This is a genomic window from Frankia sp. BMG5.60 (genome assembly GCF_059428125.1).
The window spans coordinates 1-57,671 of the sequence record NZ_CM182091.1 but is presented as its reverse complement, the minus strand read 5'-3'; the positions used below and the strand labels follow the sequence as shown (position 1 = coordinate 57,671).

Here is a 57,671-nt window from a genome sequence, read left to right as displayed (position 1 = left end):
TGGTCAGGGGGCCGAGGAGTCCGATCATGACCTGCCAGTCGGGGCCGGTGTAGGGCTCGGGGCCAGGCGCGGCGGGCGGCACGGGGACGGGTTGGGGTGGCCTGTCGGCGTCGGCGAGGAGATGGAGCAGGTCGCGGAGTTCGTCGGCGGCCAACTGCGCGGGGCGGAGGCGAAGGCCGAGCGGGTCGAGTCTCCAAAGGGGTTCGCCGTCGGCGTCCGCGTGCCCGTCGAAGAGCAGCCGCCAGGTGGTGCCCTCGTCCGTGTTCGCGTCGCCGTGGTGGTCGGTGATGACGGCGAGTCCCAGCCCGCCGTCGCCCGCGAGCTCGATCAGGTCGGCGCGGCTGTCGAGGTCGTGGGCGCTGGGGTGGGAGTGCAGGGCGAAGGCCGCGGTCGGCTCCCAGCGTTCGGCCGGGGCGGCCGGGCGGGCGGCGAAGGTGGAGCCGTGGCCGGTGACGGCCAGTTCGTCGTCGAGGGCCTGCAGGCCGGGGGTGATTCGGGCGAGCAGTGCATCGAGGTCGTCGGCGATGGTGATGCGGTCGTCGTCGAGGAGGCCGAGGGGGTCGAAGCCGATGACCTCGATGCGGGATCCGCCTGCGAAGGGGGACAGCGCGAGGGTGGCCAGCAGGGCGCGGGCGAGCGCGCGGAGACCTTCTGCTCCAGTGTCGCCGGGGTCGAGGGTGAGGACGCCGAGGGCTTCCAGATCGGCGTAGAGCTCGGCGCCGTCGGGCTCGGTGCCGAGCTGAACCAGGAGCGGGCAGGGCGGCGGGATGTCGGGAGGCGGAGGCAGCGCGGCGGCGGGTGGCAGGATCCAGATCCGGCCGTCGACCTCCTCCTGCCAGGGCGTTGGCGGGTCGGTGCGGGGTTCGCGGAGGTAGACGTCGATGGTCTCGTCTGGGCGGACGAGGACGACCAGCGGTTCGGGGCCGGCGGCGGGATCTGTCGCGTCGGCACCGACTGGAACTGCGGCGCATTGGGCGGCGAGGTCTCGCAGGGCCGCGTCGAGGCGGGACAGCCCGTCGAGGTCAGCGGTGGCGAGGACCGCGGTGTGCAGGGCGACGGCGCGCGGGTCGGGTTTCGGCGGCACGGTGCGCCGGTCCACAGCCCGGTCCCGGTGCCGGCGCCGGGAGGCGAGCGTGGATACCACTGCCCCGGTGAGGAGGCCGGCGGCGCCGACCCAGACCGGGAGGAGCTCCGACTTCGTGTCGTGGCCGCGACGGATGGGGGTCGGCGGCGGCGTGGAACCGGTCACGTCCCGAGGCGCTCGCGGTGCAGGGGACGGATCGATCCGTGTACCGGGGCCGGCCGTCCCTGCCGGGTTGTCGGAGGGGGCCGACTCGCTCGGGGTGAGTCGAGTGGGGCCGGGCGCCAGGAGAGTCGGCCTTATTGCGGCCGATGGGTCGGTGCCGTTCCGACTCGACGTCGGCGGTTCACCGTCCTGAGCCGGCGCTCCCGGCACTCCCGGCGGCCCGGGCGCCGTGGGCAGGACGTCGGCACCACGTGGCGGGACCTCGGATGGGGACGCGTTCTGGTTCGCGGCTGGTGTGGGCAGTCGAAGGGGCATTCCGGGGTTGAGGATGTTCGGATCGTGCAGGCGCCGCCCGGCGGGATCCGTCGCTCCCCGGTTGGCCGCAAAGATCTGTTCGACCAACGCTGGGAGATCGCCTTCTTCGGCGTCGGGGTACGCGGCCTGGGCGATGCTCCAGAGTGTTTCGCGGGGTCGAACGAGGTGGCTCGTCTCCGGCGCGGTGTTGCGGGCTGGTTGCGGCGCTGCGCCGATCGCGTTCGGCGTCGCCGCCTTCGCCGTCGGTGGTTCGAGGGGGATGCGCAGCAGGGTGCCGTCGCCGATGACGACGAATCCCGCTTGCAGGGTGGTGCCGTCACGTTGACGCAGGCCGATGCTGGCGTCGCGGATCTCCTTCCACCGGTCCGGGTCGCCCAGGAACTGGGCGGCGATTGATCGCAGCGTGTCGTAGGGGCCGCAGTGGTAGATGTCGCCGAAGAGCCGTCCCGCTTCCGGTAGCCCGCGCCCGTCCTGGGTGGTGCCGGGCGAGGTAGGTGCTGCGGCGGTGCGGGCCGTGCCGCCGAGGGCAGCGGTGACATCGGCAGGGGCGCTCAGCGGTGCCGAAGGACGATCCGTCGGGCCGGTCGTGGTTGGGGTGGCGGCGAGGGCGGCGCGGGAGGAGAGCAGGCTGAAGACCAGGGAGGCCAGGGCGACCCAACGCGCAGTGGCGCGTCGCAGCGCGTTCGGCGCGGGCAGGCGCCAGCCGGCGCGTTGCGGCGCGGCGAGGCGGCCGCCCGGGCGGGGACGGCTGGCAGCGCTGCGGGAATCGCGCCGGACGCGGAAGGTCTGGGAGAGGGCTTCCGCGGCGATGCACAGGGTCAGATAGGCCCAGGTCAGCCAGGCCAGCACGGCGATGGCGTTGGGGATGACGTCGGGGTGGAGGTAGCCCCGGCTGGCGAGCGTCGCCCAGCGGGCGGGTTCCCAGGTTCCTGGTAGCGGGTTGCCTCGCCAGGCGGCCAGGAACACGGGCACGGCGATGAGGAAGAGCAGCAGGCCGACAAGCGCGCCGAAGCCGCGCAGCGCCTGGCCAGCCGACGGTCGGGCTGCCCTGCCCGTGGCGCTACCTGCGGACCCAGTGCCTGCGGGTCTCGCGCTCGCGGCGCCCGTGCCCGTGTCCGCAGCGCCCGCCGCGCCGATGCTCGTAGCGCCCGAGCTCGTCACGTCCGACGGTGGGCGTCGCCGCGATCTGTGTTCTGGTAGCGGGTCGCCTCTGAGCCGAGGATCTTCGGAGGTGGAGCGGCGGCGAATGACGGTGTGGTGGGGCATGACGGTGCTCCGCTGGGTTACGGGCCGCGAAGGGCGACGGCGGACCGGGTCTGGATGACCGTCTCGCCGGTCCGGCCGGACGCGGCGAGCAGGATGTAGGTGACGTGGGTCTGAGCGGTGACCGTCACGGTGTCGACGGTGACGGTCACGGTGCCCGCGACGTGGTGGCGGTCGAGATAGCCGCGGGCGGCCGCGGCGGCCGCGGTCCGGTCGAGGGTGGGGGTTCCGGCGCGCAAGCTGGTCAGACTGATCTGTTGGGCGCCGGCTCGGGCGGCCTTTCCCGCCAGGTCGGAGGCGTCGGCGTTGGCGTAGAGGACCCGGCCGGTGTCGACGATCAGTCCGGCAAGCAGAACCGCGCCGGCGAACAGTGCGACCAGCAGGAGGCTGACCGACCCCTGGTCACGACGCGCTGTGGTCATGGACGGTCCCGGAGTCCGCCGCGGAATCGATCGATGACCTCGTCGCTGGTTGCCTCGGCCACGCGGGACGGGCCGAGGACCAGGTGAATGCGGCATCCGACGGTGACCGTGACGATCCCGCCGGCGCCGAACTCGGCCACGTCGGTGGTGATGGTCTGGCTTCCCGGCGCGCAGGCCCCGGCGGCCAGGGCGCGGCGCGCGACCGCATCGGCCTGCCGCTCAGCTTCGGCGGGAGTCGCGGCGAGGGAGGCGGCTCGGGCTGCTTCCCGAGCCGCATCACGAACGCCGCTTCGGGCCTGCTGGGTCTGGAAGGCCACAGCGATGATCGCCGTCGCCACCAAGAAGATCATCCATCCGGCGGCGAACTCGACCGAGTAGGCCCCTCGGTCGTGATCCTTTTCCGGGGCTCGAGCCCTGCCCGCAGGGAGTCCGATCTGGGCGGCGCGAGCGAGAGCGCGAAGCCAGCCTGCCGCCAGCATCGCGCGGCAAGTACCGGGTCGCCCGCGGGACTCCGGATGGCTCATGGCGTCCGGCCGGCGCCCGCGGGAACCGATGCGCCGGCGTCGGGCGGCGCGGCAGTCGAAAGGCCGCCGCGCCCCGCGACCGGCGCGCCATCGAAGGCCGGCGCGCCATCGAAGGCCGGCGCGCCATCGGTGACCATCGGCTGCGGGACGAACCGTAGCCGTGGGCCGAAGGCGGAGCGTGCGACGGTCATGCCCAGGACCGAGGTGACGGTCACCGTCACCGTCACCTGCTCCGGCGCGACCTGCACGGTGGTCGTCACGCTGGTGATCGAGCGGCTGGATCGGGCCAGTCGTTCCGCGACGGCCGCGGACTCCTCGGCGGTTCCGTCGGGGCTTTGCATGATTTCCAGGGCGCGCTGCGCGGAGGCCTCGGCCGCCTGGACCGCGAGCCAGCGCATGCCGAGCCCGAGGGTGACGACGAGGAGGGTCATGACACCGGCCATCACCAGAGCGAGCTCCACCGGGCTGCTTCCGACGTCGGTGTCGGCAGGCCGGCGCGCGGCGCGGGCGAGCCTCGCCGGGGCGATCATGCCGGCTACCGGCAGGTGGTGGGGTCGGCGCTGGTGCACACGTGATCGGCGATCTCGGTCGCCTTCGCCCGCAGAATCAGGATCACCGCCGCCGCGATCAGTACGAGCCCGACCGCGATCACTGCCGTCGGCAAAGCATCTCCACGATCGCGCCCTTGCTCTGCGCTGCGCTGCAGGTAGGTCGTCCACCGCAGGTGTGCCAGGGTCAGGAGGACACCGAGTCGGCGCATCACCGCCACCATCCCTTCCATCGGTTGCTGGTTGTCTCGAGTCGTAGTGGCCGGCCCACGCCGCTGCCCTGCTGTCGGAGCCGGGCGCGGCAGACCGGTTCGCGAATCTGGTTCGACGTCATGGGGTGGTGTTGACGCCGGTGAAGATCGCCAGCAGGGGGACGGTGAGAAACGCGACGAACGCCAGGGCGACCACGACCGCCGGCAGTTCCATCGCCGCATCCGCGGTGGAGGTCGCCGATCTGGCCTGGGCGGCTTCCACAGCTCGCAGGTGCGCGCTCTTGCTTTGCAGCGCGAGCACCGGGGACGCGCCGCGCAGCGCCGAGCTGACGGTCAGCCGCAGCTCGGCGAACTCGGCGACCGGTATCCGCCGAGCGAGGCGGTCCAGGCCGGCGTCTGGTGGGGCGTGGCGGGCCCGAGCCCACCTCAGGGCGCCGCGGATCTGCGCGAAGGCCCATCCCCGGCCGGCATCGGCGGCGCTCTGCAGCGCCGTGTGCAGCGGCAGGCCGCCGACCAGCAGGATCCGGACCAGGTCGAGATAGGCGGCCACGGCCAGCCGGGCCTCCTGTCGGCGGGCGTTCGCCCGGCGGTGCAGCGGCCGGTCCGCCCACGCGACGCCGGCCAGCACCGCGGCGACGCCGCCGGTTGGCAGGGCGATCGCTGGCACGGCCAGCCCGCTCGCCGCCACCCCTGCTTCCAGCACCACGGTGGCGCACAGGGCGACCGCCAGGCGCATCATTCTGGTGATGGTGTGTGCGGCCGGATCGACGTCGAGTACCGCGAGATCGTCGGCGAGAAGCAGCCGCCGCGCCCACACCGGCCCGACGATCCGCGCGAAGCGGCGCGTCACCATCCAGGCCCAACGTGCGCCGATCGTGGCGCCGGTGCGATCCGGCGCGAGCCGCGGGCGCAGGCTGCGCCCGAGGAAGTACAGCCCGGCGCCGAAGCCCCCGCCGCACATCGCCGACACCACCGTGCCGGTGCCGGCCATCGGGCCGGTCACGGCTCGTCGCCGAAGAAGTCCGGGACCGTGCCTGGTCGGGACAGCCGGGTCAGGGTCCGCACCGCCAGTCCCACGGCTCCGCCGATCAGAGTGAGGATCATCTGCCCCCAGGCGGTGCGGTAGGGGGCAAGCATCGCCGGCCACACGGCCAGGACACCGGCGACGGAGGCGGCGAACAGGCCGAGCAGCAGCGCCATGGACCGCCGATACCGGGCCCGGGCCGCGTGCACGTCCCGGAGCACGACAACCTGGTGGCGGGTCGACTCGACCTGGTCGGCCATCAGCCGTGCCAGGTCCCCCGCGCCACGCTGGTACGTCAGCGACAGGACGGTGACGATCGATCCGATCAGCGGATGGGTCACCTCGGCGCGCAGGCCGCCCAGCGCCACCGGTAGTGGTTCCCGGTCGAGCCGGACCCGCAGCCGGCGCAACGGCTCGGCAAGCGCGGACGGGGCCAGCTCGCACGACGCCAGCACCGCCGCCCGCAGTGGTTGGCCCGCGTCGATTTCCTGGCGGATCGTCTCGCACCAGGTCGCGGCCGCTTCCCCGAGTTCGTTGAGCGCGCCGACGTTCGGTTCCCGCTGCATGTCGTGCACCAGCCACCCGCCGGCCGCACCCACGACCGCAAGCACCGGCAGCGCGGCCACAAGGCCGAAGACCAAGCCGGCGAGGCCGCCGCCGGCCACGGGCCAGGCGACGTCCACGATCCGCCCGACCTTCCCCGCCTCCACCGGCCGCCAGGGCCGCCACGCGGCCGGCGGACGGTGACCGACGATCACCCTGCGACCCGGGCCGATGGGGAGGGTCCGGCCCTCCAGCAGGGCGGTGAGGAGTAACCAACCTCCGAGGCCGACCAGCGCTCCAGACAGCGCGCCGGCCAGGATGTGAAGCTGCGCGTTCACCAGGCCGCCCCCGTCCGACGGCGGGCAAGCACCGCCGGGGCGACTCCGGCGGACCGCAGCTTCGCGGCTAGCTGTTCGGAGAAGTCCAGATCCGTCCGCAGCGCCTGTCGGGACTGCGGCTCCCAGCGCCACAGCTCCGCCGAGGTCACCCGGCCGTCCCGGTACTCCCCGACCTCGTGCACGCTTGTGACCATCCGCCGGCCGTCGACACTCGCGACATGCACGATCAGATCGACGGTCGCCGCGACGGTCTCCAAGACCGCCTGCTCCGGCACGCGCAGAGCGTCGAACGCGGCATAGGTCCGCAACCGCGCGACGACGTCGGCGGCGCTCGGCGCGTGGATGGTCGTCGCGACCCCCTGGGCGATGCCCTGCCCGACCGCGAGCAGCAGCGGCAGGACTCCGCCGTCGGGGCGAAGCTCCCCGAGCAACACCCGATGCGGCGTCTGGCGGCGCAGGTTCTCCGCGAGGTAGCGCGCCATCGAGTACTCGCCGCGGCCGTCGACGTTGCGTTCGCGGGCCTCGAACTCCACCAGGTTGCGGAATCGCTCCCGGTCCAGGAAGAGCTCCTGCTCGTCCTCGACCGTCACGACGCGGTCGAGGATCGGATCCTGGGGTGTCGCGTTGATCCACGCCCGCAGCAGCGTGGATTTCCCTGCACCCGTCCCACCGGAGATGATCAAACCGAACGGCTGGCGTACCGCCGCCGCACCGGTCAGCAGGGCGGCGATGTCCGCGCCGAACATAGCCGCGTCGGCGAGCGCGCCCAGGCTGTCCAGGCCCGGCGCGAACAACCGGCAGTCGATGTGGGTCAGCCGGGTCACCCGGGACACCGCGTGCACCCGCACCCCGTTCGACAGCCGGAACCGCACCGACGGATTGCTCTCGTCGAACCGGCGGCCCACCGACGCCGCATGCTCGGCCACCCACTCGAACGCCTGGACGTCGCTACCGAACGGGGACCGTCCCTCTATCCGATGCCCGCTGCCCCGCTCGGTCAGCACCAGGTTCACCGAGCCGTTGACCTCGACGTCGGAGAACCGGTCGGCCAGCAGAAACGGACCGAGCGGACCCAACGGTGACTGCGCTTGCCGGACGAGCAGCCGCACGTCGTTCTCCCCGGCCGCGTCCAACTGCGGCCGATCGGAGCCGCCATAGCGGATATCGGCCAGCTCCCGCGCGAGAAGCTCCTCGGCAAGAGCGGCACGTTCCGCCGAGGTGAACCGTCGACCGTTGCGGCGGGCGGCCGCCGCCTGCCGCTGCACCTCTGTATTGATCGAAGTCGCCACTTCATCGACGACTTCGACGATTCCCCGGGGTCTGGCGGACGCTGGCTGGGACATCACCCGGCACCTCCCTCGACGGGATCAGCCCCATCGCCATCAGCCCCGTCGCTGCCCGGGCTGCGGCCAGTCGGCCCAGACGCGGTGCCATCGGAACGGCCGTCACCCGCACCGCCGCCCAGCTGCTCGGGAGCTGCCGAGCCACCGCCGATGCCGACGAGACGAACACCGTGTTCCGACATCGCAGCCGTCTCCACCGCCTCCACCGCCTGCTCAAGCAGAGTGAGGTACACGACGGTGTCTCCCGAGTGGCTCGCAGCCACCTGCGTTCGGACCTCGGCGACGCGCACGTCGCGGGCCAGGAGCACGGCTCGGCTCGTCACCGAGTCAAAGCCCAGGACACCCACGACGTCACCGGCCCGCACCGACGCCGACGGCAGGCCATCCGGACCGACGGCCACCCCGATCGACACCTGGCCGGCGGCCGCGGTCACCGACCCCACCATCTCCGGGCTGAGCAAAGTGCCCGCCGGCAGGTCCAGCAGCACCGGCCGGCCGACCAGCACGCGGCGCGCCGTCGCCGGGGTCGCCAACCGGACCGCCCCGCCCTGCGCATCCACCCCGACAACCGCCAGGTCCGCCGGCGCCACCACCGTGCCGCGCGCCAGCGGCCGGGCGAGCGCCACCACGTCCACGCGGCGCGCGTCGTCCGAGGACAGCCACAGCGCGCCGGCCGCGCCGAGAACCATCAGCAGCAGCGCCACCGCCGCGCCACCCCACCGCCGGCGCGGCGCGGCGCCCTCCGCATCGGGGTCAAGGTCGTCCGGGATCCACTCCTGGTCCGTGGGGCGCGCCGGCCGGGTCATCGTCCAGCCCTTTCGACCGCTTCGATCTCGCGCACCTCGACTGGCACGTCCGCCCGGGTGGTGACGCTGGCCAGCTCACCGTGTTCGCCGTCGCTCGCAGTCCAGGTCACCGTCCAGCCGACGGATAGCGCCCCAGGCCAGCTCCGGCCGCCCGGCGCCGCGGTGGAAGCGTTGAGAAAGGCGTACGAGCAGGCGGGGGGACGCACGGGCTCCGGCGTTCCGGGAACGAACACCGGCCCCGGCCCGGCGCAGGACACCGGCGGCGAGCCGTCACCCGGGTCGAACCGCAACACCGTCGCAGTCGCGGTCACGGTCACCGAGCCACCCGCAATGCCCGCCGACGCCGACACCGCCGACCACTGCCCCGGCACGGCAAACCACACCGGCACCCGAACCACCACCGCGCCCGCCGTCACGTCCGGCGAGAAACGGCCCCGTGGGGCCGGCAGCCGGCGCCGCACGTCCTGCTCGGCAGCTGCCAAGGCATCGGCGACGTCCGGAACCCGCAGCCACTGCCATAGGACGATCCGGTCGTCGCAGACCCGCGCATACAACCGCGACCGGCTGCCGTCCGCCTCGACCCGCTCGACATCCACCCGGCTGACGGCCTCCGGACGGTCCTGTGTCAGCTGATCGGCGGCCGCGTAGCCCACCTGCCAGTGACACGCGGCTGCGACGGCAAATCCCGGGGGTCGCGCGGCGCGATCCGTGCCCGCTGAATCCGCCGCGGCGACAAGAGTCCGGGCCGCCTGATCGACGTCGGCGGAACCATGCACAGTTCCGTTGCCGTTCGACCAGCTCGACGTCGCCGCGGCGTTCACGGCGGCAGCAGAAAGAATCAACAGGAACAGAACGGCACCAGCCGTCATCAACGTCTTGACGGGGGGCATCCGTCTCGCCCCTTCCACGAGTCCGTCGTGTGCACCTGGTCGATCTGCCACGTTTCACGCTTCACCCAGGTGAACAGAGTCCTCTCGCTCAGGAGACCGTCGTCGACGACGATCTCCGACCCGTCGGGTGCTTTCTGACGCGCGTCGAAGATGACACCGGCGTCGTAGCCGCAGACCGTGGCCACCGCGGTATCCATCCCGCCAGCCGGCACTTCGATCTTCTCGATGACATAACGATTACCGGCCCCTGGCCGGGCGGCGTACCCGCGGGCCGCGAGAAAGGCCAGGAACACGCGGACGTTACGACCCGGTGCGCCCGTCGTGGTGTAGCTGGCCAGCAGGCCCTCGACCCCACGCTGGTCGCCGGGGTCAGCCAACGCGACCTGGAACGAACGGTAGTACCTCTCCTGCGCGGCCGTTATGTCCCTGTGCAGCGCATCGATGGGATCCATCAGCGCTGGCGGGGAGGTGGACGACCGGGACCGCACGGAGGGCGCGGCCGATCGAGCCGCGGGGGTCGCAGCCACACCCGGGGCGCCGTCCGGGTTACCGGGAGGGCTCCCGCATGCCGCACCCAGCACGGCGACAAGCGCGAGAACGAGAACGAGTAGCGGAGAAGAGGCGAGACGGGAACAGGGGCTCGCGGACATCACGACCTCCGGAAGACGATCTCCGGTAACAGGACACACGGATCTCACCGATTCGGCAGCCGACGCGCATACCCCACCCTGCCGCCGCACCGAATCCCCCGGAAGACCCGCGAAATACACAGCCCCACGGATTGCACCTCACCGCCGGGGCTCATCCCGCCGCGCAACCCGCCTCCTTCGCAATCAGCGCGGCGCAACAATTCAGGTGGCTACGTTGTTCGTACACGTTGATATCACAGCCCACGAACCCCGAATCGGCGGCCACAACCATAACCGCAAGAAACCGAAAGAAGATGCGCGTGCAAGCTGGACTGACGCTTCCTGACGACCTCGACGCCGCGGGTGCGTCGACCGCCGCGACGCGTGCGAGCCGACCTACAGATAGGAGCGGCAACGACCGCCTGGACACCGTGCCGCTCCCCCGCCGTCCCGTCCCGAGGGAGCTCACCGTGACCCACGACCCCGACCCGTACTTCCTGGCAGGCGACGAACACACCACCCTCAGCCTGCACCGACAGGCCCTCCGCCCGGACGACGCACCGGCTCCGCTGCTACTGCGGGTCACCTCGCCCCAGACCGGCATCGCCACCGCCCACCTCACCGAGGCCACCATCCGGCTCCTCGTCGCGGCCCTCCACTCCGTCCTCACCGAGGCAAACCAAGCCAGCAGAAGTGACTTGCATCACATTGGCGTTGAGGATCAGGTCTGGACCATCGCGAGCCCCGACCACATCGACCCCTGGGCCGCCGTCCCACCTGCCGCGGCCTACGTCACCGACCCCGGCGACCTCGACATCGACCGAGCCCAGATCGCGTACGCCGACGCCACCCGCGAACGCGAGAACGCCGCCGCCTGGCTCGCCCGCGTCCACTGCCAGCACGCCGCCTACGCCACCGCCCTCGCCTACCCACACGCCGCGTGGATCACCATCGACCTCGACACCGCCAACACCGACGGCATCCGGCCCGCCCTCGTCGCGGTCCTCGACCCCGAAGGCAACCCGCTCCCTACCTGTCAGCATGAGGTGAGTCAGGTAGCAGCTACCATCTTGTGACCGGGGCGGGGTTGGGAGAAGAAGATCGTGGTGGTGTCGGTGACGGCCAGGCGGGGCCTGGTCGATGATGGTCGGGTGGGAGATCGTGAGGCCGACCGGTCGCGGCCGGATCCGGAGGTCGAGCCGAAGGCGCGGCGGCGGTCGTTCTCGCCGGCGTACAAGCTGAGGATCCTGACCGAGTACGAGGCGGCGACCGGGCCGGGTGCGAAAGGCGCGATCCTGCGCCGAGAGAACCTGTATTCGGCGCATCTCGTGGAGTGGCGTAAGGCCCGCGACGCGGGGGCGTTGGCGGGTATGTCGAAGCCGAAGGGCCGGCCCGCGGTCGACGACCGGGACCGGGAGCTGGCGAAACTTCGGGTGGAGAAGGAACGGTTGGAAAAGGAGCTGGCGAAAGCCCGCTTCGTGATAGAAGTCCAGGGAAAAGTCTCCGAGCTCTTGGAGAAACTCTCCGAGGGCATGCCCGGGACCACCGACGACCCGAACTCGCCGACCAGGCGGAACGGATAATCGAGGACGGACTCGCCCGCCTCACCGAACAGGCCGGCGTGAGTACGGCGTCGGCGTGCGCGGCGTTGGGCCGGGCGCGGGCGACGCATTACCGCCGGCACCGGAAATCCCCCGCCCCGCCGCGGCCGGCGCCGATCCCGCACCGCCAGCGCCGGCAGCCCGCGGCGTTGTCACCGGCGGAGCGGGAGCGGGTGGTCGAGGTGCTGCACTCGGACCGGTTCGTCGATGCCGCCCCGGCGCAGGTCTGGGCGACCCTGCTCGACGAAGGGGTCTACCTGGCGTCGCAGCGCACGATGTACCGGCTGCTGGCCGAACGCGGTGAGACCGGTGAGCGCCGCCGCCTGGCGACGCACCCCGCCCACGTCAAACCCGAACTCGTCGCCGAGAAACCGAACTCCGTGTGGAGTTGGGATATCACGAAACTCCGCGGCCCGAAGAAATGGTCCTACTTCTACCTGTATGTGATCCTGGATGTGTACAGCCGTTATGTTGTCGGGTGGATGGTCGCTGACCGGGAATCCGCCACCCTCGCCGAGGATCTGATCATCGCCAGCTGTGAGAAGCAGCGGATCGATCGGAGTCAGCTGACGATCCACGCCGACCGGGGCACCTCGATGACCTCGAAGACCGTCGCGCTGCTCCTCGCTGACCTCGGCGTGACCCGTTCCCATTCCCGGCCCCGGGTGTCGAACGACAATCCCTACAGCGAGGCCCAGTTCAAAACGTTGAAGTACCGGCCCGACTTCCCGGGTTCCTTCGACACCATCCAGACCGCCCGCTCCTGGTGCCGGGCGTTCTTCGACCACTACAACAATGATCACCGTCACTCCGGGCTCGGGCTACTCACCCCGGCCGTCGTCCACCACGGCCAGGCGCCCGCGGTCCGCCGGGCCCGCGCTGCCGTCCTCGACACCGCCTACACCGCGCACCCCGAACGGTTCGTCCGCCCGCCAAGCCCACCGGCCATGCCCGAACCCGCCTGGATCAACCGACCCCAGAACGACGAAGACCAGACACCGGAGGCAGAGGCCGAGACCAGCTAATTTCCACAACATCCTGCCTCAAAGAGGTTGACAGGTTCCGCTCGCGGAGCGGAACAGCGCCGACCCGGTGTTCCACGCACTCGCCCGCCAGGTCGACGGGGCGCTGCGCTCCGCCCTCGCGATCGCCCCGGACCTGCTCACCTGGACAGGTCGCCGCAGCCTCCACCTCAGCCACTACGCCACCTGGTAGACCACCATGCCCCTGACCGTCGGCACGCCCGAGACCACATCACCCCCTCCAGCCCACAAGATCATCTGGCCGCCACAGACACCAGCGCAGCAACTCCTGGCGCCGGCGGCTACGAGTCCGGCCGACGAGGTGAGCACGGTCGGAGAATGCCCTGCGGCCACAGATGCTCCGAGCGAAAGCAGGACAGCCCCCGACTCCCCCGCTGCGACCGTCGACCCGACGACACCCAAGCCCACGCCGGCAACAGGCTCGACGACGCGCCGCGACGTCACGAGCCGCGCCGACCCCGCGCCTCCGACCGCGCCGACGCGCGCCACCAGCGCGCCCACATCACCGATCGGCGGTAGGAGCACGCCCGCAGAACAGCCAGGCCGGCATGACCCGACGAGGCTGCCGCCCAAACCCCGTTCAGGAACCGGCGACCGCTGCATCCGCATCGCCACCGTCATCGCCGTCCTAGGCGTCGCCGGCATCGCCGCCGTTGTCAGCTACCGCCACATGCGCGCCGTCGCCATCCTCCACGGCGAGGACCCCACCAACGCCGCCGTCATCCCACTCTCCGTCGACGGCCTCATCATCGCCGCCTCCATGACCATGCTCGCTGACAGCCGAGCCCACCGACACCGCTCCTGGCTCGCCTACGCCCTGCTCACCCTCGCCTCCGCCGCCAGCCTCGCCGCGAACGTCATGCACGCCGAACCCGACCTCGCCGCCCGCATCATCGCCGCCTGGCCCAGCGCCGCCCTCATCGGCGCCTACGAACTCCTCACCGCCCAAATCCGCGCCGCCGTCACCACCGCACCCCAAAACTCGAGTGAACCGGCCGCGCTCCCCTCGTCGAACGCGCCGCACGCCACGCCCACCCCTACGCCCGCGCCGAACTCGCGCGCTTCCGCAGCGCCCGCCGCTTTACCGAACACCGAGCCCACCACCGCGCCGGCCGGGAAGCGCCGAAACGGCCCCGGCGCTTCTCCGACTCCCCCGCCAGTCAAACCCGGTACCAAGAAGGACCGACTTCAGAAGCTCCTCGCCGCCCTGCCACCCGACGACCCCAGATCCGTCTACGCCCTCGCCAGAGACCTCGCCCCCCTCATCGGCCTCCACGAAGGCACCGCCCGCCGCTACATACCCCATCTCCGACTCTGATTCGATCATGCTGGCTTCCGTCCGAAAGGGACGCTGCCCATGGGCATCGCCAGCTGGCCGCTACGGACGGACCTGCCGGATCTTCAGCGCAGTCCGGGGCGTCGCGAGCTGGCCGGCATGCTGCTGCCGCCGGATCCTCTTCTTATGGCGCACGCCACCGCGGTCTGATCGGCCAGGCTTGTAGCGAGCCCATCGCCAGGAGACGGTGCGCCATGAGAAGCATGATTCCTGTGGCCTCACCCGGGTCTCCAGGATGATGCCGGCGGGACAAGGAGTCTGCACCGGCGAACATCGTGCTATGCGGAAGACATCACGGACCTTTCGGTGACACATCGGGCCGACGTGCAGCGGCGGAGTCCCGGGGGCGTGCCCCTGTTCCCGCGGTCCAATGAGGGTCCGACTGCGGCATACGCACGCCAACGCCTTTCTTCGGCGGATTCAGTCTCGGGTGACCCGCCTCCTGGTCGCTGGGATGAACTTCAGGGATCGCAACCAAAGGTCACGGAAGAGTCACCGAATGGCCAACCTTTCGACGTCTTCTGCACTCGGCCTTGCGGCCTTCCCGCGTTCCGCCGGATGAGGTCCGCTGCCCCACTACTGTTCAGGTGGTTACGCAGCTCCCTCGCCGTCAGCGGTGGGGGAGGCTGCGCTGATCCTCGGGGGAGAAGTGCGTCTCGTTCATGCTGCTGATATTCACCTGGACAGTCCTCTGCGAGGGCTGTCCAGGCTCGGTGACGACGCCTTGGCACACCTGCTGCGCGAGGCCACGCGTCGGGCGATGGAGAACCTCACGGAGCTGACGGTCGCGGTCGGAGCGGACGGATTACTGCTCGCCGGTGACATCTACGACGGAGAGTGGCGGGACTACGGGACCGGCCGGTTTTTCGTGGAGCAGATGGGGCGGCTGCACGACGAGCAGATCCCCGTGTTCCTGGTGCAGGGCAATCATGACGCGCAGAGCGAGATCACGCGGTCGTTGAGCCTGCCTCCGAACGTCACGGTCTTCGCCGCCGACAGGGCCGGCACGGTCACTGTGGACAAGATCGGTCTAGCGGTGCACGGTCAGAGCTACGCCACCCGTGATGTCGAGGCGAATTTGGCCCGGGCCTATCCGGACGCGATTGGTGGCATGGTGAACGTCGGGCTGCTGCATACCGCGGTCGAGGGCGCCGAAGGACATGCCTCCTACGCGCCGTGCACCATCGACGATCTCACCCGGACGGGTTACGACTACTTCGCGCTCGGCCACGTCCACACCCATCGGATCTTCGGTGACGGCGCGCGGGTGGCCGCGTTCAGCGGGAACCTGCAGGGACGCAATCCCCGGGAGACCGGTCCGAAAGGCGCCCTGGTCGTCGAGCTCGAACCCGGCCGGACACCGGTGATACGCCTGGAGCCGTGCGATGTCGCCCGGTGGGCCACGCTGAGGATCGACGTGGCGGCATGCCGCACGTTGGACGACGTGCTGGCCTGCGTCGGCGGACACCTGCAGGCGACACGCAGCGACGCGGGTACGCGGCCGGTCGTCGCCCGAATTGTCCTCGTCGGCGCCTCACCCGCCGCTTCCGCACTGCTCGACGAGGAGCGTCTGCGAGAGGAACTGCAGACAGTCGCGGCCGGCCTGACCATGGTGCTCGAGAAGATCGAGGTCCGGGTGACGAGCCCGCACCCGCCCGCGTCGGTCGACCCGGAGCTGATGGCGGCGATCCGCGCCGCCGCGGACGATCTGGCCGGTGACACCGACCGGCTCGCCGTACTCGCCGGTCCATTGGAACGCGAGGTCGGCCGGGCGCTGCGCCGCGCCGGTCTGCTCGACCTGAACGATCGCGCGACCCTGGCCGATCTCGCGCACCGCGCCGGGGCCAGCCTCTTCACCCGACTCGTCGGCGACGAGGAGGACTGATGCGGATCCGCTCATTCGGTCTGGAACGCTACGGCGCCTTCGAGGGTCGCGCCGTCGCGTTCGGCTCGGGGTTGACCCTGGTCGTGGGCGACAACGAGACAGGCAAGTCGACGACGCTGGCGGGACTCGCGGACCTGCTGTGGGGCTTCCGTCCGCATCATCAGGACCACACCTTCGCCGTGGGCACGTTGAGTCTCACCGCCCGCGTCGAGCTGCCCGACGGGTCGGAGGTGGATCTCCGCCGGAGTCGTACCGGCCTGTCCACCACCCCGGACGGGCATCCGTTCACAGCGGTGTGGGGGCAGGACGGCCGTGAACAGTGGCGCCGGGCGTTCGGCCTGTCACGCGCGGACCTGCAGGACGGCGGTTCCGCTGTCTTTCGTGGCACCGGGGATCTGGCGGAACTGGTGTTCACGGCCCGCAGCGGGCGAGCAGTGCGCGAGCTGCTGTCCGCATTGGAGGGGGAAAAGGACAAGCTGTACAAGGCGCACGGCAACAGCAAGCGGTCTCAGGTCCGCGCGGCGTGGACCGAGTTCGAGCGTGCCCGTGCCGCCGCAGAGTCCTCCATGACCCGGGCGGGTACCGTCCGCGACGCGCAGGACGAGCAGGCACGCCATCAGCGCAGCGCCGACATCGCGGCGGCCCGGCTGAGCTCCTCTTCCGAGAGGTACGCCCTCGCCGACCAGCGGCGCCGTGCCGTGCCCGGCGTCCGCGCCCTGGTCGGCCTGCGGGCCGAGCGCGTCCGGCTGCTCGCCACCGGGCTGGTGCTGCCCGCCGAGCGGCTCGACGCGTTCGACACCGAGCAACGGGAGCTCGACATCGCGGCCGGCGACGCGGAGCGGCTCGAAACTGACCTTGCCGCCAAGGCCCGCGACCGGGCGGCGCTGCATATCGACGACGCGCTGCTTGCCGACGGCGTCGCGATCAACCGGCTGGAACGGCTGATCGAAGCCCGAGCAGGGGATGCCAACCTGGCCGAGGACCACCGCTGTGAGGCCGAGGATCAAGCCGACGAGGCCACCAGGCTGCTCCACGGGCTGGTCGGCCCAGGCGAGCAGCGGCGGAACGAGGAGTTGCTCGCCGCGATGCACATCCCGGTCGACGTCGCGGCCGACCTGGACACGCTGGGCGCCCGACTCGACGCACTGACCGCCGAGGTGGAACGGGCCGATGCCGCGGTCGAGGCAGCACTGGCCCGCGAGCAGGCCGCCGCTTCCACGGTGGCCCCCCGCGACCCGGTGCTGATCGGCCTGCTCCGCAGCGTGGTCACCACGATCCGCGCGGAAGGCTCAGCATCACAACTGCTCAGGGCGTCCGTGGACACCGCGGCCACAGCGCAGGGGGATCGACGCGACGCGCTACGCCGCGCGGGCGCCCGCGAGGTCGACACGGCTCCACCTGCCGTGCCAAGCCGGGACACGGTACGCCTGGCGTGCCGACGCCTCACCGACGCCGAAGACGCCTGGGTTCGCAGCAAGGAGGAGGTCACTGCCGCCGAACTGGCCGTGGACCAAGCGCGCCATCAGCTGGCCAAGACCGATGGGCAGCACCTACCCGACCCGGAGTTGCTCGCACGAGTCCGGACAGAACGCGACGACCTCTGGGGCCGCCTCGTCGAGGCCGCGGCGAGCGGGTTGACCCCGACACGGGCCGCCGAACTGCTGCCCAGCCTCGCCACCACCGTGCGCCGCGCCGACGAGATCGCCGACGATCTGATCGGCCGTGCCTCGGCTGCGGCGAAACAGGCCCAGAAGCAGCGCAATCTCACCGACGCCGCCAGCCGCCAGCAGGCCACCGCGGACGCCTACACGGCCGCGCGCGACGCGAAGGAGCAGGCGCAGCAAGCCTGGGACGCCTTCTGGAACGACCTCGGGCTCACCCCACCAGCGATGGACGAGGCCGACGACGTCCGCCGCGCGCTCGACGACGCCCAGCAGGCGCAGACCACCCTGTTGGCCGCAGAGCGCCGCATCACCGCCCTGACCGGCCAGGCCGACGCCCAACACGCCACCCTGACCGAGGCCCTCGCCCAGATGGGGCATCCGAGCCCTGGCGCCGATCTCGACACGGCCTTGGCTGCCGCCGAGCAGATTCTCACCGCCGATGACGCCGCCCGCGAGGAACGCACCAGCGCGGCCCTGCACGCCCGCGTCACCGCCGATGCCCGCGAGGCGCACGCCGACCGGGCCGTCGACCTGCACACCGCCCAGCAGCAGTGGACCGCACTGTTGCAGTCCGCGGGCCTGCCTGCGGCGATGACCCCGGCAGGCTGGGCGGCGTGGCACACCGCGCTGGCCCAGGCCCAGGCCGCCCAGCACTCCGCGACCCGGGCCCGCGCCCTGGCGGCCGACGCCCAGGCCCGTATCGACGCCTTCACCGACGAGATCGCCAAGCTCGCCACCCGCCACGACGACGACGGACACGACGACCCCACGCCCGCCACCGTCCTGGACCGGCTCACCGAGAGGCTCCGCGCTGCCCGTGCGGCCCGCGCCGCCGCCAAGGTCATGGACCGCACCATCACCGAACTGACCGACCAGCTCACCACCGCCCGCACCCGGCACACCGACACGGCCGAGCGCCTGAACCGGCTCCGCGACGAGGCGGGACTCCCTCCAGATCATCCGCTGGCCGCAGTCCTCGAACGCAGCCGCGCGGTCCAGAAGACGCGGGCCGAGGAGACGGCCGCCGAGACGATGATCCGCGCCGCGGCACCCGAGCACGACCTCGAAACCCTCGTCAAGGACCTCGCCGACCGCGACGAAGCCGACCTGGAACGGGAACTCGCCGCCGTCCGCGAGGAACGCGACGCCTGCTCTACCGCCCAGGACGAGGCATCCCGGGCGCTCGGCGCGAGCACCGAACGGCTCCGTCAGTTGCGCGGCGGACCCAGCGTCGCCGATCAGCACGCCCAGGCCCAGGAGCACCTCACACTCGTCGCCGAAGGAGCTGAACGGTACCTCACCGCCACCATCCAACATCATCTCCTCCGCGAACAGCTCGAAGCCTACGAACGCCGCCACGCCTCCCCGCTCCTCGGCGACGCCGGGCGCATCCTCGAGCGCCTCACCGGCGGCTCCTGCGTCGCGCTGCGCGCGGTCGACCGCGGCGACCAGCGGTTCCTCCGCGTCGTCCGCGCCGACGAGCAGGAACGCGAACCCGGCGAGCTGTCCGAAGGCACCGCCGACCAGGTCTACCTCGCGCTACGGCTCGCCGCGATCGACCAGCTGCAACGCGACCGAACCGCCCGCGGCGACGTGTCCCTACCCGTCGTCCTCGATGACGTGCTGATGGCCTTCGACAACCACCGGGCCATCGCCGCCCTGCGCGTCCTGGCAGACCTCGCCCGAAACTGGCAGATCATCGTGTTCACCCACCACCATCACCTCACCGACCTCATCGCCGCCGACCCACGCCTGGCAGAATCCGTACACATCAGCCGACTACCCAACGTGGACACGCCGCCAGGCATACGTGGGGCCGATCAGATCAGGACCTCCCTCCTTACCGCCAGTGACGGCGACACCGCCTTCATCCTCGGCTCACCTCCCCCGGCCCCACCTGGACGGCTGGCGCGGGAACGGGCTCCAGCCCCTGCCGCCGACTACGACCGAGTGGAAGTACGTCGCTGGGCACGGGCACAGGGATACGACGTCGGAGACCGCGGCCGCATCGCCGCGAACATCGTCGACGCCTTCCTCCGCGCACGGCGCAACTGAGCTCCTCGCCGACGCCTCGTTGCCCGGGTCCTGCTCACGGCGGGACTGTCCCGATCAGTACGACAGAGCCGATGATCGGACAATCCCGGATCGGGGGGCATGGACGCGCCATGTCCCCTCAAAGGTCGAGGGTGGGGGCGTGCTCGTGGCTCAGCGCCAGGATTCGGTCGTGGATGGCGGCGGTTGTCGGGTCGGTGGGTCGGTCGCCGACGGCTCGGCGCAGCGGGCTGATGTCGCTGTCGGTGGTGGCCGGAGTGCCGTAGGGCAGGCCAAGGTTGTGATGGCGGAACTGTTCGATGGCTTCCGCTTGGCTGTCCCATCCGGCTGTGTCCAGGTCGTCGTTGGGACGGGGGCCGAGGAGGCCGGTGAGGTATTCGGCGGGATCAACACTTGTTTGGAAAACGGCATGGGCGATCTGCCGATCGAGAGCTTCCTCGACCAGTCGGAGCCTGTCCCTGCCCTCCCTGTCTGTCTCGACGAGGCTTCCCCGGATCTCGTCTCCGCGTGGACCCTCCGGCGTACCGATCGACGCCCGGCCAGCGCGGAGGTGTCGGCGTTCGGCGGCGAGGTGGGCGGTGGGGTGGCGGGCGAGGTGGTGGATCTCGCAGGTGTCGAGCAGGCCGACGAGCTCGTTCCAGTCGTCGCAGGCCGGGCGTGGTGGTGGGAGGAGGTAGTCGGCGAGGTTGACCCCCTGGTGGCGGCAGAGGTCGGCGACCCGGTGGTCGAGTACGGCCGCGCCGGTGCGCGCCGTGGCGCTGTCGCGGCTGGTCAGCGCGGCGAGGAGGGTTTCGGGCTGGTGGCCGTGGTCGAGGAGGGCGTGCAGGCCGGCGACGGCGCGGGCACGAGGGACTTGTTCGGCTTGGGTGTGGAAGCGGGTGCCGGCCCATCGAGGCAGTGTGTCGGACCAGGTGCGGGCCAGGCGCAGGGCCTGGTCGTGGTGCGCGATCCACTGGGTTCGTAGGGTTCCGGCGGGCTCGATGGATGGGGGTTGTGGTCCGGGGTCGTGCGGGGGGCCGGCCGGTTGGTGGCGGGCGTGGTAGACGGCGAGAGCGCCGACGGCGCGGTCCCACAGGGCGCGATCGGCTCCGGCAGCGGGTCGTGGCCCGATGCGGGCGGTGAGGCCGGCGGGTGGGTTGGCGACGGCGGCGGCACTGAGTGCCGCTTCGGCGGCGAGTTCGGCGCGGCGGTGCACGGGTGGCGCCACCGCAGCGGCGGTAGGTGCGCTGCGGTCTCGCGTCGGTGGCGCCGGCCGGGGCGCGGTCGGGGTGGGACCTGCGGCTGCGGCCGGCTCCTGGCGCTCGCCGTCGTCGAGGCTGCCGCCGATCGAACCAGCTCTTCCGGCGGAGCGGGTGCTGGTGGCCTTCGGGGGTGCGGGCAGTCGGGCGAGTTCGGCGAGGGTGTGGGTGCGGCGTAGCTGGTGGGCGGCGTGGGCGAGGGGGTCGAACTCGCCGGCCATCCGTTCGGTGCGGGATTGGGCGAGGTGGTCGGCGAACCGCTCGAGCGGGCCGGTCGGGTCGCGCAGGACCGGTAGCCAGTCCTCCTCGTCGAGGTCGGCTTCGAGGTCGGCGCGGCGGATGACGTAGGCGGCGAGGTCGGTGCGGGCGCGGGAGAGCATGACGTAGAGGCTGGCGCGGCTGGTGTCGTCGGGGGCGACGGCGCGGGCGGTAGGCAGGGACGACCCTTCGGCCTTCGCGGCGGTGATCGCGTAGGCGTAGCCGAGGCCGCCGTCGCGGCCGTCGGTGAACCGGTGGGTGAGGTACTCCCACGGCACCTGCACCCTGCCCTTGCGGGGGAAGTGGACGGTGAGGGCCTGGTGGTCGGGGTGGTCGGGGTCGAGGTGGACGTCGACGATGCGGCCGAGGGTGCCGGTGCGGATGTAGGCGGAGGCGGGCTTGCCGTCGGGGATCAGGGTGTGGCCGGCCTGGGTGAGGGTGATGACCTCGTCGCCGACCTGGAATTCCCGGCCTGCCACGGTCAGGACTGGTCCGGTCAGGGTGCCGTCGGCGGTAAGGCGGTCGCGGGCGGCGCGGGCGAGAAGATCGACGTCTCGGGTCCGCTCCGCCATCATGTGCAACGCTGTGGCGCCTCGTGGTCGCGCCGCGCCGCGGGCGGCGTGCAGGGCGGCGCGTTCGGTATACCAGTCGTCGACGACCTGGGCGAGCAGCGCTTCGCGGGAGTCGAACAGGCGGATCCGGCCGTCCTCGGCCAGCAGCTCCAGGGCCTTGCGCGCCGACGCGCCTGTGTCGGCGCGCAGCGCGCCGAGGGCGGCGCGGACCGGCGCGAGCGCCGCGCCGGACTGCCGGTGCAACGTGCCCAGTGCCGGCACGTCGGCGGTGGTGGCGACGAGGTGGGCGTACCAGCCGCCGGCGCCGACCGCGCCGAGCTGCGCCGGGTCGCCGAGCAGGATCAGCACCGTCCCGGTCCGGGTCGCGTAGCGCAACAACTGGGCGGCGTCGCGGGTCGAAATCTGCGTTGCTTCGTCGACGATGAGGACACTGCCGGCCGGCCACACGCGGTGTGGATCGTCGGTGTGGTCGAGCAGGGTCAGCCAGCCCGACACCACCCGGCCGGTCACGCCGATCCGGTCGGTGAGTTCCTCGGACTGCCGGCCGCCGTGCGCTGTCGCGAACACCTGGCCGCCGCCGGCGTGGACGATCCGGGTGAGCAGGCGCATGGCCTCGGTCTTGCCCGACCCCGCCGGCCCGATCACCGGCCGCACCAAATCCCCGGAGGTCAGCAGTCGGCGTACCAGGGTGATCTGCTCGGTCGACAGCGCCGGCCCCGCCGGTTCATCCTCGCGACCCACCCCGTTGACGCTGGCCGAGCTTGCGGCGCCGTCCGGCCCGAAGCCGTCCGGCGGCGACAGGCTTCCTGCGGCGGCGAGATGCGCGTCGAGGACGGCTGTCTCGACGACGATCCGGGGCTGCGCCCCGGCGTCGACCCGGCCCTGGCGGTAGAGGGCCAGCAGGGTGTCCTCGACCTCGAGCAACTCCTGCGTCGTGTACACCGGCTCCGGTTCTCGCCGCGCCCGCGGCGCGGCATGGCCGAGCAGGACAATGCGCCGATCGGCGAGCACCTGGTCGGCGAGCCGTTCGATCTCATCGGCGGGCAGGCGGTCGACGGCCCAGGTCGCGACCTGGCGGACGACGGCCTGCCGATCGAACGTCGTGTCGTGCTCGGTCAACCCGGTCGGGCCGGTGAGCCGCGCACACAGCTCGGCCACGTCTTCACCGCCAACCGGGGCCCGGTCCTCCGAGGTCGGTGGGACAGGTTCGGCGAGGCGCCGGACCTGCTCCGGGGTCCATCCGGCGGCGGTCAGCCGTTCGTGTTGGATGGCGCGGACCTGCGCGTCGGCCAGGACCTTCTTCGCCGCCCGCGAACCGCGCTGCGCGGCAGCCGCCGTAACCCCGCCCGGCGTCAACCCCTCGGCCACGAGCTGGGCGTACTCGGCCTGCACCTCCCCGTGCCGGGTCGAGAACGCGGCCAGCAGCTCCGCCGGGAACTCTGCGAGCTCGGCGACTCCGTTGCGCACCGGCACCCAGCGCAGCCCGCGCCGCCGGGACAGCTCGTGGCGCATCGCCGCCGCCCCCATGTAGCCAGCGGTCTTCACGTGGGCGAGGAACACCTCCCCGTCCAACGCCCGCCAGTCCACCCGCGCCCGGCCGAACTCATCAACCACCGGCCGGCCGTGGTCGTCGAGCACGGGCACGGCGGTCGCGTTCACCACGATGCAGTGCGCATGCAGATGCGCCTCATCGCTGCGCGACACCTCATGCTGGTAGGACACCGCCGCCAAGCTCAATCCTGGGCGGTTGCGACCGTCGACGGTTCCCACCACGGCATGCCGCTCGAGGTAGCCCAGCGCCGCCTCGACGCCGACGTCCATCGCCGCATCCACATCCCGGCGGATCTCCTCATCGCCGAACATCCTCAGCAACGACAGCGACTTCGGCGCCGAACACGTCACGTCATAGCCCAACACCACTGCCGGCGGCACCCGCGCGGCGCAGAACCGGTCCACCTCAGCCGCGCTCACCAACCACCGACCGGTCCCCGCCTCCCGCACCGCCGCCAACCACGGCCCCCGGCTCTTGGCCGCCTTGTCCCCCGCAGGACTGCCACTCCCGGCCTCGTTGTCCAGCGAGCGTTCACGCTGGCCTTCGGCCGCGCCGTGGGCCGTTCCCGTCTTCGCCGACGGCCCGTCGTCGCCGGCCGGTCCGTCGGCTGCGGCCGTGCTGCCACCCGTCTGCCCGGCGGGGGGCATCGCGGCGGTCCGCGCCGCGAGCGCGCGCAGGTAGGCGGCGCTCACGCCCGCCCGCCGCGCCGCCTCCTCCAACGTCAGCAGGCCCCCGCCGGGTCCGGCCGGACGGCCCCGGTCCGCTACCGACGACGCCCGGCCCGCCGAACCCGACGCCGCCAGCAACGGCCGTTCCGTAATCGCGTGCTCGCCGCGAAGCAGCCGCTCCAACGCCACAGCGGGCACCGGCCGGCCCGCGACCAACCCGACCAGATAGGCCGCCGACCCGCGAGCCCGCCCAGGCGCCAACCCCTCGCCGTAGTACCGGCGCAACGGATCGACTGCCTTCGGCTGCCCACCCTCCACATAGGCCACCACCGCCCGCGCCGCCCGGGCAACCGCCACCTCGTCCCGGGCCCGCAACGTCAACACCTTCACCGTGACGATCATGCAAAGTGCCTCCGGTGGCGCGCCATCGCAGCGATCCCCGAATCGACCGCCAGCCTGGGTAGGCAGCCACGACAACAGGCTTCGACGTGAAGGCCAGCGTCCCCGCCGAGGACATCGCCGCCGGCCTCGTCCGATACCTCCACGACGACATCCCGGCCCGCCCGAGAAGCCCCGGACACCTCGAAGCCGCCCCACGCGCCCGTCTCGGACCGGGAGGACTCCCGAGCTCTGCCGGGCGGCATCGCCCGCGGAGCCCGGGTTTCGGCGACAGATACGCGGTCGAGCCACGGCAGCGGCCTGCGCGCCGCTCATCCCGCGGCGGCTACGCGTCCCATCCACTTCGACGTGGCCCGGCCACCCCAGGCAAGGAGATACCACAGCGAGGGGCAGGCCGCATGGCGTCGCCCAGCGCCGCCCAGGAGCAGTCCGGCCTGACGAACCCGCAATGCGGCCAACACCCAGCCCGCACAAAGCAAAAAAATCCAGTAGAGAGAGAAGAATAGAAATCCCGCCTAAGCTCTTTCGTAATTCCGACGCAGCCATGCCACCTCGAGCCGCCATTCCTCAAAGTAAAGAACGGAGAAGAAAGGGAAGAAAGAACGGTGTCCAGCGACCCGGAAGCCTGCATTGATAGTAGAATGAAAGCGCGTCCGGGGAATCCTACTCCATCACCCAGCAGGGACGAATAATGCAGCCAGATGTGGCGCTCGACAAAATCCGCAAGCTCCTGGCCATGGCGGAATCGGACAGCATCACCGACGAGGCCCGCGAAAGCTACAACCTGAAAGCCGCGGAACTCATCGCCCGCTACGGCATCGACCAAGCCCGCCTCGAGGCCCGCCAGGAGCGCCCCGCCACCGCCGGCGACATCCTCCTCGACCTCGACCCGCCCTACGCCCGCGACAAACTCGGCCTGTTGTCCTTCATCGCGGTCCCCCTCGGCTGCCGCATCGTCTCCCGCACCGGCCACAGGCTCGACCGAAGCGTCGTGCAGGCCCACCTGTTCGGGATGACCGCCGACCTCGACCGCACCCAGATCCTCTACACGTCGCTACTTGTCCAGTCCACCTACGGAATGGCCGCCGCACACGTCCCCCTCGGGGAGAACCCGCGCGCCTTCCGCCGCTCCTGGCTCGCCGGCTTCGCCCTCGCCGTCCACAAACGCCTCACCACCGCCGAAGCCGCAGCGAAAGCACGCGCCGCCAGCGAAGACGCCACCACCACCGGCCCCTCGACCGCCCTGGTCCTCGCCGACCGCACCGCCCTCGTCCAACGCCACCTCGCCGGCACCTACCCACGGCTCCAGAAAGGACGAAGCCGCCAACTCTCCGGCTCCGGCGGCCGCGACGGCTACCGCGCCGGCGAACGCGCCGACCTCGGCGGCACCCGCCTGACCGCCGCCCGCCGACCAGCACTCGGCAGCTAACCCCACCAGCCCCCCGCACACCAGGCCGGCGCCACCCACCCGGGCGGCGCCGGCCCTTCAGCATGCCCGCAGCATGTCAGTACGCCCCGTGCCGCCTATTCCGCCACCGATTCCCCTCCAGACGACCCACCTTGGTCGCTGAACGGATCCGACCGGACCCAGCCGTGAGGAGAAACCACCGGATCCTGACGGCCATGAGCACACCGGTGAACGCGGTCCACGACCGCGCCAGCAGCGCCGAGAAGCCCGCCGGAAGTAACCCCGCCAGCGACGAACAGAACGGCACCCGGCATCACCAACCTCCGACGGCACATATGGAGCTTGCGCTACGCGCAAGCTCCCAGGAATCCGAGCCACACCACCGAGAGCCACCCAGACTCACGGTCCGGCCACGCTCGCGATGGCACCCACCGCCGGACCATCTGCGATCCGAATTCCACCTCGCCGATTCAGGGCGCCAGGGATGGTCCGCCCTCTACGGGCGGCTCCCGGAAGACAAGAGTCACCTCGACGTCACCGAACTGCTCCGTGAAGAACGCGCCCGACGGCAGCGTGGCCAGCGCCACTGACACCTCCGCGACCGTGGCATGCGGATCGATCCTCAGCCCGTAGTCGATCACCGGAGCGTGAACCACTCTTGTCACCTTCACAGCCTCGAACGAGAGGGACGTACCACCGATCGGATCAGGGATCGGAGAGAACATCATGATCAATGGCCTCCTGGTAGCCAAGGCCCGCCGTCGAACGTCGCGATCGGCGGGCACGCCTTCGACGAACACGCACGCAGCGCATGTGTCAACTGACACCCTCCTCCTCGCTCCACGAAGTGTCAATTGACACTTCACTATGATCACTTTGTGGCACAGCCGGTGATGGGAACCCGCGAGGTCTCGCAACGCCTCGGCGTCTCCCGCCAGCACGTCCTCCGGCTCCTACGAGACGACCCCACCTTCCCCCGACCGATCGCCGAACTGTCCGCCGGTCTGATCTGGAACACCGACGACATCGAGAGCTACGCCACCCGCCGCGGCAAGGGAAGCCGCAGCACGTGATGGTCATCACCATCGATCACAGTGGCAGCCCGGCGATCGAAGGCTGCAAACCCTGCCGCTACGGGGGCGGCGGGTCGTCCCCGTCGTTGCGCCGACCAGGCCCGGAAGTCGTCATCGCCTCGATCATGATCAGGCTCGCCGAGGGTTCAGAGAAGCCGCCAAGCCACCCAACTACAAGACGCGCGAAGACGTACCGGGCCATGCCGCGTCGCCCTCCCTGTCAGTCTCGGGTGAGACACCCGCTGGGTGCGGGTTGGCTACGGGGGACGTGATCGGAGATCCTTGTGTTCGTGGAGTCAGAGTCGCAGGACCGTCCGGGCGGGTCCTCGCCGCGGCATGATCCGGCGCCGCGTCCGTCGCGGCGAGTGTTCAGCGCTGCGTACAAGCTGCGGATCGTCACCGAGTATGAGAACGCCCCGCATGGGGAGAAAGGAGCGGTCCTGCGTCGGGAGGGTTTGTTCTCCTCGCATCTGGTGGAGTGGACCCGGGCCCGTGACGCGGGGGCCCTGGGCGGAACAGGCACCGCGGCTCTCGGTCCGGAGAAGAAACCCGGGAAATCGGCGGAGCAGATCGAGTTGGAGAAGTTGCGCCGCGAGAACGAACGGCTGAAAAACCGGCTGGCGACGACCGAAACCGCGCTGGATATCATGGGAAAAGCGCGCGCGCTCTTGGAACAGATCTCCGGGAGCGCGGACACCGAACGGCCGTAGACCGGGTGTTGGATGGTGCTTTCGAGGAGCTGCGCGCCGCGGGGGTGCCGGTGAGCCGGGCGTGCTCCCACACGGGCCGGTCACGGGCAACGTATTACCGTCATGCGGCACCAGGCGGCCGGCGCCACGGCCCGTGGCTGGCGCGGACACCGCCGCCGGGCGCGTTGACCAACGTCGAACGCGCCGAGGTGTTGGCGGTCCTGGCGAGCCCGGTCTACCAGGACCTGGCGATTCCGCAGGTCTGGGCACGGGAGCTGGACGCCGGCCGGTACCGGTGCTCGCTGTCGACGATGTACCGCATCGCCCGGGCGGCCGGGCAGACCCGGGAACGCCGCGCCCAGGCGACCCACCCGGCCCGGGTCCGCCCGGAGCTGACCGCGACCGGCCCGGACGAGATCTGGTCGTGGGACATCACCGCGTTGAAAGGACCCGCGAAAGGCGTCTGGTACAAGCTCTACGTGATCCTCGATATCTACTCCCGATATGTGACCGGCTGGCTCGTCGCCGCCGGCGAGGACGCCGTGGTCGCGAAGGATTTCCTCGCCGACGCCATCACGCGGAACGGTACCGCGCCCCGGGCGATCCACGCGGACCGTGGCGGGGCGATGGTCTCGAAGCAGGTATCCGAACTCCTCGCCGATCTCAACGTCCACCGGTCGCATTCCCGGCCACGAACGTCGAATGACAATCCCTATTCCGAGGCGCAGTTCAAGACGCTCAAGTACAGCTACGATTTCCCGGACCGGTTCGGGTCGCTGGCCGACGCCCGGGCGTTCTGTGAGGGGTTCTTCACGGCCTACAACCACGACCATCGCCACTCCGGGATCGGGTTTCACACGCCCGCTTCGGTGCACTTCGGCACCGCCGACGATGTCCAGGCCCACCGCCAGGCCACCCTCGACCGCGCCCACGCCACGCATCCCGAGCGGTTCGCCCGCCGGCCACGGCCACCCCGGCTACCCGAGACCGTGTGGATCAACCAGCCAGTTCCGAGCCAGCCGAGCAACGACCAACTGTCTCATTTGACTTGACACCTACCGTCGTGCCGGACGATGCCTCGTTCTCTCAGGTTACGGCGTTCTCGATGCCGTAGCGTGCCCGTGGGTACCGCGCCGTACCGGAACCGTCTACACCCACAATAAGCCCACCCACACACCGCGCTGGAGATCATCGCTTGGCTGTGGCCTGCTTGGAGAGGGGCTACCGTTCCTTGAACGGCAGGTCGGCAGATGCTCGATGCTCCTCGCAGGGTGTCGAAGGCTCTGGACGTCCGGCGCCGGCGATCAGGTGCACCCTGTGGCTGGAATGCGCATCGTCGGCGTGTCGCCGGTCCAGCATTACTGCTGCGTTGCCGCAGCCCATCGTCCGTAGTAGCGTCAGATGGCCTATGCGTCAAGCCCTATCTGTCAGCAGCCGGACGCGGGTTCGCGAAGCCGCGTCCTATCACGGCCGGATAGCGGTTCGGTCCGGACCGCCGCCCCCACCTCCATACACGAAGACGGCCCGGCTGATCTCTTCGGAGGGGTCTGCATCCGCCCGACCCTCCCGCCGGTCGGGTAGCACACCGCCGTCATGATCACCCCGCCGAGGTTCGCCTCACGGAGATCCGCTTGTTGGGGCGCAGTCGCTGCCGCCCGCAGCCCCGCGGACAGTTTGGTGGCTACCTCTGCAACGGCAGCACGATCAGGTCAAGGGTCTATCCTTCTTAGATAGGTCGATCTGGGTGACGGCTGGGCTGCTGCCGGAAAGGATCGGGGGCTGTGGATGGCGCGGGTATTCGTGAGCCATCGAGGTGTCGACGCTGTGCTGGCAGAACGGCTTGCGACTGATCTAAAGGCAGCTGGCCAGTCTGTCTGGCTGGACAGCTGGGAGATCAAGGTCGGTGACTCGATCATCGAAAAGATGAACAAAGGCCTGACGTCGGCGGACTACGTGGTCCTATGCCTGTCCGTCGCGGGTGCGAACGCGCCGTGGATACAGCGGGAGTGGGCACCAACGGTTGCACGATGGCTGGAGGGGCATGACGTGCGTGTGCTGCCTGCTGTCCTGACCGGCGGTCAGGCTCCAGCCATCATCGCAGATCTGAAGGTAGCGAATCTGACGGTCGACTGGGATGCCGGAGTGGCGGCGCTGCTGATCGCGATCGACCGGTAGGCGAGTTGCAGTGGCGATAACGGTGCTTCTCGCGCATGCGGCGGGCGAGGATGAGCGTGCGGCAGAGTTGGTCGGCCCGCTGGAAAAGGCGGGCTATGTGGTCTGGAATCACAGCAGCGTGTTCGTCGGGGAGTCCCTGATCGGGGAGGCGTCGCGGGTTCTCGGCGAGGGCGGGCCGGTCGTGCTGTGCGCCACGGTGCGGGCGATGGGCACCCGCCTGCCGCGAATGCTGGCCAATGCAGCTCGGTCTCTTGGTGCAGGTGGACGAGTGTTCGCTGTGCACATGGACAAGGATGCCGATGTTGACAGTGTCACTTTTGACGCGAAGGTCGCCGCCTACTGGCACGATCCGCAGCGGGCAGTCGCCGAGCTACTGGCGGGGCTCACAAGATACTATCCTCCACAGCTCGCCAATGAAATGGTGGTCTTGACGCGAGAGCCTCGACCGTTAACGCAACCAGAAGACGGGCGAAGTAAAGATCCCCACGAATGGCTAGACGACATAATTGATCTAATGCGGGCAGAAAAATGGCTTCACAAAGAAATACTAATTGAGTTTCAGCGAAAAATACTTACGAAAAGGTTCGGTGGCGAAAGCGAGAATTTTTCAATCTCGGTCCGGAACGTTGAGCTGGAGCGTAAGGACGGCGTGCACCAGATTGGCGATGCGGGAGGTGGAACAGCGCAACTTGCGTAGCAGCGGCCGGAGTCTTGGGGGTAGCAGATGGCCTCCTTCTGTGGCGGGCTATCAGGCCCCTCCCGGGCGGAGCCGGGTCGTGGCTGAATGGCCGCGGAGCCGGACGGATCGCACCGCGTCGACCGGTTCCTGCAGCGGGTCGATCGTGCTGGACGCGATGTCGGCGGCCCTAACCTGCCCCGGCTGGGTGCAGGCCGGGGACCGAGGTACCTGCTGCGGCAGGCGGTCACGTCCGGTGGCGTGGTGTACGGAGGGTGACTCCGCGTGATCCTTGGTTTAGTTTATGCGGTGAGTGTTTCTGGTGTCACGCTGATCTCGGGTGTGTCGGCCGGCGTGTTCCCCGCGTCGGCTTTCCCGAGGATTTCCAGGCCGAAATAGCGGTGGGTTTCGATCCACTCGTCGTGTTGCTCGGCCAGGACCGCGCCGACGAGACGTATGATCGCACCACGGTCCGGGAAGATACCCACGACGTCGGTCCGCCGGCGGATCTCCTTGTTCAGCCGTTCCTGCGGATTCGACGACCAGATCTGCCGCCAGATCTCCCGCGGGTAGCCGGTGAACGCGAGCAGATCCGCTTTCGCCTCTTCCAGATGTGCGGCGGCGCGCGGTAGTTTCTCGGTGAGAGCGTCGACGACCCGGTCGAACTGCACGGCCACCTCGTTCGCGTCCGCCTGATCAAAGATTGTCCGGACCAATGTTGCGACCCACGGCTGCGACGACTTCGGTGTGAACGTCAACAAGTCGCGCAGGTAATGCGTCCGGCATCTTTGCCACGACGCGCCCGGCAGCGTCGCCCCGATCGCCGCGACCAGGCCCCGGTGGGCGTCCGAGGTCACCAGGCGGACCCCGGACAGGCCGCGGGCGACCAGCCCGCGGAAGAACGCCAGCCAGCCGGCCCCGTCCTCGCTGGACACGACGTCGAGGCCGAGGATCTCCCGGTGCCCATCGCCGTTGACCCCGACCGCGAGCAGGCAGTGGACGTTCACGACCCGGCCGTCCTCGCGGACCTTCATCGTCAACGCATCCGCCTGCACGAACCGGTACGGCCCGGCGTCCAGCGGCCTCGAGCGGAACGCCTCGACCTGGCCGTCGAGATGCTTCGCCAACTCCGACACCTGCGACTTCGAGATATGCGCCACCCCGAGCTGTTCCACGAGCTTGTCCACTCTTCTCGTGGAAACACCGAGCAGATAGGACGTCGCGACCACCGAGATCAACGCCTGTTCCGCCCGCCGCCGGCGTGTCAGCAGCCATTCCGGGAAGTACGAACCGGACCGCAGCTTCGGAATTGCTAGATCAATCGTCCCGGCGCGCGTGTCCCACTCCCGCATCCGGTACCCATTCCGACGATTCGTCCGATCCGGTGATATCTCCCCGTACTCCGCACCACAGATCCCATCTGCCTCAGCGCCCATCAACGCCTCCGCAAACGCCTTCACCATCGAACCCAACAGATCCGGACTCGCCGCCACCAGTTCCTTGCCCAGCCCGTCGGCGTCGGTCACAGTCGGACGCACGGCCATCGCGTTTCCTCCTCATCGAGTTGCCTTCGCATGTTTCTCGAGAGGATCACGCGGTGGCCGTCCCACGTCACGGACCGCCACTCCGGCGAGTCGTCAGACGATCACAACCCGTACACCACGTCTGTGGACTCAACTCGGCAGGCGGGTGGGCGATCATTCAGCCCCGCATCGGGGAGTCCGGGGGTAGCTCCGCCAGCACCTGTGCCGTCATCTGCGTCTCGGGATGCCCTTCCCCCAACGCCCGTCGGCGACGGGCAAGAGTGTCCTCGGTCAGTAATCTCGCCTGCTCCACCCACCCCGCTTCGGCCAGATCCACCGCCAGGTTGTGCGCCGAGTCCAACGTGTCCGGATGATCTACTCCCAGCACTCGCCTCCGCCGTTCCACCACCTCACATCCAAGATCACATGCGGCGGGCAGCTCCCCTGCTTCCGCCAACCACGCAGCAAGGTTGTGCGCGGAGATGAGGGTGTTCGGATGGTCGTCGCCGAGGACCCGCCGCCGTCGAGCCAGGATCTCCTCGGCCAGCGCTCGCGCGGCCGGCCACTCACCCAGGACAGACAGGGTGTTGGCGAGGTTGGCCACGGAGCGCAGGGTGTGCGGGTGGTCGTCGCCGAGCACCCGCCGCTGGCGAGCCAGGATGTCCTCCTGCAGCGCCCGTGCGACCTCACGTTCGCCGAGAACGAGCAGCGCGGCGGCGAGATTAGCCGCAGAGGTGAGGGTGTCGGGATGGTCGTCTCCAAGCACACGGCGGCGGTGAGCCAGGATCTCCTCAGCCAGTCCCCGCGCGGCCGGAAACTCACCGAGGTTGGCGTGAGCGGCGGCGAGAAGGTTGGCGATGCTCAGGGTGTGAAGATGGTCGAGGCCAAGCGCGGTGGTCCACCGGGCGCGGGTAGCGGTGGCCAGGTCACGGGCAGCGAGGGCTTGCCCGGCTCGGAGCAGATAGCTGCAGGTGCTGACCAGCAGCTCACGGAACCCGTCGGGCTCGATCATGCCCGGAATTTCAGCCAGATGATCGGCGGCGGTAGTGACATGGGGGGTGAGGGCGGCGTACGCAGCCCAGTCTCGCGGGTTTTCCGGGTCACCGGGGCGGGCGGTGGCCAGCAACCGCAGGGCTCCGCTGAACGCTTCGCGCGCCTGCCGCTGGGTGAGGCGGGCACGTAGCAGGGCCTGGACGAGGCGGTGAAGGCGTAGCCGGGTCGTACCGGAGCCCAGAGCCAGGCGGCTGATCGCACCCAGCATGTTGTAGGTGGCCTTCGCGTCCCCGACGACCAGCGCCCCACCGTTCGGCTGAGCGGAGCTGGTCAGGAGGATGGGTTCGGAGGCGAGGAAGGCCAACTGGTCGAGCAGGGCGGCGGCAGCCGGGTTGGTGGTGGCGAGGCGGTTGGCGGAGAGGGCCACGGTGCGGGTCAGACCGGAGTGGTGAAGTGTCTGCTCGTCGAGCAGTAGGTCGGGGGTGGCGGCGAGTTCGGCGAGGTAGACGTCGGGGGGCATGCCGGTCGTGGCCAGATAGGCCCCGGTCTGCTCCACGGCCAACGGCAGGTCGCCGACCGCCTCAGCCAGCCGGCCTCCCTCTGCATCGGTCAGGTCAGCCACATGGCAGCGGAGCAGGTCCAAGGATTCGGTACGGGTGAACTCGCCGACCTCGAGTAGCTCGACACCGACCCGACGCACCGTCGGGTCACGGGTCGTGACCAGCAGCTGGCCGGTGGTCGGGGGGAGCAGGGGGGCAAGGGCGGCGGGGTTAGGGATGTTGTCGTAGACCAGCAGCCAGTCCCGTCGGCGGCCGAGTACAGCCAACGCCGCCCGGGCCCGCGCCGGCACATCTCCCACGGCTACCCCCAGTGCGATCGCCAGTTCCGCTAGGCCGGCTTCTAGACCGGTGGGGGGTTCGGCGTCTATCCACCAAACCAGGTTCAGCCCTGCGGGATACCGCCAGGCGTACTCGACGGCCAGCTGCGTCTTGCCCACCCCGCCGATCCCCAGCAGGCCGGCCACCGCCGCCCTGCTGGGGTCGGTCAACCGTGCATGAAGATCGGCCAGGATGCTGTTCCGACCGGTGAACAGCAGGTTCCGCGCCGGCACTGATCCCCACACGTCGGGCAGCCGTCCCGGAAACCTTGGCTCGACCCCCGCCGGGGACGGCGGGGTGGGGCCGCCGGGAAACCGCGGCTCGATCGCTGGTTTTCCCCGCTCGCCGCGAGCGGCGGCCACCAGCCGGGCGGCTGCGGCCGCCCGGTCGATGCCGAAAAGGTCGACGCTGACCAGCTGACCGAGCAGCCCCGGCCGGGGGCAGTCCTCAATCCGGAAGACCAGCAATCTCCGACCCCGGCCCGTCGGGTCCGTGACCCAAGCAGCCTGCCACTCCGCCTCTGCAAAGGCCGAGGACAGATAAGCCGCTGAGAGCACCGCCACCGTGCGCGCCGCGACCTGCGCGGCCTGGTGCATCTCGGTGACGAAATGCGCCCCCGCCCCGAAGTCCCACGCCTGGATCCGCGTCGAGTAGCCGGCGGCCTCCAACTGCCAGGCCATCCACTCCGCCCACCCCTGATCCGCCCCCGTATACGAGATGAAGAAGTCCACCCCACCCGCCGTCGGCGACGCGGTGTCGCTGGTCGCCTGCCCCCCGGAGCCCATAGCCGACCAGCCTGCCACCACCGCCGCTAAAGGTCACATCCCGCCGTCCAGCAGACAGGGGTGAGCGAGCTGACCGCGCCCACGATCCCCGCGTCGCGGCCGCAACCCCGATGGCGGCGCGCGGACGGCTCGGCGGATACCGGGTACCCGAAGTAGGCTGGCCGCGCCGACGTAGGGGCATCAAATTGTTATTGGGCCCCAGAAGCAGCTCCGGAGACCGCAGCGACGTCGCGGACTCCGAGCCGTGGACAGGACGTGGCTACGTGGAATGACTCCCACGGGTGGCGAGACATCGCCCCAGCTCACGGCATATATTGATCTTCGGGGACGAAGCTCATGCAAATCTTCGAAGGAACAAACCAGATCCAGCGCCTGGTGATCAGCCGCCACCTCGCCCGCCCCTGACAAGGCGGGTGTTTTCGCAGGTCAGAGGCCAAGATCGGGGGCTGTGAACGGCTCGGTCGGCGGAGTCGGGGTGTCCGGCTGGGACCGGCTGGGTCCGTCTGTGTCCGGGGGTCTGTGGCTGAGTGGTGGCTGAGTTCGGGAAGCCTCGACGGTCACCGATGGCCTCACCGTCGCACTCGTCGCGGCCAGGGCGGCGTCGATGCGCTGTTTGGCGATCGTGTCCTGTCCGACGATGCAGCGGGCGTAGACGAGGAGCAGGACCCGCACCGAGTGGCCGGCCCACGCCGCCGCCTGGGCGACGGGGACGCCGGCGTTCAGCCATCCCGACACCGCGGCGTGCCGCAGGTCGTAGGGCCGTCGGGCCAGCGGTGATGCCTGCTCCGCCGGCGACAGGGCCTCCTTGCGGGCCGCCCGCCACACCTGCAGATAGCGGGTCGCCTTCACCGTGTTCCCGCGTCCAGACCGGAACAGCCGCCCATCCGGCGTAACACCGAAGGTGTCGATGTGCCGGCGCAGAACGGCGACAAGCCGAGGATTGAGCGGCACCGGCCGCACTTCGCCCTTCGCCCGATGTTTGAGCTCGCGGGCCTGGCGCGGCCCGTCCGGAATATCGGACCACCGTGGCGAGATCTCCGGGTTGTTCGCTTCCAGCAGCACCTCGCCCCACCCCGAGACGGGCAGGGTCAGCTGGTCGAGGCGCAACTCCTGCAGTTCACCAGGGCGGACCGCGGCGTGGTACATCGTCGCGAAGAACGCCTCCAGCTCTGGGGCCCGCCGCGCGACCGCCGCGAACAGACGGTCCGCCTGTTCGGCGTTGACGACCGCTCGACGGTCGATCTCGACCACCGTGCGCGGCACCTGCCAATCCGCACCCACCAGCGGATTGGCTTCCAGATCACCGCGCGACACCGCATACTTGACCGCCATCTCGAAAACCTGCCGCCGCCGAATGACCGTGTTCGCCGCCGCCGGCCTGCCATCAAGTCGCCGGGTCAACGCACCCAACACCAGGCGCACCACATCCGGATCAGTCAGATCCGTGACCGGCCGGCTGTGCGCCTCCATCCACGCCACCACCCCCGCCCAGCCCTCCGGCGGCGCCACCTCACGACGAACACCACCACGCCCTGCCGCAGTCCGCGCACCCGTGTTGAACGACCAGCCCGGCAGCGCCTCCCGCACCAGCTCCTCCACCTCCACCGGAACCGGACCATCGAACAGCACCACCGTCACCGCAGTCAGCACATTCGCGATCGACCGCAGTTGAGTCCACAGACGTGGTGTACGGGTTGTGATCGTCTGACGACTCGCCGGAGTGGCGGTCCGTGACGTGGGACGGCCACCGCGTGATCCTCTCGAGAAACATGCGAAGGCAACTCGATGAGGAGGAAACGCGATGGCCGTGCGTCCGACTGTGACCGACGCCGACGGGCTGGGCAAGGAACTGGTGGCGGCGAGTCCGGATCTGTTGGGTTCGATGGTGAAGGCGTTTGCGGAGGCGTTGATGGGCGCTGAGGCAGATGGGATCTGTGGTGCGGAGTACGGGGAGATATCACCGGATCGGACGAATCGTCGGAATGGGTACCGGATGCGGGAGTGGGACACGCGCGCCGGGACGATTGATCTAGCAATTCCGAAGCTGCGGTCCGGTTCGTACTTCCCGGAATGGCTGCTGACACGCCGGCGGCGGGCGGAACAGGCGTTGATCTCGGTGGTCGCGACGTCCTATCTGCTCGGTGTTTCCACGAGAAGAGTGGACAAGCTCGTGGAACAGCTCGGGGTCGCGCATATCTCGAAGTCGCAGGTGTCGGAGTTGGCGAAGCATCTCGACGGCCAGGTCGAGGCGTTCCGCTCGAGGCCGCTGGACGCCGGGCCGTACCGGTTCGTGCAGGCGGATGCGTTGACGATGAAGGTCCGCGAGGACGGCCGGGTCGTGAACGTCCACTGCCTGCTCGCGGTCGGGGTCAACGGCGATGGGCACCGGGAGATCCTCGGCCTCGACGTCGTGTCCAGCGAGGACGGGGCCGGCTGGCTGGCGTTCTTCCGCGGGCTGGTCGCCCGCGGCCTGTCCGGGGTCCGCCTGGTGACCTCGGACGCCCACCGGGGCCTGGTCGCGGCGATCGGGGCGACGCTGCCGGGCGCGTCGTGGAGCCTGTCACGATTTCCGTGTAAGCCAGAGGTGAATAGCTCAGCTTACATGCTTACACTATCAGAAAGGTAGGCGTCCGGGAAATAGGTTGACGAGCGTGTTGAGGGCGACTTTCCATCCGTGGGTTCCGGTACCGGACTCCCCGCCGCGTTGGCTCGATATGTTACGGAGCCCGAGGTAGAGTAGCTTCATCGCCGCGTCACGGTCGGGGAAATGCCCGCGGTTCTTCGTGATTTTCCGGAGCTGGAAGTTCATCGACTCGATCGCATTGGTCGTGTACACGATCTTCCGGAGTTCGGGTGGGTAGTCGAGGAACGGAATGAACTCCGGCCAGGCGTGACGCCACACGTCGACCGCGCCGGGGTACTGGACGCCGAACTTCTTGTCGAACGCGGCCAGGCCGAGTTCCGCGGCTTCCAGCGTCGGTGCCGTGTAGATGTCCTTCATCGCCTTGACGACGGCTTTCCGGTCGCCGTAGGACACGAACCTCATCGCGTTGCGGATCACGTGCACAACGCAGGTCTGCACGACGGTCTCGGGGAAGACCGCGACCGCGGCGTCGGGCAGGCCGGACAGCCCGTCGCAGCACACGATCAGCACGTCGCGCACCCCGCGGTTGCGGAGATCGGCCAGGACCTTCTGCCAGAACTTCGCGCCCTCGGTGTCCTTGATCCAACAGCCCAGCGCGTGCTTACGGCCATCGACATCGACACCCACGGCCAGGTAGGCGACCTTGGTCGTGACCACCCCGTTGTCCTTGATCCGAAGCCGGATCCCATCGACGTACAGGATCGGGTAGACCTCGTCGAGGGGCCGGGACTGCCAGGCCTTGATCTCGTCGACGACGACCTCGGTGACATTGGAAATCAGCTCCCGGGACGCCTGGACCCCGTACACCTCACGCAGGTGCGCCTCGATGTCGCGGGTCGTCATGCCCCGCGAGTACAACGACAGGATCGTGTCGTCAAGATTCCCGATCCGCCGCGCCCGTTTCGGCACGATCGTCGGCTCGAAGGAGCCGTTCCGGTCACGCGGTACCTCGATCTCGACCGGCCCGTTCCGTGTCGACACCGTCTTCGTGGACTTCCCGTTCCGGGAGTTTCCCGTGCCCTGACCGGCCGGATCACCCACCTCATAGCCGAGATGGCCCGTCATCTCGACCTGCAAGGCCCGCTCGAGGACAGCCTTCGTCATCTGGTTCAACAGGCCATCGACCCCGTCGATCGGTGTTCCGGTCGCTCTCGCGTCCTTCAACAACGTGTCGATCGCCTCCGGCGCGAAAGCCTCGGCGATCCTCTTCGCCGCCGCTTCGTCTTTTGTCCGAAGCGTCGTGCTCTGTGTCATTCGGTGTCCCTTTCCGACCTACCCGATCAAGGTAGATCGATCCTGGTCCACCTCCGGCTTACACAGTCGTCATGACACGCCCGCGTCGTGGCAAAGATGCCGGACGCATTACCTGCGCGACTTGTTGACGTTCACACCGAAGTCGTCGCAGCCGTGGGTCGCAACATTGGTCCGGACAATCTTTGATCAGGCGGACGCGAACGAGGTGGCCGTGCAGTTCGACCGGGTCGTCGACGCTCTCACCGAGAAACTACCGCGCGCCGCCGCACATCTGGAAGAGGCGAAAGCGGATCTGCTCGCGTTCACCGGCTACCCGCGGGAGATCTGGCGGCAGATCTGGTCGTCGAATCCGCAGGAACGGCTGAACAAGGAGATCCGCCGGCGGACCGACGTCGTGGGTATCTTCCCGGACCGTGGTGCGATCATACGTCTCGTCGGCGCGGTCCTGGCCGAGCAACACGACGAGTGGATCGAAACCCACCGCTATTTCGGCCTGGAAATCCTCGGGAAAGCCGACGCGGGGAACACGCCGGCCGACACACCCGAGATCAGCGTGACACCAGAAACACTCACCGCATAAACTAAACCAAGGATCACGCGGAGTCACCCTCCGTACACCACGCCACCGGACGTGACCTCGACCGCCTGCTCCCCGGGGCCTGCCCCTGCTCCCACTTCGCATCCACAAACGCCCGCGCCACCTGTAACCACGTCCTTGCCACCGCAGGCGGCTCCGCCGCCCGCCGCGCGAGCACTTCCCGCACCGGCAGACCAGAATGAACATCGAACGCCTCCCCCTTCTTCACCGCGGTCAGGATCTCCGCACGACGCGCCTCCGCCGCCCCCTTGGCCATGAATGTCTGAGTGTTCGCCGACACGCGACCAGCCACCCACCACCGGGCCTGCCACGTCGTCCGCCGCTTCCCCTTCACCTCCCGCACAGCCCACACCCGCACATCAAACGTGGACTGCAGCTCGCCCCCGTCACCGACGTTCCCGCCAGGCCGGGTGGAGCCGTGCCCGCTCACCGCGACGGATCCCGGGTCAGGCCATCAAGCCAGCGATTCAGATCGTCACGAGCAACCCGAATCTGCCCGTTCGGCAACTTGATGACCTTCGGACCCGTCCCCTTACGCTGCCAGTCCTGCCACGTCGACCGCGGCAACGGCCCCTCCGGCCCACCCAACTCCACCAGCACCTGATCAAGAGTCAGCAGCACCCGCTGACCAGCCCCACCAGGCTGTCTACTCACACGGCCACACGCCGCCGACCGGCCAGCCGACTCCGAACCGGCGCCCCCGCCGCCCGCAGGCCGCGCGACCACCGCCCGCGGAAACGCCGCCGCCCGGCCGTGATCAGGGATGCCCGGCCCACTCTGGACGGCCTTCAAGTTTCGACCTGACGACATACCACGTGAAGTGCATGCGGACCCGCGCGAGGAAGGTCGCCCGTCCGTTCCCCAGCAATCACACCATCACCCTGAGGACGGATCTCGTAACACCAGACACCCTCCATGACAACTCAGGCCCAACCACCATCGGCGCGGCCGCGGGCAGTCGTCAACACCGTTGATTATCTCAATGCTTGGCGTCACCATCGTCTGGGCGCAGACCGACAGGACGCCCTGACTTCTGGTGTCGCTGCATGGGCTCAGGGGCACTGTTGCATCGGCGAAGTCCGCCATCGCGGGGCGTCCGACCAGTCATGATCGAATCATGCGTCGATGTCGTGTCCGTCCACCGGTTCCGACATCGGAGTTCCGCGGGTTCGGGGTTCAAGTCCCTGACGGCGCACCCGCTCTCACTGCCCCGCAAGGGATCCGTCTCCGTAGCGATCTTTCGCTACGGGCCGCTCCCCCTGTTAACCCCCTACTTTCGTCGCTCGGCATCAGTCGCCATCACTTGTCTGCCGTCGTCACTCAACGCTATCAAGTGACCTTGCTCACAGGGACTACCAAGCCTTGTTGACTCAACTGTCCGTAGGAACACCGCAGCCGCGCGTGACGGGCCGACTGGGTGCGACGGTCGTTTGGATGGCACGTCACCCCTCAGCTTCGGGCCAACCTGTGGGGTGCCGAAACTCAGACTGCGCATGTGACCCGGCGCGCCACGATACGACTTTCAGGTCCCGCGGTACGAGGTCAGCTATTAACCACGCGCCTGTTCTCAGGCGGATGCGGTTGCCCGGTCTAGATCGGCCTTTTAGGAATTATCCCGGAATGAACCAATTAAGCGATGATCCCTTGACTTTCGGGGCGTATCATTTCATGGGCCGAGAATTCGGAATGCACGCACGATAGTCCCCGCGCGTACGGGGCGGACCCACTCCTCGGCGCAAGTGACGAGGAACCCGAGGGATGATTTCCGCGCGTACGGGGCGGACTCAGCCTGGGTGATGGCGTTGTCGTCGTACCAAGGACGGTCCCCGCGCGTGCGGGGGCGGACGCGATGTTGCAATATCCGTGGCCGGTGCCGGCCGGATGATCCCTGCGCGTGCGGGGCGGACTCCGCGCGCACCGGGTCTTCTCCGGCGAGCTCCGGATGATCCTCTGCATGCTGGACCAGCCGGCCCCCCGGAGCACCCCCTCGGGCGTGGAGAGGATGGCGAGCTGGAGGGCATCGCCAACCGGAACCGACGGAGGCATCCCCCACGGGCGTGGGGAGGACGCGGTCCGCTGCCCGAACACCACCATCCGATCCGGATCACCCCCACGGGCGTGGGGAGGACGAGAGCAGCCGGTTCACCGTCGCCGCGTCCAGCGGATCACCCCCACGGGCGTGGGGAGGACATACAGCCGATCCCCCGCGGTGATCCCGCGTTCGGATCACCCCCACGGGCGTGGGGAGGACCCTGTCCAGGGCTGCCGTCGCCACCGTCGCGGCGGATCACCCCCACGGGCGTGGGGAGGACTCGCGTCGGCAAGCTCCCACTCCTCATCGCTACGGATCACCCCCACGGGCGTGGGGAGGACGACCGCCATGTTGCAGCGGAAGCTGCGGGTCGGGGATCACCCCCACGGGCGTGGGGAGGACTCCGCGCCCGGCTTCGCTTCACCGGCTGGAAGCGGATCACCCCCACGGGCGTGGGGAGGACCGTCGCCGTTCTCGTCGTCGAGCAGCGCGTCGGCGGATCACCCCCACGGGCGTGGGGAGGACTGCTGGCGGAGCAGCGCGCGAGCGTCACGGAGCGGATCACCCCCACGGGCGTGGGGAGGACGGTGGCCTATCTCTACCCGCTGGACCGAACGGTGGATCACCCCCACGGGCGTGGGGAGGACGTCCGAGCGTCAGGAGCCCATCAACGACGTCGGGGATCACCCCCACGGGCGTGGGGAGGACGGCCGGCGGCGAGCTCGAGGGCCGGCGGCGAGCGGATCACCCCCACGGGCGTGGGGAGGACGTCAGTCCGCGACTTCGGGCCCTTCCGACTGGGGGATCACCCCCACGGGCGTGGGGAGGACGCAAGGACGAGCTTGGGGAGGTGCCGGACGGCCGGATCACCCCCACGGGCGTGGGGAGGACCCGCTGATCAGTTTGCCGAGGGTTCCGCGTATCGGATCACCCCCACGGGCGTGGGGAGGACCTTCTACTTGCTCCACAGGATTAATCCTCTATCGGATCACCCCCACGGGCGTGGGGAGGACGTTGACACGCCAGCGGAGCGTGACTCCGGTCGCGGATCACCCCCACGGGCGTGGGGAGGACCGCGGTGATCCCACGTTCCTCGAGCTCGGTTACGGATCACCCCCACGGGCGTGGGGAGGACCGCTGCTCGGCCAGCCCGAACAGCAGCCTGCTCGGATCACCCCCACGGGCGTGGGGAGGACGTCGCCGGTCGTCCAGGCCAGCGCGAACATGCCGGATCACCCCCACGGGCGTGGGGAGGACATCCGGAGCAGGTTGGTGGAGGAGACCGCCAGCGGATCACCCCCACGGGCGTGGGGAGGACGAGCACCAGCGGGCCCTTGAGCTGGAGCTGAGCGGATCACCCCCACGGGCGTGGGGAGGACGGGGCGGGTCTGTACGCCCGGGAGCTGGGGCACGGATCACCCCCACGGGCGTGGGGAGGACATCATCCCCGGACCCTCCCGGACACTCCCACCCTTAGGATCACCCCCACGGGCGTGGGGAGGACCTGATCCCCGGCGACCCCCGGCCGATCCGGGTCGGATCACCCCCACGGGCGTGGGGAGGACTCCGGATAGAGCCGGAGGGGCAAAAGGAGGGGCGGATCACCCCCACGGGCGTGGGGAGGACGCGGACGCCAGCTCGCCGCGGGCCGCGGCGACCGGATCACCCCCACGGGCGTGGGGAGGACGGGTTCCAAGTGACCGGCATCGCTGACGATGACGGATCACCCCCACGGGCGTGGGGAGGACCTTCAGCCCCGGGGAGATCGCGTCCCCCCGCGAACGGATCACCCCCACGGGCGTGGGGAGGACAATGCGGTCTTCTATGAGGATTACCGCCGCGGCGGATCACCCCCACGGGCGTGGGGAGGACGCGGAACACCGATTCCGGCGCCGGTCAGATCGTGGATCACCCCCACGGGCGTGGGGAGGACGCTCACCGGCTTCCCGCTCCCTCAACCCCTCACGGATCACCCCCACGGGCGTGGGGAGGACGATCTCGGCCATCGGCGGCCCATCGCCAACGAAGGATCACCCCCACGGGCGTGGGGAGGACATCGCGGCGAGCCGGGATTGGGCGTCGCCGACCGGATCACCCCCACGGGCGTGGGGAGGACCACCGCGCAGGGCCGGCTGATGTGCGCGCTGGCGGATCACCCCCACGGGCGTGGGGAGGACGAGCCACCCGCCGAGAAACGCGGCATACAGCCCGGATCACCCCCACGGGCGTGGGGAGGACTGACCCTCACCCACGAACGAGCCGCTGATCAATGGATCACCCCCACGGGCGTGGGGAGGACCAGATCATCGATCCGGCGGTGTCCGGACGGACCGGATCACCCCCACGGGCGTGGGGAGGACGGTGCTCAACTATCTCGCTGCCGGTACGCGACCGGATCACCCCCACGGGCGTGGGGAGGACGGCGAGCAGCATCACGGGACGGCCTGCCTGTCCGGATCACCCCCACGGGCGTGGGGAGGACCTGCTGACGAAGACCGGCGACGAGCAGGTCGACGGATCACCCCCACGGGCGTGGGGAGGACCGAAAGGCTGCCCGGCAGGCTCAGTCATCGGCCGGATCACCCCCACGGGCGTGGGGAGGACCCGGGCGAGTTCCAAGCGGATTTGATCTCCGGCGGATCACCCCCACGGGCGTGGGGAGGACGCCACACCTGGGAGGTTGCGATGCTGCGCAGGCGGATCACCCCCACGGGCGTGGGGAGGACAGCGACGGACCTGCCGGGCAGCGGGTAGCAGTCGGATCACCCCCACGGGCGTGGGGAGGACGGCGCTGACAGGTCGAAGTCAGGCATCGTTGCCGGATCACCCCCACGGGCGTGGGGAGGACCCCCGCATCGGCACAGCGACGCTGCACCATGTCGGATCACCCCCACGGGCGTGGGGAGGACCGTCTCCCAGGTGCCGGTCAGCCATCCAGCTGCGGATCACCCCCACGGGCGTGGGGAGGACCTGCTCGCCGTGATGGAGCAGGACTCGGAGACCGGATCACCCCCACGGGCGTGGGGAGGACTGGTCCGCGAGGGCGAGGCCGGGACGGTCATCCGGATCACCCCCACGGGCGTGGGGAGGACTCGAGACGGCCAACATTTGGTGCCCGTTCTCGCGGATCACCCCCACGGGCGTGGGGAGGACGGCACGCGCGTGGTCCGGGCCGACCCGCGGGTCGGATCACCCCCACGGGCGTGGGGAGGACATCGCGGCGGCCCGGTCGGCGTCGGTGAGGATCGGATCACCCCCACGGGCGTGGGGAGGACATGTTCGACGATTTCGTCGACGCCGCCTCCAGCGGATCACCCCCACGGGCGTGGGGAGGACGCCGACATCCCGGCTGCGAGTGATCCTCCCGACGGATCACCCCCACGGGCGTGGGGAGGACCTGGTCGGGACCAGCCGGGATGTTTCAATTTCCGGATCACCCCCACGGGCGTGGGGAGGACAGCATCGGCCCCGGGTGCTGCCGCCACACCTGCGGATCACCCCCACGGGCGTGGGGAGGACCGTTCCCCCGGAGCTGAGTCGATGCGGCTCAACGGATCACCCCCACGGGCGTGGGGAGGACTCGAGGCCGGCGATTTGGAGGCCGACGCGACTCGGATCACCCCCACGGGCGTGGGGAGGACGAGACGGCGCGTGAGGCGCCGCGGTTGGAGACCGGATCACCCCCACGGGCGTGGGGAGGACGCGCCGTGTATGGCTGGCAGTGTCACGGTGGGCGGATCACCCCCACGGGCGTGGGGAGGACGGACGTCCCGAGGCCGACCACTTTTGCAAGATCGGATCACCCCCACGGGCGTGGGGAGGACACTTCGTGAGCTGGGGTTTTAGGAGGGCTCCGGCGTCTGTTGTGGTTGGAGGGCGGCGAGTTGCAGGCCGTCGAAGTCGACGATATGGCGGCGGCGTTCACCGGCGGTGTGGATCTGGAATCCCTGTTCGGTGTCGGCGGGATGGATGCAGACAGCAGCGCCGTCGGCGACGCAGGCAGCGACCTGAGTCCAGAGGTGCTCGCGGACTCGGGCGGAGACGGTGCCGACGTACACGCCGGCCTTGGGTTCGATGAGCCAGCGGGTCAGCGCGCCGCGGACGTGGTCAGGGACAGCGGTGGTCGCAATGACGATCATTGAGGCCATGGGTCACCCAGGTTGGTCAGGATGTCGTCCTCGTCGAGGACGCCGTCGTCGAACAGCGGTCCATCAACAGTGGTGGCGACCTCCTCAGCCGGCGCCGGTCCATCCCGCTCGCCGACAAGACCAGGCGCGGCACCTTGACCAGCCACGTCCGCCTCGTCGATGTCACCGGCAAGGTCCAGATCGGGTCCGCCGCCATAGTTGACGCCGGCGCGAATGGGCCCCAGATCCGGATCCCACAGATTGACCATGCCAACCGACAACGTCCCCCGGTCCTCGCCGTCGCCCGCTTCCACCTCGTCGGCCGGGGTGAGCAGGTTCTGGATATCCTGGACGATCGTCGGGAGAAGCTTGACGAGCCGGAACTCCTCCCGCAGCCGGCTACGCACGGCCCGTTCCGGATCGGTCGAATCGTGCAACGCGAACGCCAGCGGGATCGTCGTCGTGGCCTTGTACAGGTCAGCCAGGTCGTAGATGAACGCGAGCTGGGTGCCGCTGTGCACGAATCCCAACGCCGGCGAGCAGCCCAGCGCGCACACGGCCGCGTGGACCACGCCGTACAGGCAGGTGTTGGCCGCCGACAGGGCGCGGTTCACCGGGTCCTGCTCGTCCCACGAGTCGGGGTTGTAGTTGCGGCGGAACCGGCCGATGCGGTGTTTCTGCGCCAGCAGTTTGTAATAGGCCTTCACCCGCTGGCCTTCCATGCCGCGCAGCTGCGCGAGCGTGGTGCCCTCGGGGACGTCGACGGCGAACCGGGCCCGGTACATCCGGCTCGCCGTCTCAACCCGCAGCTCGTCGTCCGCCCAGATCCGGACCTGTCTTTCCAACCAGTTGGTCGTCAGCCCCGCCGGCTGGATGTTCGCGTAGCTGCGGATACCGCCCGCGCCGACGCACACGATGCTGGTGCCGTGGTGCGCGAACATCGCCAGCGCCGGCTGAGTGATCGACGTGCCCGGTCCCATCAACACGCAGGACAACGCCGCAACCGGCAGATAGACCTGCTCGATGCCACGGGGCGACTCCACATAGGCGAGGACCCCGGTGTCGTCCCGCGCGATCCGTACCGACTCCATGTAGAGAAACGACAGCGAGTCCGCGACCCGCGGCAACATCGCCAAAGTCGGACGGCCCAGCCGCTGCTTGGCCGAACCGGCGCCGCCGCCGGTGCGCCGCACGCTCACCGGCCGGCCCCCAGCGGCGCCAGGCTGAGCAGCCCCGCGCCGTAGGATTTCGCCCGTCCGACCCCGTCGAGCACAGCACGGCGTGCCGCGTCCGCGTCGACGATGACGCCGAGGCCGTCGAAACGAGTCAGGGCGTGCCGGACCCGCCCGCCGGTCCGGTCACCGGTGACGTCGCCGAGCGGGCTGCCGACCAGGGAACGCAGTTCCAGCCCACATCCGGCGGCCCGCCGCGTCCACCACTCGTCGGCGTCCGCCCCGCGCAACGGGATGATCTTCCCGGCCTGCTTGCCGGCGTTGCGGCCGCCGCGCTTCGACGCGTTCGCGACGATCCGGTAGTGCACCGCGGTGCCCACGGTCAGCCGGTCCAGGAACGGCCTGAGATCGCGGACGGCGGCCTGCGCATAGGGTGCGGGCAGCCGGTGGACTTCCGGCTGCAGCCTTGTCTGGACGAGCAGCCGGGTCCGCCCCGCCCGCCGGTCGACGCGAAACAGCAGACCCGCCAGTGTGCGGGCGTCGTCGCCGAGTTCGTCGGGGACGAGCATCATCAGCCGCTTGTGCAGCCGTTCGGCGTCGGCAAGCTCGCGGCGGATCTCATGGTGCCGCTCATCGACGAGAATCTGCGCCAGCCAGGCCTTCACGCCGCCACCCGACCCTGCTCGATGTAGGCGTACAGCGCCCGCTGGAACTCCTCACCTGGCTTGTGAAGCAGCCTGGTAGGCAGGCTGATCGACTGTCGGCAGACGGTGCGGCGCGCATAGCGGCGATCGAACCGGTCGAAACTCAGCGGAACATCCGGCAAATCGGTGACGGCGGCACGGCCATCCGCCGGGGCGGTCTCGGTCAACAGGTCGACCTCGACACCGCCGTCCGCCGCCCGTGGGAGCCGGGGCCGGCGAGGCAATGGCACCTGGGTCCGAAGCTCGGCCTCCGGATCGGCGCAGCGACGCCGCAGTACCAGCGGCTGGTCCGGCGGGCAGGACCGCCGGCCGAGGTAGGGCTGCCAGACCGGGTGCAGCAATGCGTCGCCGATCCGCATGATCAGATCGTCGTCGTCCACGGCGGTGACAGCAACGGTGAACACGGCGTCAGACAGGTAGTGGCGACGGCTCACGATCGTCGCCGTGTTCTCCCCCGCCCGGTGCTTCCCCTCCGCGGTCGGAACGGTCCGGGCCGACGGAAGCCCGCCGCCGACCGTGTGAAAATCCGTCAACAACAGGCCCGGAGCATCGACCCGAACCGTGATCCGTAGCGCTGCGAAGTCCGCGATGGTGATCGACCGTGTTCCCTGCGAAACCCCTGCCTGTCCTCGCTCAATGCCCATCGACGCGGCGAACAGGCCGATCAGACCGGAGCGGGTAGGGAAACCGGCGGTGTCCCGCTCGGCGGCGAACGTGCTGCGCTCCCCCCACGACTGCATCGGCCCAGCCAGGCGCAGCACCAGCCCGCTCATGCCACCTCCGCGGCAGCCTGCGCCGGATAGGCCGCCGCGACCGCGGCGGTCAACAGCTTCGGGTAGGAGTCGTACCGGTCGCCGAGTCCCTTCTCCCGCGACACACCGTCCATGGACGCGTGCCCGTGGAGAACAATCTCGTCTGTCTCCCAGACGGTGTGCAGCCCCTGCGCGTAGGTGGCCAGGTCGTCACGGGCCTCCTGCCCGAAGCCGCCATCGACGCCAGCGGCCACGGGCCGCTCGAACGCCGCGGCCAACGAGATCGGCCGGTCCCCACGCACCGCCACATAAAGCAGCTCGGGCAGGGTGTTCGGGGCGGTCGCGGTCCGCTTTCCACTTGGCAGTGCCGAGACGAAGCCCCGCAGGAACTCCCTCGTCAGCTCGGTTGCGGTCGCCGTGTCGCCGTCGAGGTTCTTGACCAGGCCGGTCAGGTCGAGGCTCGCATACCGGTAGAACACACCGGCGGAGAACTCACCGGCGTTCATGTGGCCGCTACCCGCATCGTCCGCCGACGGGATGTCGTCGACAGCGGTGAAAAAGTCGATCTCCGGATCAGTGGCGTGCACGGTGAAGGCGTGCGCCACCTGCACCGCACCATCGACCTTCCCACCAGGCAGTTCCGCCAGCATCCGCCCGAACAGGTTGATGGATCCGTTCCGGCTCGACAGGATCGACGCCACCTCCGCCACCGGCAGCACCGCCTTCGGCGTCTTCTTGCGCGCCTCGGCCTCGATCAGGCCACGGTGGGCGTCGGCCAGCTCGGCCAGCGCGTCCAGCCCGGCGGCCGGCAGATACAGCAGCACCGAGGAGATATCCCGCTTGTCACGGTCCTTCTCGGTCTTGATGCCACTCTTGCCTGCGGACAGCAGTACCTGCGCCCCCGCGTGCGTCGCGAGCTCCTCCAGCCAGCCCTTTTTGACCAGCCGGGCGGCGACCTCTGTGGTGATCCGTCGGGTACGCACCGCAGGATCACCCAGCACCGACTCCACCTCGAGCCGCACCTGCCGCTTCCAGCACTGGCTGGACACGCGCGTGCGGGACTTCCCGCCGTAGACAACCGTCTTCGGCGCGCCGAGATCGTCACGGTTCAGATTCGCGTACGGAATCGTCTGCAGCAGGTGGATATCGAGGAACCGGGCGTCGGTCATGGCCTCTTCCTTTCAGCATCGTCCGCGGCACCATCGGCGCCGTCGTCCTTCGTGGTGTCGTCGGCATCGGCGGTCGCACCGCCGTCGAAGCGCGCGGGCCGCGCCGTGCCATAGAAATGCTGCAGCCAGATCTTCGCGACCCCGTCCGCATCGATCCCCCACAGGGCAAGATCAATCAGCAGCCGGGACCAGTCCGCGGGCCGCCAGTCCGCGGCAATCCGGTCAGACTGCAGATACCGCACCAGCCTGGGTAGTTGCCGGTGCAGCCCATCGATGTCCTGGCGGCAGAGCAGCCGCAGCCGCGACTCGAAACGGCTGTACATCATGCCGGCCTGCTCGCGGGACGGCTCCGCGTTCACCGCGTCCGCAAGCCAGCGCCCCAGACTCCGGCCCGCGCTCCGTCGCGACGACTGATCGTCCTGCGCCGATTCCGTCACCTCGGGTTCTGAAGACTCATCGTTCTCGGTCGATCTCGCAGAGGCGTCGCGGACCGACCGGGGCTGGGCTGCGATCAAGGCAGCCACCGCATAGAAGGCCCGCTCCACCGCCACGATCTCCACCACGCCAGCCCGCGGAACCCCGACCGCATCACCGTCGCGCACCGCGCCAGGCAGGCACGGGCCGACGATGCGATGCGCCGGCTGCGCAAACGGATGCGACGGTTCCCGGCCGAGGCTGCGACGCAGCGCCGAACGGTCCGCCGGCACCGCCTGCGCTCGGCGCGCTCGCCCCACCAGGGTCTGAGCCGGCAGCCTCAGCGCCTCCCGGTTCGCCACCGAACCTTTGCCTCGCCACCGCTCAGGCCCGCTGGCCCTCCCGAACGATTCCTCCTCCTTCGACGGTAACCCATCGAGGCCGCTCGACACCGACCCGACCGTCATGGAACCACCTCCCCCTTTTCGCTGACCAAATCGTCGCGTTCACAGACCAAGGCGCAGATCGGCACGGTGTCGCACCAGCGCACGAACCAACCGGGGATGCAACGCCGCGTTGATCTGGTCGACGATGTCGTCGTACACCCCCTGCGCCAGCCGCAGAAAATCATCGGCCGCACCGGTAAAAACCAACGATGGATCCGCAGCCTGCTCCGCCGTATCCAGCGTCCGCCAGAAAACACGCTCGGCCTGCGGCCAGTACCGGTCCTCCCCCATCGCGACCCACGGGCCGGCGCCCACGTCTCGCCGCTTCGACCGGGACTTACCGTCGTCCTCCGGGTCGGCCAGGTGCGCCCACGCACTGCGCAGCGCATACCTGATGTTGTCGCCCACCCGCTCGGCCACCGTCCGGACCCGCTCGATCCCGCGGACAAATGTCAGATCATCATCCTCGAGCCAACGCAGCACGGGCGGCGTCGAACCGGTGAAGAACTGCCGATCACGGGTCTGCCCGTCCTGGTCGAACCCGAAGACCCGCACCCGCATCCCGTCACGCACCTGCGGCGGAAGCTGCTTCACCGAACCGAGGACTCGCGGCCGGCCACTCTTGCCGTCCGCACCCTTCAGCAGCATGGCATCCAGATCGCGCCACAACGCCCGCGACGCCTTCGCCGGAGCAGGGTAGACGTCGCCCTGCTTGCTGGTCCGGTAGATCTGGTAAGGGTCCGGGCCGACGTTCCCCTTCTCGCGCCAGGCCCATGTCAGGGTCGCATCCACGACGTGCTCGCCGCCGCTGTCGGGAACCAGGAGCACCGCATGCTGGAAGCGGCCGACCAGCGCCCTGGCCATGCCCCGCAGCGGAACCGGGCCGCGCAGCGGGTCCGGCAACGCGGCGGCCTCCCACGGTGCCTCGTCGAGAACACCCTCCCGGTAGTCGTCGGCAGTGTCGGGGTACGGGATCCCTGCCACGAGTGACTCGAACAGAGTGCCGCCCAGCGGATGACAGCTCAGGCCCGTACGCAGCGGGCCCGCCGCCGTGTTCCCCTCCGTGCGTCCCTTCACCGTCCGGGTCGTGCAGCGCCCCGACGGCCCGTAGTACAAGGCGGCAAGCAGATGCCAGGCACCCTCACGGGCCGGGATCGGACGTGGACGGCCATCGTCGTGATGGCCGAACCAGACCTGGTTGTTCCCCGACGGACGGCCGAGCACGATCCGGTTCAGCCCCGAACTCGACGAGCACTGCTCCGCCAACCGTGGATCCTGCAGCCACGGCCGCGACTCATCGAAAAGATTGAAACGAACCCGATACTCCTCGAAATATTCTTTGACCCTGTCCGGGTCGAAGCCATCCTGAGTCAACACCCGCCTACGGCGGCGCTCGAACTCTTTGGCGCCCAGGTCCTCCTCGTCCAGGCCGCTCACCCGCGCCGCAATCAGATAGAGGATTCTCCACAGTCCGGCGGCGGCCGGCGGCAGCGGCACCTCGAGGTCCTTGATGCCCTGCGCCGCCAGGAACAGCTCCTGCAATCCAACCTGAGGCTGTTCCGACAGCCCACGGACGGGCATCCACTCCTCGAACCGCAGGTCGAAGGCCTGCCCAACGGTCATGGGCCACTCACCAGATCCCCCGATCGACGTTGTTATCGCCCCCAACTCTCCAAGGAGGGGCAAGCATCGCAGAGCTGACGCTATCGACTGCCACCGACAAAACGGCTTGCGGGTCTACTGGTGGACCACAACCCATCAGGCAGCGGATTGAACAAGCGCCCCGAGTTCCATGAAGTGTTAGCCCAGCTCCATGCAGGCCTCGATCCCACAGCGAGACCTGACGCAGCGCGCGCCCGCGTCAGCCGAGCAGGCCGAGAGTCGGGTCCAGGCGGAAGGTGCGGTTCCCGACGGCGACCGGCTGCGGCTTGCCGTCGGGGCCAAGCGCATGGGGCAGCAGGACGAGGCGGCGCAGGTTCGGGTTCTTCGACCAGCTCGCGGGTGGCCGGGTCAGCGCGGGATCCTCACGCCGCCACTGCCCGTCGCGCATCGGGATGCTCTCGGAGAGGACCGCGCGGACCTGGTCCTGGGTGAAGCGGTCCTTCCAGCCGGCACCCTTCGCAGGTAGCGGGTTTGTGCGGCAGGTCGGATCGAGCCAGCGGTTGCCGTCGGCGTCCACGTAGCAACACACGACCCGGACCGAGGGCGCACCCAGGCGGGTGGAGATCTCGTCCTCGTCGATCTCCCGTTTCGTCAACGGCTGAAGATCCAGCAGATCGCGCGGGGCCGCGATGGCCGCAACGGCAGCAATACCCCGGGCAGCCTCGTCCTCCATGATCCGGGCGATCTCGTCCTCCGGCGGATCGACGCGGAACGTCTCGCCGTAGACCTCGTTCACCATCGGCTGCACGTCCGCCGGGATGGACACCGGCTGGGGATGACGCGGGGCCAGCAGCTCGTAGGTGCGCCGCAGCAGCGCACGGTTGTAGATCCACGTCCAACGCTCGGGTAGGGCGAACTCGCCGTCGTGGCGTGGGAGGAGGACGGCGAGCCGCGGTCCGCCGGCAGCCCAGGCGGGCCGCTTTTTTGCTGCGTCGACCTGGGGATGGCGCTGGCAGCGGCCAGCGCGCTGGAGCAGTTGCGCGATCGGCGCCAGATCACTGATGACCAGATCGACGTCGAGGTCCAGCGACTGCTCGACGACCTGGGTCGCGACGAGAATCGCCGCGTGGGGCCGCCGCTGCACATCACGGCCGAACTCCGTGGTCACCTGCTCGATGCGGGCCTCACGCTCCCGGGCGGGCATGCGGGCATGCAGCAGGGTGAGAACCGGGGCATTACCCGGATCAGCCTCCCGTCTACACCAGGTCCGGACGGCGGCGAAGGTCTGCTGGGCTTCGGCGACCGTCGTACAGACCACCATCGCGCTGCCGCCCTCGCGCAGGATCGGCGCCAACAGAGTGCGCAGCGCGGCGCGGCGGTCGACCCCACCGGCAACCGGCCGTTCCTCATCGGCCTCGCCTGCGGGGTCATCCTCGACGAGCGGTACGTCGACCAGATCGACCGCCAGGTTGCGCGGATCCATCTCGAACGGCGTCGGGGTCACCGTCGCGCTGTCCGCGTCGGCGTAGACCCAGCCGGGATAGGTGACGGGAATATCCTTCCGGTAAGGCTTCGACGTCGCGCCCAGCAGATAGGCGCGGACCAGTCGTTTCGCGACCTCCTCCGGCAGCGTCGCCGACAGGAGGACGACCGGCGCTCGCAGCGTGCCCAGCCAGGTCAGCAGCCGGGCCAGCAGGTACTGCATGTAGGCGTCGTAGGCGTGCACCTCGTCAACAACGAGTACCTTGCCCGCCAGACCCAGCATCCGCAGGACGTTGTGCCGCGCGGGCAGCACTGCGAGTAGCGCCTGGTCGACCGTGCCGAGACCGGCCGGCGCCACCAAACCCTTCTTCGCACCCCGCAGCCACTCGCTGGGAACTGTCCGCGCCGCCGGCGGCGACCCTGATTCGTGCTCGCCGGTGACAACCTGCCCCTGGTCGGGTGCAGGATTGTAGGCACGGTTCAGCCAGGCCATCGAATGCAGCAGGGTGACCGCCGCACTCCCCACAGCCGGATCACCACGCCGCTGCAGGTAGGCCTCCACCCGGCCGTACATCTGGTCCGCCGTGGCCATCGTCGGCAACGTGACGAACAGCCCCTGCGCTCCTGCGGCCTCCCCCATCAACCTCGCCGCGTGCAACGCCGTCTCGGTCTTGCCGAAACCCATGGGAGCCATCATCAGCAGCAGCCCCGGGCCGGTCAGCAGCTTCGGGAGTCCCTCGGCCACCGATTTCTGCAGCGTGTTCGGGGTGTAGTCGGGGAACTCCTCGGTGAACGACCCGCTGCGCAGCACCAGACGCCCCAGGCCGACCTCCCGCACCAGGCCGTGCGCGGCTGCAGTGCTGGCCGCCCGATGCGACCGCAACGCCGCCGACGCCACCCACCGGCGTTCTTTCCCGCTGCCGGAGCCGGCCTGATGCTCCGTCTGCCGGGCAAGGATGAAGTCCTCCTGGCTGACCAGCCAGTCGGCCAGAATCACCAGAGCACAGATCACCGCAGCTACTGGGACCGGGATCTCCCGCGGGGCCACCGGAGGGGCGAACTCCTTCTCCACCGCGGCCAACACCGCACGTCGCTGACTTTCCCACTCAGGGCCGCCCTGCTCAGTGGGATTCAGCCGCGGGTCTTCGTCCCGCGAGTCAATCTCATGGAAACAGCCATGATGACCGCCCAACACTTGCGCCACCCGCGCACACGACGCGTCGTCAATCAGACCCCGGACATAGCCCAGCTCACCCAGCAGACGCGCGAGGAACTGCTGCGTGGCCAGGTCATGCCCGTAGGAATCTCGTTCACCCGACCTCGTGTAGCCGGTTAGACCAGCAAAAGCCTTTCCATCCTGAACCTGAAACCCGGGGATAATCTTTCCTATGTCGTGTAGCGCCGCCCAGAAAGCCACCAGTCGACCTGCATCAGCCTCGGAACACTCCAGCCCCACCGCGATCGTCCGCCGCACCGACGCCGCGACCACATCACGCCACAGCACCTCGACCATCGCCCCGGTATCCACCAGATGCCACACCAGTGGATACGGCCGATCAAGACCCCGCGACTTACCCCATACCCGCAGGTCCAACAGGTCCGGCACCTGCGCAGACTCATCCAACCCCGAGATCCCCCCATGATCCATTCGAGGAGGCTAACGCGTGGCTCTCGAGCAAGCAGCCAGAGGGCCTTCGGCCAGGCGACGAAGCCTGCATCGCCGAAGCTCCGGCACGTACCGGTACGATGCGCCCACCATGGGAAGGCAGGCTCACAGCCAGACCGACTCGGCACCGACCCCAGCGACATCGCCACGCATCGCGAAATCACAACAGACGCCGGACGCTTCCTAAAAGCCCAGCTCACGAAGCATCCTCCCCACGCCCGTGGGGGTGATCCGCGCACACGGCCGCCCATGTCGAGTTCACGTTGATCCTCCCCACGCCCGTGGGGGTGATCCGACGACCACAGCGGTGTCCCTCGCGGCGGTGTTATCCTCCCCACGCCCGTGGGGGTGATCCGGTAGGACGATGCACACCGTACGCCCTCCGCGGATCCTCCCCACGCCCGTGGGGGTGATCCGGCGACGGCACCCGATGCCCAGTGGTTTTTCCCATCCTCCCCACGCCCGTGGGGGTGATCCGTCCGATCGCTGGTGGTCAGATGGGCACCACGCATCCTCCCCACGCCCGTGGGGGTGATCCGCACGCGGAGCGGGCGGCGGGAAACAGGACGCAATCCTCCCCACGCCCGTGGGGGTGATCCGGAAGTAGGCCGGTGAGCCCCGTCCAACGCCAGATCCTCCCCACGCCCGTGGGGGTGATCCGCTGATGGTCCAGATCGAAGTGTCCGACACCAAATCCTCCCCACGCCCGTGGGGGTGATCCGCGACCACACCACGGGACACCTCCCGCTGGCAGATCCTCCCCACGCCCGTGGGGGTGATCCGGCCCACGCCCCGCACTGCCGGGTGCTCCTGACATCCTCCCCACGCCCGTGGGGGTGATCCGCCTGATGCACCATCAAGCCTGACTCCCACTACGTCCTCCCCACGCCCGTGGGGGTGATCCGGGATGCCAGTACGGCAACCCGAAGAGCGGAGCGTCCTCCCCACGCCCGTGGGGGTGATCCGCCGCCCGGGAGGCTCAGGCCGCGGCGCCGGTTGTCCTCCCCACGCCCGTGGGGGTGATCCGGACGAGGACCGTCCAGAACAGCGCCGGGTGCGGTCCTCCCCACGCCCGTGGGGGTGATCCGCGTCTGGCGAACGAGTACGCCCGGTCCATGCGGTCCTCCCCACGCCCGTGGGGGTGATCCGCCTAGTACTACAGCCCCAGTGGTCGGGATGTGATCTCTGCTCGGCGGACGGCGTGGCGCGTTAGGTGTCGCTGCCGCGGGTCTCTCGAAGTCCGATCGCTCCCACTCCTAGCGCAATCTGCTACCCGTTCGCGTGCCTCCGAAGACGTTCCCTGGACCCGGGACCCCAGCTTGCGCCGCTTGAACGCCCCATCGGCGGCGCCAAGCATTACCACCACCGGTCACGCGACCGCGCAGCGGAGAACTTCGACACGGCCATCGAGCCGACAGAAAGATCACTGAAACTGTAGTACTAGTGGGTGCCGCCGCAAGTTCGTCGGTTATGCGGCGAGGCCGAGGCGGCTGGCGGTCTTCAGGAGATCGGCGCGGGTGTACTTCCAGTCGAACGGGGTCGCGGCCTGGTTGTAGAGCGCCTGGAAGCCCATGACCCGGGCCGCGAGCGTGTCGAGGTCGGCGAAGTCACCGCGCTCGATGGCCTTGCGCTGCAAGATCGAGAAGAATACCTCGACCTGGTTGAGCCAGGAGGCGTGTACGGGCAGGTGGACCAGCGTCGCGGTCGGGTGGGCGGCGCGCATCCGGTCGATCGAGGCCTGGCCTCGGTGAGACGAGCCGTTGTCGACGATCCAGAACACCCGCCGCGCCGACGCGTAGGGCTCCTGGGCCATGACCTGGGCGGCGAGCCGACCGAACGGGGCGATCCCGGTGGTGTCCTCGATCCGGCCGATCACCTCGGCGCGGTGGACGTCGTAGGCGGCGAAGTACGCCAGCGTGCCCCCACGGGTGTACTCGAACTCCACCCGCGGGCCGTGGCCGGGCATCGCCGGCGCGGTCGGGTGGCAGCGGTGCAGGGCCTGCAGCTGGGACTTCTCGTCCGCGCTGATCACATAGTCGTCCGGGCCGAGCGGCTCGCCGTCCCAGCGGCGGGCATAGAGGTCCAGGACCCGGGACGCCTTCGCCACGAACGCCGGGTCCCGCGGGAAGATCCACGACCGGTGCCGCCAGGGGCGGATCGCGTCGGCGTCGAGCCAGCGGGTCACCGTCGAGGCGGACACCTCCTCGACGATGCCCTCGCGGACCGCGTGGGCGGCGAGCTCGGCCGCCGACCAGCGTTCCAGCGGCACGTCGACGTCGGCGGGCCGGGTGCAGGCCAGCGCCTTGACCTCGGCGACCTGCACCGCGGTGAACCGGGCCGGCCGGCCCGACCGGGGCCGGTCACGCAGGCCCGCGAGACCTTCCCGGGCGAACCGGCCCCGCCACGTGCAGACGGTGTCCTCGCAGACACCCAACCCGGCGGCGATCGCGGCGTTGCCCAGCCCGTCCGCGGCGGCGAGCACGATCCTCGCGCGCAGCCAGTCACGGCGCGGCACGGTCGCCGACCGGGCACGGCTGGCCAGTTCGGCACGGACGTCGTCGGTCAGGATGACCGCGGTAGCACGGCGAGACACCCTGATGTCCTATCGGGCAGGTCGCACCCGACCATCGCCGCCACCACACCCGCGGGCAACCCGCCCTCAACTGACGGCGACAATGAGAGCCGTGGCAGGTATCCCGGCATCGACGAAGATCTCCCTGCGCCAGCGGCTCGTCGCGCACGCGGCCGAGAACTGGCCCGGGATCCGCGAGATCTCCACCCGCTACCACGGCGCGTTCGCCTACGTCACCGCCACCGACCCCGACGGCGCCCCCCAGCCACTGTGCCGGCTGCGCTACCACGGCTACGCCAACGACTGGGGCTTCGCGATCTGGCGCGCCAGCCACGACGACTACGACGACTCCTACCTGCCCGACGGATCCCCCAGCGGCACCGCCGAAGCCGCGCTCGACCTCGCCGCAGGCCTCTACCTACCCGGCACCACCGATCACCGACGAACTAACGGCGACACCCACTAG

40 protein-coding genes, 3 pseudogenes and 2 CRISPR repeat arrays (1 of these 45 running past the window's edge) are annotated in these 57,671 nt (G+C 69.7%); of the genes and pseudogenes, 15 read left to right on the top strand and 28 right to left on the bottom strand.

The genetic code is table 11. From position 1 onward, the window contains the following. From AC5R91_RS00215 to AC5R91_RS00165, 11 genes are all read right to left on the bottom strand, one after another. A protein-coding gene (locus AC5R91_RS00215) for an AfsR/SARP family transcriptional regulator (RefSeq protein WP_495395016.1) crosses the window boundary here: on the bottom strand, nucleotides 1-2,722 show its 5' portion. The gene continues 731 nt to the left of window position 1, outside the view; 2,722 of the gene's 3,453 nt are visible here — the first part of the coding sequence; the start codon lies at nucleotides 2,720-2,722; its stop codon lies off the left edge, out of view. Between the two features lie 122 nt (nucleotides 2,723-2,844). After that, complete coding sequence (locus AC5R91_RS00210; RefSeq protein WP_495395015.1) at nucleotides 2,845-3,246, bottom strand: pilus assembly protein TadG-related protein; 402 nt, start codon at nucleotides 3,244-3,246, stop codon at nucleotides 2,845-2,847. After that, on the bottom strand, nucleotides 3,243-3,584 hold the full coding sequence (locus AC5R91_RS00205) for a hypothetical protein (protein WP_495395014.1): 342 nt from the start codon (nucleotides 3,582-3,584) through the stop codon (nucleotides 3,243-3,245). The genes AC5R91_RS00210 and AC5R91_RS00205 overlap by 4 nt, the downstream gene beginning before the upstream one ends. Before the next feature lie 182 nt (nucleotides 3,585-3,766). Continuing rightward, the gene (locus AC5R91_RS00200) at nucleotides 3,767-4,300 is read right to left on the bottom strand and encodes a hypothetical protein (RefSeq protein WP_495395013.1); all 534 of its coding nucleotides are present in this window, start codon (nucleotides 4,298-4,300) and stop codon (nucleotides 3,767-3,769) included. 5 nt (nucleotides 4,301-4,305) lie between these two features. After that, nucleotides 4,306-4,542, bottom strand: coding sequence for a hypothetical protein (locus tag AC5R91_RS00195; RefSeq protein ID WP_495395012.1), 237 nt, complete (start codon nucleotides 4,540-4,542; stop codon nucleotides 4,306-4,308). Between the two features lie 106 nt (nucleotides 4,543-4,648). Then, a complete protein-coding gene (locus AC5R91_RS00190; RefSeq protein WP_495395011.1) occupies nucleotides 4,649-5,533 on the bottom strand; it encodes a type II secretion system F family protein in 885 nt (294 codons plus the stop codon). Further along, nucleotides 5,530-6,435: a type II secretion system F family protein gene (locus AC5R91_RS00185; RefSeq protein WP_495395010.1), complete on the bottom strand. Its 906-nt coding sequence runs from the start codon at nucleotides 6,433-6,435 to the stop codon at nucleotides 5,530-5,532. Before AC5R91_RS00185 ends, AC5R91_RS00190 begins: the two co-directional genes overlap by 4 nt. Beyond that, complete coding sequence (locus AC5R91_RS00180; RefSeq protein WP_495395009.1) at nucleotides 6,432-7,778, bottom strand: ATPase, T2SS/T4P/T4SS family; 1,347 nt, start codon at nucleotides 7,776-7,778, stop codon at nucleotides 6,432-6,434. The genes AC5R91_RS00185 and AC5R91_RS00180 overlap by 4 nt, the downstream gene beginning before the upstream one ends. Beyond that, complete coding sequence (locus tag AC5R91_RS00175; RefSeq protein WP_495395008.1) at nucleotides 7,778-8,584, bottom strand: CpaB family protein; 807 nt, start codon at nucleotides 8,582-8,584, stop codon at nucleotides 7,778-7,780. Before AC5R91_RS00175 ends, AC5R91_RS00180 begins: the two co-directional genes overlap by 1 nt. Beyond that, complete coding sequence (locus AC5R91_RS00170; protein ID WP_495395007.1) at nucleotides 8,581-9,474, bottom strand: hypothetical protein; 894 nt, start codon at nucleotides 9,472-9,474, stop codon at nucleotides 8,581-8,583. Before AC5R91_RS00170 ends, AC5R91_RS00175 begins: the two co-directional genes overlap by 4 nt. Further along, a complete protein-coding gene (locus AC5R91_RS00165) occupies nucleotides 9,453-9,926 on the bottom strand; it encodes a hypothetical protein (RefSeq protein WP_495395006.1) in 474 nt (157 codons plus the stop codon). The genes AC5R91_RS00170 and AC5R91_RS00165 overlap by 22 nt, the downstream gene beginning before the upstream one ends. Nucleotides 9,927-10,573: 647 nt before the next feature. On the opposite strand from AC5R91_RS00165, the gene AC5R91_RS00160 reads away from it, so the two are divergent. The 7 genes from AC5R91_RS00160 to AC5R91_RS00130 all read left to right on the top strand — a co-directional run bounded on the left by AC5R91_RS00160 (nucleotide 10,574) and on the right by AC5R91_RS00130 (nucleotide 19,687). Next, nucleotides 10,574-11,179, top strand: a complete 606-nt coding sequence (locus AC5R91_RS00160) for a hypothetical protein (RefSeq protein WP_495395005.1) — start codon at nucleotides 10,574-10,576, stop codon at nucleotides 11,177-11,179. Between the two features lie 75 nt (nucleotides 11,180-11,254). Then, a protein-coding gene (locus tag AC5R91_RS00155) for an IS3 family transposase (protein WP_495392209.1) occupies nucleotides 11,255-12,729 on the top strand; the annotation gives its coding sequence in 2 pieces (ribosomal slippage) (nucleotides 11,255-11,683 and nucleotides 11,686-12,729; 1,473 coding nt in all). Between the two features lie 67 nt (nucleotides 12,730-12,796). Then, entirely contained in the window at nucleotides 12,797-12,919 is a 123-nt protein-coding gene (locus AC5R91_RS00150; protein ID WP_495395004.1) for a hypothetical protein, read from the top strand. Between the two features lie 390 nt (nucleotides 12,920-13,309). After that, nucleotides 13,310-14,065 carry a DUF2637 domain-containing protein gene (locus AC5R91_RS00145; protein ID WP_495397872.1) on the top strand — a complete coding sequence of 252 codons (756 nt, stop codon included), beginning with the start codon at nucleotides 13,310-13,312 and terminating at the stop codon, nucleotides 14,063-14,065. A gap of 39 nt (nucleotides 14,066-14,104) precedes the next feature. After that, nucleotides 14,105-14,233: a hypothetical protein gene (locus tag AC5R91_RS00140; protein WP_495395003.1), complete on the top strand. Its 129-nt coding sequence runs from the start codon at nucleotides 14,105-14,107 to the stop codon at nucleotides 14,231-14,233. Nucleotides 14,234-14,699: 466 nt separating this feature from the next. Further along, nucleotides 14,700-15,968, top strand: a complete 1,269-nt coding sequence (locus AC5R91_RS00135) for a metallophosphoesterase family protein (RefSeq protein ID WP_495395002.1) — start codon at nucleotides 14,700-14,702, stop codon at nucleotides 15,966-15,968. Beyond that, the gene (locus AC5R91_RS00130) at nucleotides 15,968-19,687 is read left to right on the top strand and encodes an AAA family ATPase (protein ID WP_495395001.1); all 3,720 of its coding nucleotides are present in this window, start codon (nucleotides 15,968-15,970) and stop codon (nucleotides 19,685-19,687) included. Before AC5R91_RS00135 ends, AC5R91_RS00130 begins: the two co-directional genes overlap by 1 nt. A gap of 118 nt (nucleotides 19,688-19,805) precedes the next feature. On the opposite strand, the gene mobF is transcribed toward AC5R91_RS00130, so the two are convergent. Beyond that, complete coding sequence (gene mobF, locus AC5R91_RS00125) at nucleotides 19,806-24,374, bottom strand: MobF family relaxase (RefSeq protein WP_495395000.1); 4,569 nt, start codon at nucleotides 24,372-24,374, stop codon at nucleotides 19,806-19,808. 688 nt (nucleotides 24,375-25,062) lie between these two features. On the opposite strand from mobF, the gene AC5R91_RS00120 reads away from it, so the two are divergent. Further along, nucleotides 25,063-25,800, top strand: a complete 738-nt coding sequence (locus AC5R91_RS00120; RefSeq protein WP_495394999.1) for a DUF2786 domain-containing protein — start codon at nucleotides 25,063-25,065, stop codon at nucleotides 25,798-25,800. Between the two features lie 449 nt (nucleotides 25,801-26,249). Here AC5R91_RS00120 and AC5R91_RS00115 read toward each other — a convergent pair whose 3' ends face one another. Continuing rightward, nucleotides 26,250-26,435 (bottom strand): hypothetical protein, encoded by a 186-nt coding sequence (locus tag AC5R91_RS00115; protein WP_495394998.1) that lies wholly within the window; start codon nucleotides 26,433-26,435, stop codon nucleotides 26,250-26,252. A gap of 222 nt (nucleotides 26,436-26,657) precedes the next feature. Here AC5R91_RS00115 and AC5R91_RS00110 point away from each other — a divergent pair, with 222 nt between their 5' ends. From AC5R91_RS00110 to AC5R91_RS00095, 4 genes are all read left to right on the top strand, one after another. Next, a complete protein-coding gene (locus AC5R91_RS00110) occupies nucleotides 26,658-26,852 on the top strand; it encodes a helix-turn-helix transcriptional regulator (RefSeq protein WP_495394997.1) in 195 nt (64 codons plus the stop codon). 284 nt (nucleotides 26,853-27,136) lie between these two features. After that, nucleotides 27,137-27,562: a transposase gene (locus AC5R91_RS00105; RefSeq protein WP_495392520.1), complete on the top strand. Its 426-nt coding sequence runs from the start codon at nucleotides 27,137-27,139 to the stop codon at nucleotides 27,560-27,562. A 5-nt stretch (nucleotides 27,563-27,567) separates the two neighbouring features. Next, complete coding sequence (locus AC5R91_RS00100) at nucleotides 27,568-28,593, top strand: IS3 family transposase (RefSeq protein ID WP_495392521.1); 1,026 nt, start codon at nucleotides 27,568-27,570, stop codon at nucleotides 28,591-28,593. 733 nt (nucleotides 28,594-29,326) lie between these two features. After that, nucleotides 29,327-29,716: a toll/interleukin-1 receptor domain-containing protein gene (locus AC5R91_RS00095; RefSeq protein ID WP_495394996.1), complete on the top strand. Its 390-nt coding sequence runs from the start codon at nucleotides 29,327-29,329 to the stop codon at nucleotides 29,714-29,716. A 607-nt stretch (nucleotides 29,717-30,323) separates the two neighbouring features. Here the strand turns inward: AC5R91_RS00095 and AC5R91_RS00090 are convergent. From AC5R91_RS00090 to AC5R91_RS00075, 4 genes and pseudogenes are all read right to left on the bottom strand, one after another. Next, nucleotides 30,324-30,416, bottom strand: a pseudogene (locus AC5R91_RS00090) (IS5/IS1182 family transposase); the annotation flags it as partial. 278 nt (nucleotides 30,417-30,694) lie between these two features. After that, a complete protein-coding gene (locus AC5R91_RS00085; RefSeq protein ID WP_495392706.1) occupies nucleotides 30,695-31,936 on the bottom strand; it encodes an IS256 family transposase in 1,242 nt (413 codons plus the stop codon). 157 nt (nucleotides 31,937-32,093) lie between these two features. Then, nucleotides 32,094-34,571, bottom strand: a complete 2,478-nt coding sequence (gene fxsT, locus AC5R91_RS00080) for an FxSxx-COOH system tetratricopeptide repeat protein (RefSeq protein WP_495394995.1) — start codon at nucleotides 34,569-34,571, stop codon at nucleotides 32,094-32,096. Between the two features lie 426 nt (nucleotides 34,572-34,997). Next, entirely contained in the window at nucleotides 34,998-36,221 is a 1,224-nt protein-coding gene (locus AC5R91_RS00075) for a tyrosine-type recombinase/integrase (protein WP_495394994.1), read from the bottom strand. Nucleotides 36,222-36,372: 151 nt separating this feature from the next. On the opposite strand from AC5R91_RS00075, the pseudogene AC5R91_RS00070 reads away from it, so the two are divergent. Then, a pseudogene (locus tag AC5R91_RS00070) lies at nucleotides 36,373-37,137 on the top strand (IS256 family transposase); the annotation flags it as partial. Between the two features lie 48 nt (nucleotides 37,138-37,185). Here the strand turns inward: AC5R91_RS00070 and AC5R91_RS00065 are convergent. Beyond that, on the bottom strand, nucleotides 37,186-38,469 hold the full coding sequence (locus AC5R91_RS00065) for an IS256 family transposase (RefSeq protein ID WP_495394993.1): 1,284 nt from the start codon (nucleotides 38,467-38,469) through the stop codon (nucleotides 37,186-37,188). A gap of 82 nt (nucleotides 38,470-38,551) precedes the next feature. Between AC5R91_RS00065 and AC5R91_RS00060 the strand changes: the two are divergent. Next, nucleotides 38,552-39,049: pseudogene (locus tag AC5R91_RS00060) on the top strand (transposase); the annotation flags it as partial. Between the two features lie 444 nt (nucleotides 39,050-39,493). Here AC5R91_RS00060 and AC5R91_RS00055 read toward each other — a convergent pair. From AC5R91_RS00055 to AC5R91_RS00010, 10 genes are all read right to left on the bottom strand, one after another. After that, the gene (locus tag AC5R91_RS00055; protein ID WP_495394991.1) at nucleotides 39,494-39,688 is read right to left on the bottom strand and encodes a helix-turn-helix transcriptional regulator; all 195 of its coding nucleotides are present in this window, start codon (nucleotides 39,686-39,688) and stop codon (nucleotides 39,494-39,496) included. Nucleotides 39,689-41,167: 1,479 nt separating this feature from the next. Next, nucleotides 41,168-44,923: a CRISPR direct-repeat array (repeat unit 29 nt; unit sequence CGGATCACCCCCACGGGCGTGGGGAGGAC). Between the two features lie 18 nt (nucleotides 44,924-44,941). Then, nucleotides 44,942-45,238, bottom strand: a complete 297-nt coding sequence (cas2e, locus tag AC5R91_RS00050) for a type I-E CRISPR-associated endoribonuclease Cas2e (RefSeq protein ID WP_495394990.1) — start codon at nucleotides 45,236-45,238, stop codon at nucleotides 44,942-44,944. Then, nucleotides 45,235-46,425: a type I-E CRISPR-associated endonuclease Cas1e gene (gene cas1e, locus AC5R91_RS00045; protein ID WP_495394989.1), complete on the bottom strand. Its 1,191-nt coding sequence runs from the start codon at nucleotides 46,423-46,425 to the stop codon at nucleotides 45,235-45,237. The genes cas2e and cas1e overlap by 4 nt, the downstream gene beginning before the upstream one ends. Next, nucleotides 46,422-47,063, bottom strand: a complete 642-nt coding sequence (locus AC5R91_RS00040) for a type I-E CRISPR-associated protein Cas6/Cse3/CasE (protein WP_495394988.1) — start codon at nucleotides 47,061-47,063, stop codon at nucleotides 46,422-46,424. Before AC5R91_RS00040 ends, cas1e begins: the two co-directional genes overlap by 4 nt. Continuing rightward, nucleotides 47,060-47,875, bottom strand: coding sequence for a type I-E CRISPR-associated protein Cas5/CasD (cas5e, locus tag AC5R91_RS00035; protein ID WP_495394987.1), 816 nt, complete (start codon nucleotides 47,873-47,875; stop codon nucleotides 47,060-47,062). The genes AC5R91_RS00040 and cas5e overlap by 4 nt, the downstream gene beginning before the upstream one ends. After that, nucleotides 47,872-49,023: a type I-E CRISPR-associated protein Cas7/Cse4/CasC gene (cas7e, locus tag AC5R91_RS00030; protein WP_495394986.1), complete on the bottom strand. Its 1,152-nt coding sequence runs from the start codon at nucleotides 49,021-49,023 to the stop codon at nucleotides 47,872-47,874. The genes cas5e and cas7e overlap by 4 nt, the downstream gene beginning before the upstream one ends. Beyond that, nucleotides 49,020-49,904, bottom strand: coding sequence for a type I-E CRISPR-associated protein Cse2/CasB (gene casB, locus AC5R91_RS00025; RefSeq protein WP_495394985.1), 885 nt, complete (start codon nucleotides 49,902-49,904; stop codon nucleotides 49,020-49,022). Before casB ends, cas7e begins: the two co-directional genes overlap by 4 nt. Nucleotides 49,905-49,943: 39 nt before the next feature. Beyond that, entirely contained in the window at nucleotides 49,944-51,506 is a 1,563-nt protein-coding gene (gene casA / locus AC5R91_RS00020; protein ID WP_495394984.1) for a type I-E CRISPR-associated protein Cse1/CasA, read from the bottom strand. A 238-nt stretch (nucleotides 51,507-51,744) separates the two neighbouring features. Continuing rightward, nucleotides 51,745-54,615: a CRISPR-associated helicase Cas3' gene (gene cas3 / locus AC5R91_RS00015; RefSeq protein WP_495394983.1), complete on the bottom strand. Its 2,871-nt coding sequence runs from the start codon at nucleotides 54,613-54,615 to the stop codon at nucleotides 51,745-51,747. Between the two features lie 223 nt (nucleotides 54,616-54,838). Further along, nucleotides 54,839-55,782: a CRISPR direct-repeat array (repeat unit 29 nt; unit sequence GTCCTCCCCACGCCCGTGGGGGTGATCCG). A gap of 319 nt (nucleotides 55,783-56,101) precedes the next feature. Next, entirely contained in the window at nucleotides 56,102-57,226 is a 1,125-nt protein-coding gene (locus tag AC5R91_RS00010) for an IS630 family transposase (RefSeq protein ID WP_495393400.1), read from the bottom strand. A gap of 91 nt (nucleotides 57,227-57,317) precedes the next feature. On the opposite strand from AC5R91_RS00010, the gene AC5R91_RS00005 reads away from it, so the two are divergent. After that, nucleotides 57,318-57,671 (top strand): hypothetical protein, encoded by a 354-nt coding sequence (locus tag AC5R91_RS00005; protein WP_495393399.1) that lies wholly within the window; start codon nucleotides 57,318-57,320, stop codon nucleotides 57,669-57,671.

Bases quoted from the DNA above. Each gene is read 5' to 3' on its own strand.
- AC5R91_RS00210 (WP_495395015.1), bottom strand. From the start codon at position 3,246: ATGACCACAGCGCGTCGTGACCAGGGGTCGGTCAGCCTCCTGCTGGTC.
- AC5R91_RS00200 (WP_495395013.1), bottom strand. From the start codon at position 4,300: ATGATCGCCCCGGCGAGGCTCGCCCGCGCCGCGCGCCGGCCTGCCGAC.
- AC5R91_RS00195 (WP_495395012.1), bottom strand. From the start codon at position 4,542: ATGGTGGCGGTGATGCGCCGACTCGGTGTCCTCCTGACCCTGGCACAC.
- AC5R91_RS00180 (WP_495395009.1), bottom strand. From the start codon at position 7,778: ATGTCCCAGCCAGCGTCCGCCAGACCCCGGGGAATCGTCGAAGTCGTC.
- AC5R91_RS00175 (WP_495395008.1), bottom strand. From the start codon at position 8,584: ATGACCCGGCCGGCGCGCCCCACGGACCAGGAGTGGATCCCGGACGAC.
- AC5R91_RS00170 (WP_495395007.1), bottom strand. From the start codon at position 9,474: ATGCCCCCCGTCAAGACGTTGATGACGGCTGGTGCCGTTCTGTTCCTG.
- AC5R91_RS00165 (WP_495395006.1), bottom strand. From the start codon at position 9,926: ATGGATCCCATCGATGCGCTGCACAGGGACATAACGGCCGCGCAGGAG.
- AC5R91_RS00140 (WP_495395003.1), top strand. From the start codon at position 14,105: ATGGGCATCGCCAGCTGGCCGCTACGGACGGACCTGCCGGATCTTCAG.
- AC5R91_RS00130 (WP_495395001.1), top strand. From the start codon at position 15,968: ATGCGGATCCGCTCATTCGGTCTGGAACGCTACGGCGCCTTCGAGGGT.
- mobF (WP_495395000.1), bottom strand. From the start codon at position 24,374: ATGATCGTCACGGTGAAGGTGTTGACGTTGCGGGCCCGGGACGAGGTG.
- AC5R91_RS00120 (WP_495394999.1), top strand. From the start codon at position 25,063: ATGCAGCCAGATGTGGCGCTCGACAAAATCCGCAAGCTCCTGGCCATG.
- AC5R91_RS00095 (WP_495394996.1), top strand. From the start codon at position 29,327: ATGGCGCGGGTATTCGTGAGCCATCGAGGTGTCGACGCTGTGCTGGCA.
- AC5R91_RS00085 (WP_495392706.1), bottom strand. From the start codon at position 31,936: ATGGCCGTGCGTCCGACTGTGACCGACGCCGACGGGCTGGGCAAGGAA.
- fxsT (WP_495394995.1), bottom strand. From the start codon at position 34,571: ATGGGCTCCGGGGGGCAGGCGACCAGCGACACCGCGTCGCCGACGGCG.
- AC5R91_RS00065 (WP_495394993.1), bottom strand. From the start codon at position 38,469: ATGACACAGAGCACGACGCTTCGGACAAAAGACGAAGCGGCGGCGAAG.
- cas2e (WP_495394990.1), bottom strand. From the start codon at position 45,238: ATGATCGTCATTGCGACCACCGCTGTCCCTGACCACGTCCGCGGCGCG.
- cas5e (WP_495394987.1), bottom strand. From the start codon at position 47,875: ATGAGCGGGCTGGTGCTGCGCCTGGCTGGGCCGATGCAGTCGTGGGGG.
- cas7e (WP_495394986.1), bottom strand. From the start codon at position 49,023: ATGACCGACGCCCGGTTCCTCGATATCCACCTGCTGCAGACGATTCCG.
- casB (WP_495394985.1), bottom strand. From the start codon at position 49,904: ATGACGGTCGGGTCGGTGTCGAGCGGCCTCGATGGGTTACCGTCGAAG.
- casA (WP_495394984.1), bottom strand. From the start codon at position 51,506: ATGACCGTTGGGCAGGCCTTCGACCTGCGGTTCGAGGAGTGGATGCCC.
- cas3 (WP_495394983.1), bottom strand. From the start codon at position 54,615: ATGGATCATGGGGGGATCTCGGGGTTGGATGAGTCTGCGCAGGTGCCG.